The organism is Kitasatospora sp. CMC57 (genome assembly GCF_045866025.2).
GTDB lineage: Bacteria > Actinomycetota > Actinomycetes > Streptomycetales > Streptomycetaceae > Kitasatospora.
This window is the reverse complement of record NZ_AP035881.2, coordinates 2,796,680-2,852,717: the sequence shown is the minus strand read 5'-3', so window position 1 is coordinate 2,852,717 and position 56,038 is coordinate 2,796,680. Positions and strand designations below refer to the sequence as shown.

General features: G+C 71.6%; 49 protein-coding genes, 1 tRNA gene and 1 riboswitch (2 of these 51 cut by a window edge). Of the genes, 29 read left to right on the top strand and 21 right to left on the bottom strand.

Annotated features, from left to right (window positions below; translation table 11 throughout):
- Positions 1-1,350, bottom strand: the 5' portion of a protein-coding gene (locus tag ACKUU6_RS12500) for an ABC1 kinase family protein (RefSeq protein ID WP_407988575.1). 3 nt of this gene lie to the left of the window's left edge; only the first 1,350 of its 1,353 coding nucleotides appear in the window; the start codon lies at positions 1,348-1,350; its stop codon lies beyond the left edge, outside the window.
- A gap of 285 nt (positions 1,351-1,635) precedes the next feature.
- Positions 1,636-2,736: a ThiF family adenylyltransferase gene (locus tag ACKUU6_RS12495; protein ID WP_407992108.1), complete on the bottom strand. Its 1,101-nt coding sequence runs from the start codon at positions 2,734-2,736 to the stop codon at positions 1,636-1,638.
- 204 nt (positions 2,737-2,940) lie between these two features.
- Between ACKUU6_RS12495 and ACKUU6_RS12490 the strand changes: the two genes are divergently transcribed.
- Positions 2,941-3,594 carry a YgjP-like metallopeptidase domain-containing protein gene (locus tag ACKUU6_RS12490; protein ID WP_407988574.1) on the top strand — a complete coding sequence of 218 codons (654 nt, stop codon included), beginning with the start codon at positions 2,941-2,943 and terminating at the stop codon, positions 3,592-3,594.
- A gap of 26 nt (positions 3,595-3,620) precedes the next feature.
- On the opposite strand, the gene ACKUU6_RS12485 is transcribed toward ACKUU6_RS12490, so the two are convergent.
- Entirely contained in the window at positions 3,621-4,193 is a 573-nt protein-coding gene (locus tag ACKUU6_RS12485) for an NUDIX hydrolase (protein WP_407988573.1), read from the bottom strand.
- The gene (locus tag ACKUU6_RS12480) at positions 4,190-5,659 is read right to left on the bottom strand and encodes a zinc-dependent metalloprotease (protein WP_407992107.1); all 1,470 of its coding nucleotides are present in this window, start codon (positions 5,657-5,659) and stop codon (positions 4,190-4,192) included. The genes ACKUU6_RS12485 and ACKUU6_RS12480 overlap by 4 nt, the downstream gene beginning before the upstream one ends.
- Before the next feature lie 180 nt (positions 5,660-5,839).
- Between ACKUU6_RS12480 and ACKUU6_RS12475 the strand changes: the two genes are divergently transcribed.
- From ACKUU6_RS12475 to ACKUU6_RS12460, 4 genes are all read left to right on the top strand, one after another.
- Positions 5,840-6,988 carry an NAD-dependent epimerase/dehydratase family protein gene (locus tag ACKUU6_RS12475; RefSeq protein WP_407988572.1) on the top strand — a complete coding sequence of 383 codons (1,149 nt, stop codon included), beginning with the start codon at positions 5,840-5,842 and terminating at the stop codon, positions 6,986-6,988.
- A 154-nt stretch (positions 6,989-7,142) separates the two neighbouring features.
- Positions 7,143-7,592 carry a molybdenum cofactor biosynthesis protein MoaE gene (locus ACKUU6_RS12470; protein WP_407988571.1) on the top strand — a complete coding sequence of 150 codons (450 nt, stop codon included), beginning with the start codon at positions 7,143-7,145 and terminating at the stop codon, positions 7,590-7,592.
- 151 nt (positions 7,593-7,743) lie between these two features.
- A complete protein-coding gene (locus ACKUU6_RS12465; RefSeq protein ID WP_407988570.1) occupies positions 7,744-7,926 on the top strand; it encodes a hypothetical protein in 183 nt (60 codons plus the stop codon).
- A gap of 43 nt (positions 7,927-7,969) precedes the next feature.
- A complete protein-coding gene (locus ACKUU6_RS12460) occupies positions 7,970-9,052 on the top strand; it encodes a PDZ domain-containing protein (RefSeq protein ID WP_407988569.1) in 1,083 nt (360 codons plus the stop codon).
- Between the two features lie 7 nt (positions 9,053-9,059).
- On the opposite strand, the gene ACKUU6_RS12455 is transcribed toward ACKUU6_RS12460, so the two are convergent.
- Complete coding sequence (locus ACKUU6_RS12455; protein WP_407988568.1) at positions 9,060-9,620, bottom strand: PPA1309 family protein; 561 nt, start codon at positions 9,618-9,620, stop codon at positions 9,060-9,062.
- 162 nt (positions 9,621-9,782) lie between these two features.
- Here ACKUU6_RS12455 and ACKUU6_RS12450 point away from each other — a divergent pair, with 162 nt between their 5' ends.
- The 3 genes from ACKUU6_RS12450 (at position 9,783) to ACKUU6_RS12440 (ending at position 15,119) form a co-directional block, all read left to right on the top strand.
- Positions 9,783-12,677: a UPF0182 family protein gene (locus tag ACKUU6_RS12450; RefSeq protein ID WP_407992106.1), complete on the top strand. Its 2,895-nt coding sequence runs from the start codon at positions 9,783-9,785 to the stop codon at positions 12,675-12,677.
- A gap of 98 nt (positions 12,678-12,775) precedes the next feature.
- Positions 12,776-12,849: transfer RNA gene (locus ACKUU6_RS12445), tRNA-Met, on the top strand.
- Between the two features lie 338 nt (positions 12,850-13,187).
- Positions 13,188-15,119, top strand: a complete 1,932-nt coding sequence (locus tag ACKUU6_RS12440) for a tetratricopeptide repeat protein (RefSeq protein WP_407988567.1) — start codon at positions 13,188-13,190, stop codon at positions 15,117-15,119.
- Between the two features lie 126 nt (positions 15,120-15,245).
- On the opposite strand, the gene ACKUU6_RS12435 is transcribed toward ACKUU6_RS12440, so the two are convergent.
- On the bottom strand, positions 15,246-15,656 hold the full coding sequence (locus tag ACKUU6_RS12435; protein WP_407988566.1) for a Fur family transcriptional regulator: 411 nt from the start codon (positions 15,654-15,656) through the stop codon (positions 15,246-15,248).
- Positions 15,657-15,773: 117 nt separating this feature from the next.
- Between ACKUU6_RS12435 and ACKUU6_RS12430 the strand changes: the two genes are divergently transcribed.
- Positions 15,774-17,252: a catalase gene (locus ACKUU6_RS12430; RefSeq protein WP_407988565.1), complete on the top strand. Its 1,479-nt coding sequence runs from the start codon at positions 15,774-15,776 to the stop codon at positions 17,250-17,252.
- 91 nt (positions 17,253-17,343) lie between these two features.
- Here ACKUU6_RS12430 and hisN read toward each other — a convergent pair whose 3' ends face one another.
- The 5 genes from hisN to ACKUU6_RS12405 form a co-directional block, all read right to left on the bottom strand.
- Positions 17,344-18,141, bottom strand: a complete 798-nt coding sequence (hisN, locus tag ACKUU6_RS12425; RefSeq protein ID WP_407988564.1) for a histidinol-phosphatase — start codon at positions 18,139-18,141, stop codon at positions 17,344-17,346.
- Between the two features lie 62 nt (positions 18,142-18,203).
- Positions 18,204-18,527 (bottom strand): DMT family transporter, encoded by a 324-nt coding sequence (locus ACKUU6_RS12420; protein ID WP_407988563.1) that lies wholly within the window; start codon positions 18,525-18,527, stop codon positions 18,204-18,206.
- Positions 18,528-18,627: 100 nt separating this feature from the next.
- A complete protein-coding gene (gene rsgA / locus ACKUU6_RS12415; RefSeq protein WP_407988562.1) occupies positions 18,628-19,683 on the bottom strand; it encodes a ribosome small subunit-dependent GTPase A in 1,056 nt (351 codons plus the stop codon).
- A 16-nt stretch (positions 19,684-19,699) separates the two neighbouring features.
- A complete protein-coding gene (aroA, locus tag ACKUU6_RS12410; RefSeq protein ID WP_407988561.1) occupies positions 19,700-21,019 on the bottom strand; it encodes a 3-phosphoshikimate 1-carboxyvinyltransferase in 1,320 nt (439 codons plus the stop codon).
- Positions 21,020-21,158: 139 nt separating this feature from the next.
- On the bottom strand, positions 21,159-21,860 hold the full coding sequence (locus ACKUU6_RS12405) for a M50 family metallopeptidase (RefSeq protein ID WP_407988560.1): 702 nt from the start codon (positions 21,858-21,860) through the stop codon (positions 21,159-21,161).
- A 109-nt stretch (positions 21,861-21,969) separates the two neighbouring features.
- On the opposite strand from ACKUU6_RS12405, the gene ACKUU6_RS12400 reads away from it, so the two are divergent.
- The 11 genes from ACKUU6_RS12400 to ACKUU6_RS12350 all read left to right on the top strand — a co-directional run bounded on the left by ACKUU6_RS12400 (position 21,970) and on the right by ACKUU6_RS12350 (position 32,177).
- Positions 21,970-22,725: an SOS response-associated peptidase gene (locus tag ACKUU6_RS12400; protein WP_407988559.1), complete on the top strand. Its 756-nt coding sequence runs from the start codon at positions 21,970-21,972 to the stop codon at positions 22,723-22,725.
- A 9-nt stretch (positions 22,726-22,734) separates the two neighbouring features.
- Positions 22,735-23,361: an alpha/beta family hydrolase gene (locus ACKUU6_RS12395; RefSeq protein WP_407988558.1), complete on the top strand. Its 627-nt coding sequence runs from the start codon at positions 22,735-22,737 to the stop codon at positions 23,359-23,361.
- A 265-nt stretch (positions 23,362-23,626) separates the two neighbouring features.
- Positions 23,627-24,358, top strand: a complete 732-nt coding sequence (locus ACKUU6_RS12390) for a sigma-70 family RNA polymerase sigma factor (RefSeq protein WP_407992105.1) — start codon at positions 23,627-23,629, stop codon at positions 24,356-24,358.
- A complete protein-coding gene (gene rsrA / locus ACKUU6_RS12385; protein ID WP_407988557.1) occupies positions 24,355-24,654 on the top strand; it encodes a mycothiol system anti-sigma-R factor in 300 nt (99 codons plus the stop codon). The genes ACKUU6_RS12390 and rsrA overlap by 4 nt, the downstream gene beginning before the upstream one ends.
- Before the next feature lie 137 nt (positions 24,655-24,791).
- Positions 24,792-26,276, top strand: coding sequence for an HD-GYP domain-containing protein (locus tag ACKUU6_RS12380; protein WP_407988556.1), 1,485 nt, complete (start codon positions 24,792-24,794; stop codon positions 26,274-26,276).
- Complete coding sequence (locus ACKUU6_RS12375) at positions 26,273-27,553, top strand: HD-GYP domain-containing protein (RefSeq protein ID WP_407988555.1); 1,281 nt, start codon at positions 26,273-26,275, stop codon at positions 27,551-27,553. Before ACKUU6_RS12380 ends, ACKUU6_RS12375 begins: the two co-directional genes overlap by 4 nt.
- Positions 27,554-27,682: 129 nt before the next feature.
- On the top strand, positions 27,683-28,663 hold the full coding sequence (locus ACKUU6_RS12370; RefSeq protein ID WP_407988554.1) for a tetratricopeptide repeat protein: 981 nt from the start codon (positions 27,683-27,685) through the stop codon (positions 28,661-28,663).
- 77 nt (positions 28,664-28,740) lie between these two features.
- On the top strand, positions 28,741-29,391 hold the full coding sequence (def, locus tag ACKUU6_RS12365; RefSeq protein WP_407988553.1) for a peptide deformylase: 651 nt from the start codon (positions 28,741-28,743) through the stop codon (positions 29,389-29,391).
- A gap of 180 nt (positions 29,392-29,571) precedes the next feature.
- Positions 29,572-29,694 (top strand): hypothetical protein, encoded by a 123-nt coding sequence (locus tag ACKUU6_RS12360; protein WP_281403648.1) that lies wholly within the window; start codon positions 29,572-29,574, stop codon positions 29,692-29,694.
- Positions 29,695-29,781: 87 nt separating this feature from the next.
- Positions 29,782-31,233 (top strand): aKG-HExxH-type peptide beta-hydroxylase, encoded by a 1,452-nt coding sequence (locus ACKUU6_RS12355; protein WP_407988552.1) that lies wholly within the window; start codon positions 29,782-29,784, stop codon positions 31,231-31,233.
- A gap of 125 nt (positions 31,234-31,358) precedes the next feature.
- Positions 31,359-32,177 carry an AfsR/SARP family transcriptional regulator gene (locus ACKUU6_RS12350; protein WP_407988551.1) on the top strand — a complete coding sequence of 273 codons (819 nt, stop codon included), beginning with the start codon at positions 31,359-31,361 and terminating at the stop codon, positions 32,175-32,177.
- A 56-nt stretch (positions 32,178-32,233) separates the two neighbouring features.
- Here the strand turns inward: ACKUU6_RS12350 and ACKUU6_RS12345 are convergent, their stop codons facing one another.
- The 5 genes from ACKUU6_RS12345 to ACKUU6_RS12325 form a co-directional block, all read right to left on the bottom strand.
- Positions 32,234-33,265 (bottom strand): ribonucleotide-diphosphate reductase subunit beta, encoded by a 1,032-nt coding sequence (locus ACKUU6_RS12345; RefSeq protein ID WP_407988550.1) that lies wholly within the window; start codon positions 33,263-33,265, stop codon positions 32,234-32,236.
- Positions 33,265-35,685 (bottom strand): ribonucleoside-diphosphate reductase subunit alpha, encoded by a 2,421-nt coding sequence (locus ACKUU6_RS12340; protein WP_407988549.1) that lies wholly within the window; start codon positions 35,683-35,685, stop codon positions 33,265-33,267. The genes ACKUU6_RS12345 and ACKUU6_RS12340 overlap by 1 nt, the downstream gene beginning before the upstream one ends.
- Positions 35,686-35,843: 158 nt before the next feature.
- A riboswitch (cobalamin riboswitch) is annotated at positions 35,844-35,984 on the bottom strand.
- Positions 35,985-36,046: 62 nt separating this feature from the next.
- Positions 36,047-37,903 (bottom strand): ArnT family glycosyltransferase, encoded by a 1,857-nt coding sequence (locus tag ACKUU6_RS12335; RefSeq protein WP_407988548.1) that lies wholly within the window; start codon positions 37,901-37,903, stop codon positions 36,047-36,049.
- The gene (locus ACKUU6_RS12330) at positions 37,903-38,985 is read right to left on the bottom strand and encodes a glycoside hydrolase family 26 protein (RefSeq protein ID WP_407988547.1); all 1,083 of its coding nucleotides are present in this window, start codon (positions 38,983-38,985) and stop codon (positions 37,903-37,905) included. The genes ACKUU6_RS12335 and ACKUU6_RS12330 overlap by 1 nt, the downstream gene beginning before the upstream one ends.
- Positions 38,982-40,400 carry a glycosyltransferase family 2 protein gene (locus ACKUU6_RS12325; protein WP_407992104.1) on the bottom strand — a complete coding sequence of 473 codons (1,419 nt, stop codon included), beginning with the start codon at positions 40,398-40,400 and terminating at the stop codon, positions 38,982-38,984. The genes ACKUU6_RS12330 and ACKUU6_RS12325 overlap by 4 nt, the downstream gene beginning before the upstream one ends.
- Before the next feature lie 481 nt (positions 40,401-40,881).
- Here ACKUU6_RS12325 and ACKUU6_RS12320 point away from each other — a divergent pair, with 481 nt between their 5' ends.
- The 3 genes from ACKUU6_RS12320 to ACKUU6_RS12310 all read left to right on the top strand — a co-directional run bounded on the left by ACKUU6_RS12320 (position 40,882) and on the right by ACKUU6_RS12310 (position 45,011).
- Positions 40,882-42,063, top strand: coding sequence for a GH12 family glycosyl hydrolase domain-containing protein (locus tag ACKUU6_RS12320; protein ID WP_407988546.1), 1,182 nt, complete (start codon positions 40,882-40,884; stop codon positions 42,061-42,063).
- A 192-nt stretch (positions 42,064-42,255) separates the two neighbouring features.
- The gene (locus tag ACKUU6_RS12315) at positions 42,256-43,185 is read left to right on the top strand and encodes a LamG domain-containing protein (protein WP_407988545.1); all 930 of its coding nucleotides are present in this window, start codon (positions 42,256-42,258) and stop codon (positions 43,183-43,185) included.
- Positions 43,186-43,322: 137 nt separating this feature from the next.
- Positions 43,323-45,011, top strand: a complete 1,689-nt coding sequence (locus ACKUU6_RS12310) for a hypothetical protein (RefSeq protein WP_407988544.1) — start codon at positions 43,323-43,325, stop codon at positions 45,009-45,011.
- 28 nt (positions 45,012-45,039) lie between these two features.
- On the opposite strand, the gene ACKUU6_RS12305 is transcribed toward ACKUU6_RS12310, so the two are convergent.
- Complete coding sequence (locus tag ACKUU6_RS12305; RefSeq protein WP_407988543.1) at positions 45,040-45,534, bottom strand: GNAT family N-acetyltransferase; 495 nt, start codon at positions 45,532-45,534, stop codon at positions 45,040-45,042.
- Positions 45,535-45,843: 309 nt separating this feature from the next.
- Here ACKUU6_RS12305 and ACKUU6_RS12300 point away from each other — a divergent pair, with 309 nt between their 5' ends.
- Positions 45,844-46,785: a helix-turn-helix domain-containing protein gene (locus ACKUU6_RS12300; RefSeq protein WP_407988542.1), complete on the top strand. Its 942-nt coding sequence runs from the start codon at positions 45,844-45,846 to the stop codon at positions 46,783-46,785.
- A gap of 4 nt (positions 46,786-46,789) precedes the next feature.
- Here the strand turns inward: ACKUU6_RS12300 and ACKUU6_RS12295 are convergent, their stop codons facing one another.
- The 4 genes from ACKUU6_RS12295 to ACKUU6_RS12280 form a co-directional block, all read right to left on the bottom strand.
- Positions 46,790-47,536, bottom strand: a complete 747-nt coding sequence (locus tag ACKUU6_RS12295) for a histidine phosphatase family protein (protein ID WP_407988541.1) — start codon at positions 47,534-47,536, stop codon at positions 46,790-46,792.
- A gap of 126 nt (positions 47,537-47,662) precedes the next feature.
- Positions 47,663-49,294: a monocarboxylate uptake permease MctP gene (gene mctP / locus ACKUU6_RS12290; protein ID WP_407988540.1), complete on the bottom strand. Its 1,632-nt coding sequence runs from the start codon at positions 49,292-49,294 to the stop codon at positions 47,663-47,665.
- Positions 49,291-49,560 carry a DUF3311 domain-containing protein gene (locus ACKUU6_RS12285; RefSeq protein ID WP_407988539.1) on the bottom strand — a complete coding sequence of 90 codons (270 nt, stop codon included), beginning with the start codon at positions 49,558-49,560 and terminating at the stop codon, positions 49,291-49,293. Before ACKUU6_RS12285 ends, mctP begins: the two co-directional genes overlap by 4 nt.
- A gap of 178 nt (positions 49,561-49,738) precedes the next feature.
- Complete coding sequence (locus tag ACKUU6_RS12280) at positions 49,739-50,533, bottom strand: GntR family transcriptional regulator (RefSeq protein ID WP_407988538.1); 795 nt, start codon at positions 50,531-50,533, stop codon at positions 49,739-49,741.
- 333 nt (positions 50,534-50,866) lie between these two features.
- Here ACKUU6_RS12280 and ACKUU6_RS12275 point away from each other — a divergent pair, with 333 nt between their 5' ends.
- The 5 genes from ACKUU6_RS12275 to ACKUU6_RS12255 all read left to right on the top strand — a co-directional run.
- Entirely contained in the window at positions 50,867-52,132 is a 1,266-nt protein-coding gene (locus tag ACKUU6_RS12275; RefSeq protein WP_407988537.1) for an extracellular solute-binding protein, read from the top strand.
- A gap of 92 nt (positions 52,133-52,224) precedes the next feature.
- Entirely contained in the window at positions 52,225-53,241 is a 1,017-nt protein-coding gene (locus ACKUU6_RS12270; protein ID WP_407988536.1) for a carbohydrate ABC transporter permease, read from the top strand.
- Positions 53,238-54,077 carry a carbohydrate ABC transporter permease gene (locus ACKUU6_RS12265; protein ID WP_407988535.1) on the top strand — a complete coding sequence of 280 codons (840 nt, stop codon included), beginning with the start codon at positions 53,238-53,240 and terminating at the stop codon, positions 54,075-54,077. The genes ACKUU6_RS12270 and ACKUU6_RS12265 overlap by 4 nt, the downstream gene beginning before the upstream one ends.
- Positions 54,078-54,084: 7 nt before the next feature.
- Positions 54,085-55,608, top strand: coding sequence for a glycoside hydrolase family 3 protein (locus tag ACKUU6_RS12260; RefSeq protein WP_407988534.1), 1,524 nt, complete (start codon positions 54,085-54,087; stop codon positions 55,606-55,608).
- A 323-nt stretch (positions 55,609-55,931) separates the two neighbouring features.
- Positions 55,932-56,038, top strand: partial view of an extracellular solute-binding protein gene (locus ACKUU6_RS12255; RefSeq protein WP_407988533.1) — the 5' portion only. The gene runs 1,207 nt beyond the window's last position; 107 of the gene's 1,314 nt are visible here — the first part of the coding sequence; it begins with the start codon at positions 55,932-55,934; its stop codon lies beyond the right edge, outside the window.

The window sequence follows — 56,038 nt, the reverse complement described above, 5'->3', positions numbered from 1 at the left end:
GCTTCCGGTCGGCTCGTCCACCGGCTCGGCGAAGCCGGGCAGCCAGTCCAGCATCTCGGCCCGGAACGGCGCGTTGGCGCCGAGTTGGCAGAGCACGCCGATAGTGCTCAGGGTGACCCGGTGGATCAGCAGGTACGCGGGCGGCAGATTGAGCTGCTTCCCGAGGTTGTACGCGGGCGAGCGCGGGTCGGCGATCCGGGCCGCCTGGGCCCGCATCCAGGGCCGGGTGAAGTGGAAGGTCTCCACCGTGACCGGCTCGATGATCGGGAGCAGGTAGTCGAGCACCGCCGTGGGGTCCAGCTCGATCGAGGGCCTGACGAAGCCCTCCTCGCGGAGCATGTCCAGCACGCCGTCGGCGTCGCCGGCCAGCGCCATCCGGAGCGCGTTGCCGATCGGGGCGGGCAGGCCCTCCGGGAGCCGGTCGACGGTGCCGAAGTCCAGCACGCCGAGCCGCCAGCCCTCGACCGGGCCCTCGTCCTTGATCAGCCGGAAGTTACCGGGGTGCGGGTCGGCGTGCAGCAGCCCCGTCCGGGACGGGCCGGCGAACAGGAAGCGGGCCAGCAGTTGCCCCGCCCGGTCGCGCTCCTGCTGGGTGCCGTTGGTGATCACCTCGGACAGTGGGGTGCCGTCCAGCCACTCGCTGACCAGGATCTGGTCGGCTTGGGCCACCACGTCGGGCACCGTGATGTCCGGGTCGTCGGCGAACTCCTCGGCGTGCCGCCGCTGGGCCGCCGCCTCCAGCTCGTAGTCCAGCTCCTCCGTGACCCGTGAGCGCAGCTCGGTGATCAGCGGCTTGATGTCGAGCCCGGGGATCAGCGGGCCGAGCAGCCAGGCCACCCGGCTGAGCTGGGCCAGGTCCGAGAGCAGCGCGTCACCCGCTCCCGGGTACTGGATCTTGACGGCCACCACCCGGCCGTCGTGCCAGACCGCGCGGTGCACCTGGCCGATCGAGGCGGCGGCCGCCGGGCGGTCGTCGAAGGAGCGGAACCTCTTCCGCCAGTCCGGCCCGAGCCGCTCGGTCAGCACGGCGTGCACCTTGGCGGCGGGCATCGGCGGCGCCGCGTCCTGGAGCTTGGTCAGGGCGGCCCGGTAGGGCCCGGCCACCTCCTCGGGCAGCGCGGCCTCGAAGACGGACAGCACCTGTCCGAACTTCATCGCCCCGCCCTTGAGTTTGCCCAGGGTGGCGAAGAGCTGGTCGGCGGTCTGCTGCTGCAGCTCCGCCGTGACCTCGTCCGCGGGACGGCCGCCGAGACGCTTGCCCAGCCCGAGAGTCGCCCGGCCGGCGAAGCTCAGGGGCAGAGCGGCGAGCCGGGCGGTGCGGGAGACGGCCTTGCGCGGGATCTCAGACATGAGCTGCCCCCCGAGCGGTGCGGCCGGCGTTGCCGCAGCCCGTAGCCCGTGTCGTGCTGCGGACCGCGGTGACCCGGCGTCGCCGTCGGCGCCCCACCGCGGGCCGTACCGTCCGCGCCACCGCCTTGTGCGGAAGATCGCTCACCCCAGGCCTCCCAGCTCCGAATCCCACCCGCAGGTCGTGTCACTGGCCATTGTGCCCGCTCCCCGATCCGGCCCGGCCGGGGTTGCCCGCACCTTCGCAACTCGGGGCCTGGCCGGCCGACAGGATCCGCCGGACCGGCCCTACATCCCCTGCCGCTGCTCGGGCGGCCCCGAGGGCCAGGTGCAGCCGCAGGAGGGGTGGGTGGGGAGGCGGAGGCGGCGGGTCATTCCGTCTGCGGCGGAGACCTCGCACCAGCCGTCCACGCTGGGTGGCCGGACGCCGTCCAGGTAGAGCTCGACGTGCAGGGCGGCCAGGCCGGCGACGGTGGTGGCGAGGGCGCTGTCGCAGGCCGGAGCGCGGGGACGGCCTGGTCCTTCGGCGCCGAGTTGGGCGAGCAGCCGGGGCCAGGCCTCGTCCTCGTCGCGGCGGGTGAGGGTGGCGCAGGAGCCGCAGGCCGAGGCGCCGGGCAGTACCAGGGGGCCGACGATGCCCAGGTGCTCCAGCACCCCGACGTACAGATGAGGCACCCCGGCCCGCATCAGGCGGTGAGCCTCGGCGGCGACGCCGGTGAAGGCGCCGGCGCCGTCCCGGGGCGCCAGCACCACCAGGGCGGGCGGTGGCTGCTCCTCGGCCCGTGGGGTGCGCTGCCGCTCGCCGGTGGCGGCACCGGAGGCCCGGTGCACCACCTCCCGGGCGGCGGTGGCCCGGAGTCGTCCGATGTCGGTCGGCGGGTAGCCGGCGGGTGAGCAGTCCCGTCCGGTGACCCGGCCCTGGTCGGTCAGCGTGACGCCGCCGACGCCCCCGGCGGCGAGCACCGCCCCGACGGCGGCGCCGACCCGCCCGGCCCCGTGGATCTCCACCCGGGCGGCGGCCCGGCCCCGGAGCACGGCGGGGGCCTCGCCGGGATCCGGGTGGACCAGGGAGAGCGAGGCCAGGTCGGGCGCGAGCAGCTCCTGACGGGCCTTCGGATAGCTGTCGAACACGGCCAGGCCGGCCTCGGCGTCGTCCAGCAGGCCGCCCTGCTCGAGTGAGCCGAGCAGCTGCTCGGTGACCTCCCGGCCGAGCCCGAGCCGCTCGCCCGCCTCCAACAGGGCGGGCCGCTCCCGGCTGCCGTCGAGGAGTTCCAGGAAGGCGGCGACGGGTTGGCTGACCTGCTCCACCACCCGGGCGTGCTGCCGGACGGTGCCGAACTGCAGGGTGTCGTTGTCGCGCCACAGACGCGAGAGTGCGGGCTTCACCATCGGGCGCACGGCGGCCTCCGGTCGGAGCGGGTACGGCGGGCTAGTGGAAGCATGCCTGATCCCGAGCCCACCGCGCTGAGCGCTGTCCACAGGTTCCGGGCGCTTGTCCGACGATCGTTCTGCACAGCCTGTGGATAACTCTGGCCGTCGTCGGCAGCGGCCGCCCGGGCTTGTCTGTCAGGGGCAGCGGGTAGCCTCGCGGGCATGGCGGTCGAACGGGATGTCCCTGCTCAGGCGTCGCCCCGTCGTGCCCGGGCCACGTCCGGGTCGGGAGCCGCGACGCCCGTCACGCGCGCCCCGGCGCGCGAGCCAGGTGAGCCGGTGGCGCTGCCGCCTCAGGACCGGAGCGCGGTCGAGGTCCGGCGCAGCGCCCGCCGCAGCCGTACGGTCTCCGCATACCGCGAGGGCGACCGGACGGTGGTGCTGATCCCGGCCCGGATGTCGCAGGCCGAGGAGCGCCGCTGGGTGGACCGGATGCTCGACAGGCTGGCCGCCCAGGAGAGCCGCAAGGTGCTCGGGGACGACGCGCTGATCCGCCGGGCCGCCCGGCTGTCGGCCGAGTACCTCGGCGGGCGGGCCCGGCCCGCCGTGGTCCGCTGGGTGACCAACCAGAATTCGCGCTGGGGATCCTGCACCCCGGCCGAGGGGAGCATCCGGCTCTCGCACCGGCTGCAGGGGATGCCCGAGTACGTGGTCGACTACGTGCTGCTGCACGAGCTGGCGCACCTGCTGGAGCCGAGCCACGGCCCGGATTTCTGGGCGCTGCTGGCGTCCTACCCGCGGACCGAGAGGGCCCGCGGGTACCTGGAGGGTGTGGCCGCCGCGGCACACCTGCCGCATGCCCGAAGCTGCGACTGACCGCTACGGCGGCACGGCCAAGAGAACTATCGACCCTCGGTCAGATTCCGGGCCAGCGAGACCAGTTCGCGCACAGACCCGTCGGTCAGCTCCGGCAGGTGGTCGTAGTCGAACCAGCGCAGGTCCAGCGACTCCTCGCTGATCAGTGCCTCCGCTCCGGCCGGCGCCAGCGCGACGTACTGGACGTCCAGGTGGGTGTTCTCCGGCCGGTCCTTGCCGGTGCAGCGGACCTGGTGCCGGTCCAGCTTGACCGGGACGGGTGCGCCGTCGACGGTGAGCAGTTCGAGGTCCGGGATGCCGGACTCCTCGGTGGCCTCGCGCAGCGCGGCGGCGGCCAGCGTCCCGTCACCGGGCTCGCAGTGCCCGCCCATCTGCAGCCAGCGGCCGACCTTCGGATGCAGCGTCAGCAGCACCCGCCCGGCCGAGGGGTCCACCACCACCGCGCTGGCGGTGATGTGAGCGGGCAGGCAGGACCGCCACATGCCGTCGGGGCGGTCGGCCAGGTGGCCGAGGTAGTCGAGCCTGAGCCGGTCCTGACCGGGGTCGGCCACCGACCAGGTGCTCAGCGTGCGGATCGCGTCGGCGTGCAGCACGGTCACTTGCCGGGCTCCCCGTCCTCGTCGTCGGTCTTGCCCTTGGCGGCCTCGCCGAGCAGCTTGTCGAGCTCGGTGAAGTCGATGCCGCCCTCGGCGCCGTCGCCCGAGCCGCGGTGCACGAAGCCGTCCGGGTCGTCCAGGTCTGCGGCGGTGGGCAGCATGTCGGGGTGCTCCCAGAGCGCGTCCCGGCCGTCGACGCCCCGGGCGTCGGCGAGCGAGGCCCAGAGCCGGGAGGCGTCCCGGAGGCGGCGCGGGCGGAGCTCCAGGCCGACCAGGGTGGCGAAGGTCTGCTCGGCCGGGCCGCCGGCCGCGCGGCGGCGGCGGACGGTCTCGCGGAGCGCCCCGGCCTGCGGCAGGTGCGGTTCGGCGGCGGCGTGGACGACCGCGTCGACCCAGCCCTCGACCAGGGCGAGCGCGGTCTCCAGACGGGCCAGCGCGGCCTTCTGCTCCGGGGTGTCCTCGGGCTGCAGCAGGCCGTTGGCCAGCGCATCCTGGAGCGCCTCGGGGTTGGACGGGTCGAGCTGGCCGACCAGCTCCTCCATCCGCGAGGTGTCCACCTTGATGCCGCGCGCGTACGCCTCGACCGCGCCGAACAGGTGGGCCCGCAGCCACGGCACGTGGGCGAACAGCCGCTGGTGGGCGGCCTCGCGCAGGGCCAGGTAGAGCCGGACCTCCTCGGCGGGCACGCTCAGGCCCTCGCCGAACTCGGCGACGTTCTGCGGCAGCAGGGCGGCCTTGCCGGCCGGGGCGAGCGGCAGGCCGACGTCGGTGGAGCCGACCACCTCGGCGGCCAGCGCCCCGAGCGCCTGGCCGATCTGGGTGCCGAACATCGCGCCGCCCATCGAGCGCATCATGCCCATCAGCGGCCCGGCCATCGCCTGCATCTCCTCGGGCAGCACACCGCCCATGGCGTTGCCGACCCGCTCGGCGACCGGGTCGACCAGGTCCTTCCAGACCGGCAGGGTGGCCTCGATCCACTCGGCCCGGCTCCACGCCACGGCGGTGCCCGCACCGGACGGGAACTCGGTGACGGAGTCCAGCCAGAGGTCGGCCAGCCGGACCGCCTCGGCGACGGCCGACCGCTCGGTGGCGCTCACCGAGCGGTCCTTGGTCTTCCCCTCGGCCTGCTCGGCGACCACGGTCTGCCGGGCGATGTCCCGGGCCAGGTCCCAGTTGACCGGGCCGCCGTCGAAGGAGAGCATCTGGCCGAGTTGCTGGAACGCCGCGCCGAGGTCGTTGGGATTGAGACCGCCCAGCATCGCCCCGAACGGATTGTCGCCCGCAGCCCCGCCGGGAGTGCCGGGACCGCCCATGCCGAACAGCGCACCGAACGGGTTGGCCCCGCCGAAACCGAACGGCTGCGGCGGCGTGGGCTCGGCGCTCTCGTCCTTGTTCTCCTTGTCGCGCTTGGCCTTGCCGTCCTCGGGCTCCTCGGGAGGAACGCCGAATCCGAAGGGAAGGTCGCTCACGGGGTCCTCGATCTGATCGGCCGTCACGCGCGTGGTGTGGCGGGGGTCTGCGTGCCCGGAACGGGCGTCGGCAGCGCGGCCCGATCGCGCCGGGTGCACCGCCGGGGCCGCGCCTCGGGCAGGATGGTCGGTACGTGACACTCGTACGTACGCACATAAGCTAACCGTGGAGGATGGCCGGTGAGTTCCCCGCCTTCGGACGTTCGCTCTGGGCTGACCGGAGGTGAGGACGCCCCAGCTGCCGCGGGTTCGCCGTCTCCAGCCTACGGCGGCAAGCCGCTGACCGTGGCCGTCACCGGCGCCGCGGGGGTGCTCGGCGAACGGGTCGCCGCCCGCCTGGTCGGCTCCCCAGGAGTGCGCAAGGTGCTCGCGCTGGACGACCGGCGCGGGGAGGTCCCCGGCGTGCAGTGGCGGGTGCTGGACGTCCGCGACCCGGCGGTGGCCGAGCGGCTGACCGGAGTGGACGTGGTGGTGCACCTGGCGATGGACCTGGGCATGGAGACCGACCCACGGGCCCGCAGCGCGTACAACGTGCGGGGCGCGCAGACCGTCCTGACCGCCGCCGCGGCGGCCGGGGTGAGCCGGGTGGTGCTCTGCACCTCGGCGATGGTCTACGGCGCGCTGCCGGACAACGAGGTGCCGCTCGCCGAGTCGGCCGAGCTGCGGGCGACCGAGGAGGCGTCGCTGGTCGGTGACCTGCTGGAGATCGAGCGGCTGGCCCGTCGCGCGCCCCGGGCGCACCCGGGGTTGCAGGTCACCGTGCTGCGTCCGGCCGTGGTGGTGGGCCCGGGCGTGGACACCGTGCTGACCAGGCACTTCGAGGCACCCCGGCTGCTGGTGGTGGCCGGGTCCCGGCCGTGCTGGCAGTTCTGTCACGTGGACGACCTGGCGGTGGCGCTGGAGTACGCGACGCTCGGCCTGGTCGAGGGTGAGGTGACGGTCGGCTGCGACGGCTGGCTGGAGCAGGAGGACGTGGAGCAGCTGTCCGGCATCCGCCGGATGGAGCTGCCGGCCGCGCTCGCGCTGGGCACGGCGGCCCGGCTGCACCGACTGGGCCTGACCCCGGCCCCGGCGGGGGACCTGGCCTACACGATGTACCCCTGGGTGGTTTCCGGGAGCCGGCTGTACGAGGCGGGCTGGCGGCCCGCGCACACCAATGAGCAGGTTCTCGGCGAGTTGCTGGCGCAGGTCGCGGGCAAGCACGCGGTGGCCGGGCGGCGGCTGGGCGGCAAGGAGGCCGCGACCAGCCTGGGTGCGGCGGGTGCCACGGTGGCGCTGATCGGCACGGCGGCCCTGGTCCGGCGGGCCCGGAAGAGCCGCCGGATCTGACGGAGGGTCCGGTACGAGGGCGCGCGGCAGCAATCGTGCGCCTGTTGGTCCGCGCTTGCTGCGCCCGGAGTGAGGCCGCGCCTTTTCCGCTTCGCGGAATGGCCCAATCGTGATGCGGAAAGCTCTTGTCGCGGACCCCGGGGGATGAGGAATCATGGTGAGCATGTCCGAGAACCACGACCCCATCCGCCTGCTGGCCATCCGCGAGACCCCGCTCTCGCTGGACGAGGTGTACGAGGCGGTCGGCGACGACGCGGCCGGCGGCACCACGGTCTTCGTCGGCACGGTGCGCGACCACGACGGCGGCAAGTCGGTGACCGCGCTGGAGTACAGCGCCCACCCGAGCGCCGAGCAGGAGATGCGGCGGATCGCCGAGAAGATCGTCGCCGAGTTCCCGGTCCGGGCGCTCGCGGCGGTGCACCGGATCGGTCGGCTGGACATCACCGACAAGGCCGTGATCGTCGCGGTCTCCTGCCCGCACCGGGGCGAGGCCTTCGCGGCGGCCCGTCGGCTGATCGACGACCTCAAGCACGAGGTGCCGATCTGGAAGCACCAGATCTTCTCCGATGGCGAGGAGGAGTGGGTCGGCGCGGGCTCCTGCTGATCCTCCGTCGGACCCGTTCGGTGGCATCCGGTCATACGAATACTTCTCAGTGGTGAGCGAATTCGCCGCGCCGTAACCCGTACGGCGGTGCGCCCGTTGGGCTGCCGAGTGGTTAATCTGCTCATACGAACGACGAGCTGGGAGTACGGACATGGCTGCGCTCGCCTGGTTGATCATTCCTGTGGTGGCGGCACTGGCCGCCATGCTCTGGGCCGGCTGGGCCGCCCGTACCCCGAGGGCCACCGGCGACCCGGCCTCGCTGGCCGAGCACCAGCGGTTCAGGGCCGCGATGGAGCGCAGCACGAGCGCTCCGGGGGAGCCGGGGAAGCGGTAGCCCGGGCGGCGCGGTGACGGCCCCGTCCCGTACTGTCGGTCCCATGCCACGCCGCTCCGCGACGATGCTCGCCGCCACCCTGCTGCTCATAGCACTGCTCTGTGCGTCGGTCCTGATGAAGGTGCCGTACACGGAGATGAGCCCGGGCCCGACGTACAACACGCTCGGGACGCAGGAGGACGACGGGAGGCCGGTGATCCAGATCACCGGGCACGAGACGTACCCGACCAGTGGCCACCTCAACATGACGACCGTTCAGGTGACCGGGGCCAAGTACGAGCCCAGCCTGGTGTCGGCGGTGATCGGCTGGCTGCGCGGCGACGTGCTGGTGGTGCCGCGCGAGAACGTTTACCCGGAGGGTCAGACCGATCAGGAGGCGCAGCAGCAGAACGCGGAGGAGTTCGCGTCCTCCGAGGACAGTGCCAAGACCGCCGCGCTCAACCAGCTCGGCATCCCGGTCGGCACCCAGGTGGTGGTCAAGTCCGTGGTGGCCGGCGGCCCGTCCGAGGGCAAGCTGCACGCGGGGGACCGGATCGTCGCGGTGGACGGCACCAAGGTGACCACGGCCGAGCAGGTGGCCGAGTCGGTGACCAAGCACCAGCCGGGCGATACGGCGGTCTTCACCGTCGTACCGAAGGACCGCGCCGGGGCCGCCGCGACGGCGGCCGACGAGGTGCAGGTGCCGGTGGTGACCGGAAAGGCGGCGGAGGGGAACCGCGCCGTGGTCGGCATCAGGCCGGACGTCGAGCACACCTACCCGTTCAAGATCGACATCGGGCTGCAGGACGTCGGCGGCCCGAGCGCCGGTCTGATGTTCTCGCTCGGCATCGTGGACAAGCTGACCCCGACCGACCTCACGGCCGGCAAGTTCGTCGCGGGCACGGGTACGATCAGCGACGACGGCAAGGTCGGCCCGATCGGTGGCATCTCGATGAAGCTGATCGCGGCCAGGGACAAGGGCGCCGAGTACTTCTTCACCCCGGCCGACAACTGCGCCGAGGCGGCCAAGGCCACGCCGGAGGGCCTCCGCCTGGTGAAGACGGAGACCCTGGACGGTGCGCTCAAGTCGCTGGAGCTGATCCGCGCCGGTCAGGGCGCGGCGCTGCCGGCCTGCACCACCGGCTGACGGTCGCTCAGGAGAAGGTGGCGAGCAGCGCCTCGGTCAGGCCGGGCACCAGGTCGGGGCCGGTCAGCACCTCGCGGGCGACGTCCTTGGAGCGCAGCCGCAGCGCGATCTCCTTCTTGCCGTCGCGCAGCACGGCCGCGGTGATCCGGACCTCCTCGCGGGCCGGGTGGTTGGCCGCCCAGTCGGCGAGCTGCGCCTCGGTGGCGTTCTTCGGGCGGCTGTGCTCGGCGCCCGGCGGGAGCATCTGACGCTCCACCACCAGCGCGCAGCCGACCACCTGGTCCGGCCAGGCGATGGTGCCGAGGAACTTGTCCAGCTCCATCCCGGCGGGCAGCTCGTCCTGCTCGATCACGGTGAGGTCGCCGGGCTTCTCGTCGGTCAGGCCCAGCTGCTTGGCCAGCTTCGGGTCCTGCTTGCGCAGCGCGGCGCTGTCCACCAGGGCGAACAGCCGGGTCGGCAGGTCCCAGCCGAGGGTGGCGGCGTACTCGTCGATCTCCAGCGCGGCGCGGGTGAGCGGGGAGGCGGCGGGCGGCTTGCCGCCGGCCAGGGCATCAAGTGCATCGGACATGCCCCAATCCTCACATGCGCGGCGTCCCGGCCGGTTCAGCCGGGGCGGAGGGCGAACTCGTGGTGAACCGTGGGAACTCAGGTAAAGACCGATTAAGTTGCACAGGAGACCGGACCAGACCGACCCACACGACACAGCAGAGGTGCCACCTTGGTATTCCAGATGCCGGACCGCCCGGGAGGCCCGGGCTTCCGTGCCAGAGTCGGCCCGCCTTCCCGGCGCACCCGAGTGCTCCTGCTGACCGCAGGCGTGCTGGCGGTGCTCTTCCTGCTGTTCGTGATGTTCGCGGGGCTGTGGACCGACTGGCTCTGGTTCAAATCGGTCCGCTACTCCTCCGTCTTCTCCGCCCAGCTCTGGACCAAGGTCGGCCTGTTCGCCGTCTTCGGCCTGGTGATGGCACTGGTGGTCGGCCTCAACGTCTGGCTGGCGTACCGGTTGCGGCCGCCGCTGGCCGCGATGTCGGTCGAGCAGCAGAGCCTGGACCGCTACCGGATGGGCATCGCCCCGTACAAGAAGTGGCTGCTGCTCGCGGTCGCGCTGCTGGTCGGCCTGGTGGCCGGGGCGGCGGCGGCCGGGCAGTGGCGGACGTGGATGCTCTGGACCAACGAGACGCCGTTCGGGGTGAAGGACAGTCAGTTCCACCTGGACGTCTCGTTCTACGCCTTCGAGCTGCCCTGGTACGAGTTCCTGCTCGGCTTCGCGTTCAGCGCGGTGATCGTCTCGCTGCTGGCCTCGGTGGTCGTGCACTACCTGTACGGCGGCCTGCGGCTGCAGGGCCCGGGGCGGAAGGCGAGCTCCGGCGCCCAGGGTCATCTGGCCGTGCTGCTGGGCCTGTTCGTGCTGCTGAAGGCGGCCGCGTACTGGCTGGACCGGTACGCGCTGGCGGTCAAGTCCGGTGCGTACAAGGGCGTGGACGGCTGGACCGGCCTGCGGTACGTGGACGCCAACGCGTTCCTGCCGGCCAAGACCATCCTGTTCTTCGTCGCGATCATCTGCGCGGCGCTGTTCTTCCTCACCCCGATCCGGAAGACCTGGGCCCCGGCCCTGATCGGCTTCGGGCTGATGGCGCTCTCGGCGGTGCTGATCGGCGGGCTGTACCCGGCGATCGTGCAGCAGTTCCAGGTCAAGCCGAACGAGCAGGCCAAGGAGACGCCGTACATCCAGAAGAACATCGACGCCACCAGGCAGGCGTACGGCATCGCGGACAGCCAGACCCAGCAGTACGCACCGAAGGCGACCACCAACGGCGACGCGCTGAAGGCGGACGCGCAGACCATCGCGGACATCCGCCTGCTGGACCCCAATGTGGTCTCGCCGACCTTCCAGCAGATCGAGCAGCAGCGCTCGTACTACAAGTTCCCGAAGACGCTGGACGTGGACCGGTACAACAACGGCCAGGTCGGCGGCCAGGACACCGTGATCGGTCTGCGCGAGCTGAACCTCACCGGGGTGCAGCAGCGGAACTGGATCAACGACCACTTCAAGTACACCCACGGCTACGGCGTCGTCTCGGCCAAGGGCAACCAGGTCAACGACAAGGGCCAGCCGGTCTTCACCGAGTCGGGTCTGCCGTCCACCGGCGCGCTGGGCGACTACCAGCAGCGGATCTACTACGGCGAGGAGACCAAGACCTACTCCATCGTCGGCGGCACCAACCAGGAGATCGACTACTCCACCGACGCCGGTGACAAGCAGTACAAGTACACCGGCGACAGCGGCGTCTCGCTGAACAACGCGTTCACCCGGGCCGCGTACGCGGTGCGCTTCGCCGAGCCGCAGATCCTGTACGCGGGTGCCATCACCGACGGCGCCAAGGTGATCTACGACCGGACGCCCAAGGAGCGGGTGGAGAAGGTCGCGCCCTGGCTCTCGATCGACGCCGACCCGTACCCGGTGGTGCAGGACGGCAAGCTGGTCTGGGTGCTGGACGGCTACACCACCTCGGACGGTTACCCGTTCGCCTCCAAGACCACCCTGGGCGACGTCACCAAGGACTCGCTGACCGACCAGCGCGGGCGCACGCTCACCTCGGTCAACAAGGTCAACTACATCCGGAACTCGGTGAAGGCGACCGTGGACGCCTACACCGGCGAGGTGACGCTCTACCAGTGGGACGACGCCGACCCGGTGCTGAAGACCTGGATGAAGGCGTTCCCCGGCACGGTCAAGGCCAAGGCCGACATCCCGACCACCCTGGTGCCGCACCTGCGCTACCCGCAGGACATGTTCAAGGTGCAGCGCGACCTGCTCGGCCAGTACCACATGACGGACGCCAACTCCTTCTTCAACGGCACCGACATCTGGCAGGTCCCGGTGGACCCGACCACCAACTCCGGTGCGGTACAGCCGCCGTACTACATGACGGTCCGGATGCCCGACCCGGCGGTGACCCAGGCGAGCTTCTCGCTGACCACCACCTTCGTGCCCAGCAGGCGGGACAACCTGGCGGCCTTCATGGCGGTCAGCGCGGACCCGGGGCCCGAGTACGGGAAGATCCGCATCCTCAAGGTGCCCGGTGACTCCAACACCCTCGGCCCCAAGCTGGTGCAGTCGCAGTTCAACTCGAACACCGACGTGGCCAACAAGCTCAACACGTTGAAGATCGGTGGCGACTCCGACATCGAGTACGGCAACCTGCTGACCCTCCCGGTCGGCGGCGGTCTGCTCAACGTGGAGCCGGTCTACGTGCGCGGGCGCGGCGCCGACTACCCGGTGTTGCAGAAGGTGCTCGCGGTGTACGGCAACGACAACGTGGCCTTCGAGAACACCCTGGAGGAGGCGCTCAAGAAGGTGCTCGGCAACGCCACCACGGTGACTCCGACCACGCCGACGGTGCCCACCACCCCGGGCACCACGCCGACCACGCCCACCACCCCGACCACGCCGGGGACGGTCAACGCCGACCAGGCCAAGGCCATCGCGGACGCCCAGAAGGCGTTCAACGACGGCGAGGCGGCCCAGAAGGCGGGCGACTGGGCCAAGTACGGCGAGGCGCAGAAGGCGCTCAAGGCCGCGCTGGAGGCCGCTGCGGCGGCCGGCCAGCAGAAGACCGGCTGACGGTCGGACGACGGCCGGCCGAGGCACGGCTGAGGTACGGCCGACGTCCGGCGGTTAACGAGCTGCTCCACCCCCGTGTTATGGTTGGGACACAACGACGCGGGGTGGAGCAGCTCGGTAGCTCGCTGGGCTCATAACCCAGAGGTCGCAGGTTCAAATCCTGTCCCCGCTACTCTGAACCGAAGGCCCGGAGATTCTTCTCCGGGCCTTCGGTGCTTCCTTATTCAGGGCGCTCACCATGGTCCACTCCGGTACGATGCGTGCCCGGGGTTTGTGGGGGTCAAGTGTCGGGAAATCGACAAAGCGCTGAAGCAATCTCGCCGGGCTTCGGCCCGCCCCGCCAAAACCTGGCCGGGGCAGGTGTACGCGGGTTGCGGGTGATGCGACGATGGACCACATGGGGGACGCCGTACGGCAGTTGACTCCCTTGGCCAAGGGGAGTCGTCGTCAGCGCCGAATCCGACACGTCCCCGGCGGGTGCAGCAGCACTCGGGGGGAGCGGGAGTCGGCATGAAGCTGATCGGCAGGAACGATCCGGGCAGTGGGGGCAAGGCGGGCGCGGGGGCGGCCGACACCGAGGCATGGGCGCAGAGCGAGGAGACCGCCGCGGCGCTGCCCGCCCAGCGGACCAGCGGACTGACCGTCAGCCGGACCGACGCCGGGTACGGCCCCGACAGCCTGGTCCGGGTGTCCGCGCGTCAGTTCGCGCCCGCGGCCGGCAGCTACGGCCCGCAGTCCGCCGTCGAGCCCACGCCCGAGCAGGACAGCTTCGAGACCGCGCTGGCCGCCCGCGAGCAGGCCGCCCTGGAGTCGAGGCACCGTCAGGCGGCCGACCAGGGCGACCCGAACGCCGCCAGCCAGCTCGGTGCGCTGCTGCTCCGCCGGGGTGACCTGGCGGACGCCGAACCGTACCTGCGCACCGGCGCGGCCGCCGGGCTGCGGGCCGCCGCCAACAACCTGGGCGTCCTGCTGCACACGCGCGGCCACCGGGCCGAGGCCGCCCAGTGGTGGCGCCAGGCCGCGGTGGCGGGCTCCGCCCCGGCCGCGCACGCGCTCGGGCTGCAACTGCGCGACCAGGGCGAGGAGGAGGCCGCCGAGTACTGGCTGCACTTCGCCGCCGAGCACGGTCACCCCCTCGGGGCGTACGCGCTGGGCGATCTGATGGAGCACCGGCGCGACGTGCGGGCCGAGCGCTGGTTCAAGGTGGCCGCCGACGCGGGCCACCGGGAGGCCGCGTACCGGCTGGCCCGGATGCGTGAGGCGGCGGGCGACAAGGACACCGCCGAGACCTGGTACCGGACCGCCGCCGCGCGCAGCCACGCCCGCGCGGGGCTGCGGCTCGGGGTGCTGCTGGAGGACCGTGGCGACCTGGACGACGCCGCGCGCTGGTACCGGCAGGCGGCGCAGAACGGCGAGCCGCGCGCGGCGTGCGCGCTGGGCTTTCTGCACCGCGATGCGGGTGACCTGACGGCTGCCGCCGAGTGGTGGCAGGAGGCCGCCGAGGCGGGCGACGGCAACGCCGCCAATGCGCTCGGCGCGCTGCACGCCGGGCGCGGGGAGGCCGCGGACGCCGAGCGGTGGTACCGGGCGGCGCTGGAGGCGGGCGACCAGAACGGCGCCTTCAACCTGGGCCTGCTCTGTGCGAGCGCCGGGCGCGAGGCGCAGGCCGAGCAGTGGTACCGGCGCGCGGCGTACGCCGGACACCGGGAGGCGTGCAACGCGCTGGCCGTCGTGCTGCTCCAGCGCGGCGATGAGTCGGGGGCGGAACCGTGGTTCTCGAAGGCCGCCGAAGCGGGGAGCGTTGACGGGGCGTTCAACCTGGGGGTTCTGCACGCCGGGCGCGGGGAGCTGCAGCAGGCGCACGAGTGGTACGCGCGCGCTGCGGCCGAGGGGCACGGCGAGGCCGCGTTGCAGCTGGCCGTGGCGCTGGAGCAGCGCGGGCAGCTGACCGGCGCGCTGGAGCGCTACCGGCAGGCGGCGGCGGGCGCCTCGGCGGAGGGCGCCTTCCGGCTGGCCTCGCTGCTGGACCGGCGCGGTGACGCGGACGACGAGGCCGAGCACTGGTACGCGGTCGCGGCCGACGCCGGGCACCGGCGCGCGCAGGTCCGGATGGGGGTCAGGGCCGCGGAGCGCGGTGCGCTGGAGATCGCCGAGAGCTGGTACCGGCGGGCGGCGGAGGCGGGGAGCCGTAGCGCCGCGTTCAACCTCGGGCTGCTGTTGGCCCGTCAGGACGAGGAGGCGGAGGCGATGGTCTGGTACACCCGGGCCGCCGACGCCGGGCACGGGCGGGCCGCGCTCCGGCTCGCGCTGCTCGCCCTCCGACGGGGGGAGCCGGTGCAGGCGGAGAACTGGTGCCGCCGGGCCGCCGACGCCGGCCCCGCCGAGGTGACGGAACGGGCTTCGCGACTGCTCGGTGCGCTGCACGCGGAGCTCAGCGCATAACCGGGGGCCCGGGGCTCTGCTGATGTGCGGCTCCGCCGCGCGGGCGGCGCCGCACATCAGGAGCGCTCGACGTGCGTACGAGGTCGAGCACTTTCGCAGTGAACCGAACGCCGGCTCTCCTCGTATCTAGGAGCAGGTAGGGCAGAGGCCGCGGTAGGTGATCTCCGCGCCCGAGATGACAAAGCCGAAGCGTTCCGCTGCCGGCAGCGCGGCGATCAGGTCACCCTGGGGGTGGACGTCGCGGATCGAGCCGCAGCCGGAGCAGATGAGGTGCTGGTGGGCGTGGCGGGCGTTGGGGTCGTAGCGCTTGGCGCGGCCGTCGGTGGCGACCTCCATGACCTCGCCGAGGGAGACCATCTCGCCGAGCGTGTTGTAGACCGTGGCACGGCTGATCTCGGGGAGAACGGAGACCGCGCGGGCGTGCACCTCGTCGGCGGTGAGGTGGACGTGGTCGCCGTCGAGGACCTCGGCCACGACACGCCGCTGCGAGGTCAGACGCCAGCCGCGTCCGCGAAGTCGTTCCAGCAGGTCACTCATGGGATCAGGGTAAGCCACGTTCTCGACTTGGTTCCAGTGTTGACTTAGACAAAGTCCAAGCTAGGATCAAGCCAATACTTAGGCACGGTACGACCGGATACGCGGAGGCATCCCGACATGACCACCCAGGACGAGCTGCGGCCCACGCTGACGACGGAGGCCGGCGCCCCGGTCGCCGACAATCAGAACACCGAGACCGCGGGTATAGGCGGCCCGGCTCTGATCCAGGACCAGCTGCTGTTCGAGAAGCTCGCCCACTTCAACCGGGAGCGCATCCCGGAGCGCGTGGTGCACGCCCGTGGTGCCGCCGCGTACGGCACCTTCACGGTGACCGGTGACGTCACCGCGTACACCCGGGCCGCGTTCCTCTCCGAGGTCGGCAAGGAGACCGAGACCTTCCTGCGGTTCTCCACCGTGGCGGGCAACCTGGGCTCGGCCGACGCCGTCCGCGACCCGCGCGGCTTCGCGCTGAAGTTCTACACCGAGGAGGGGAACTACGACCTCGTCGGCAACAACACCCCGGTGTTCTTCATCAAGGACGCCATCAAGTTCCCGGACTTCATCCACACCCAGAAGCGTGACCCGTACACCGGCTCGCAGGAGGCGGACAACGTCTGGGACTTCTGGGGCCTCTCGCCCGAGTCGACCCACCAGGTGACCTGGCTGTTCGGCGACCGCGGCATCCCGGCCTCGTACCGGCACCTGGACGGCTTCGGCTCGCACACCTACCAGTGGCAGAACGAGGCCGGCGAGTACTTCTGGGTGAAGTACCACTTCAAGACCGACCAGGGCATCAAGAACCTCACCGCCGAAGAGGCCGCCAAGCTGGCCGGCGAGGACCCGGACAGCCACCAGCGCGACCTGCGCGAGTCGATCGAGCGCGGTGACTTCCCGAGCTGGACGGTCAGCGTGCAGATCATGCCCGCGGCCGACGCGGCGAACTACCGGTTCAACCCGTTCGACCTGACCAAGGTCTGGCCGCACGCGGACTACCCGCTGGTCGAGTTCGGCAAGCTGGAGCTCAACCGCAACCCCGACAACGTCTTCGCCGAGGTCGAGCAGTCGATCTTCTCCCCGGGCCACTTCGTGCCGGGCATCGGCCCGTCGCCGGACAAGATGCTCCAGGGCCGCCTGTTCGCCTACGCGGACGCGCACCGCTACCGGGTCGGCATCAACGCCGACCACCTGCCGGTGAACCGCCCGCACGCCACCGAGGCGCGCACCAACGCCCGGGATGGTCACCTCTACGACGGCCGCCACGGCCGCTCGAAGAACTACGAGCCGAACAGCTTCGGCGGTGCCGTCGAGACCGGCCGCCCGCTCTGGGCCGCCGTGCCGGTGACCGGCACCACCGGCACCACCGAGGCGCCCTCGCACAGCGAGGACAACGACTTCGTCCAGGCCGGCAACCTCTACCGCCTGATGACGGAGGAGGAGAAGCAGCGCCTGATCGCCAACCTCTCCGGCTTCATCGCCAAGGTCTCGGCCGACCGCGACGACATCGTCGAGCGCGCGATCAACAACTTCCGCCAGGCCGACGCCGACTACGGTCAGCGCCTGGAGGACGCCGTCCGCGAGCTGCGCAAGCAGAAGTAACGGCACCTCTGACTGCGGGGCCCCGGAGACGTTCGGTCGTCATCGGGGCCCCGCACCCGTTGGGTCCGCAGACGTACGGCGATACGGGGCGTCAGACGCTGAGCTTGCGCAGCGTCTCGTCGTGCAGCAGGCCGTTCGAGGCCACCGCGTCGGCGCCGTTCGGTCCTTCGATCCCGTCCAGGCCGGTGAAGCGGCCGCCGGCCTCCTGCACCACGATGCACGGCGCGGCCATGTCCCAGAGGCTCAGCTCGGGCTCGGCGGCGATGTCCACCGCGCCCTCGGCGACCATCATGTACGACCAGAAGTCGCCGTACGCGCGGGTGCGCCAGCAGGAGCGGGAGAGGTCGAGGAAGGCGTCCAGCCTGGCCCGCTCCTCCCAGCCGGTGAGCGAGGAGTAGGAGAGCGAGGCGTCGTCGAGCCGGGAGACCGAGGAGACGTGGATCCGGCTCGCCTTGGCCAGGCTGCGGCCGGCGTACGCGCCCAGGCCCTTGGCGGCCCACCAACGGCGTTGCAGGGCCGGGGCCGAGACGATGCCGACCACCGGGTGCTGCTCACCGTCCGGGCCGACCTCGAGCAGCGAGATCAGCGTGGCCCAGACCGGGACGCCCCGGACGTAGTTCTTGGTGCCGTCGATCGGGTCGATCACCCAGCGGCGCGGCCCCGAACCCTTGAGGCCGAACTCCTCGCCGAGCACCGCGTCGCGCGGCCGGGCGCGCTGCAGCACGCTGCGCACCAGCTCCTCGGCGGCCTTGTCCGCGTCGCTCACCGGGGTCAGGTCGGGCTTGGTCTCGACCTTGAGGTCCAGCGCCTTGAAGCGCTCCATGGTGATCGAGTCGGCCGAGTCGGCGAGGACGTGGGCGAGTCGGAGATCGTCGTGGTAATCGGCCATGCCCGAACACTAGGCGAGCGTCCACGGATCTGGACACTCCGGCTCGCGCACTGGACGCTCCGTCAGTGTCCGGAGCCGCTCAGCTGGAGTCCGATCACCCCGGCGATCACGAGGGAGATCGAGACCAGCTTGAGGGTGGAGGTGGTCTCGTCCATGAAGAGCATCCCGTAGATGGCCGTCCCGGCGGCGCCGAGACCGGTCCACACCGCGTAGGCCGGGCCGACCGGCAGGGTCTTGAGGGAGAGGGTGAGCAGGCCGAAGCTGCCCAGGGCGAAGACGCAGAAGCTGATGGTGGGCCAGAGCTTGGTGAAGCCCTCGCTGAGTTTCAGGTTGATCGCGAAGCCGGTCTCCAACAGTCCGGCGATGACCACCAGGGCCCATGCCATCGAGCCGACTCCCCTCGAAAGGCCGGACCGATCGGTCCGACCTTCCTATGATCACCGCGCGAGGGGATTCCAACACTTCTGACGGGCCGAAAGACTTCGGTCAGTCACCTTCGCGGGTCTCCTTGGAGGAGAGCAGCCGACGGAGCGAGTACAGCCGGGCCTGCTCGGCGTGGCCGTCGGCGACCCAGGCGTCCAGCGCGCAGTCCGGTTCGTCGTGGCTGCACGCGCGGGGGCAGCCCTCGGTGCCCGGCTCCAGGTCGGGGAAGGCCAGGATGACCCGGGACGGGTCGATGTGGGAGAGGCCGAACGAGCGGAAGCCGGGGGTGTCGATCACCCAGCCGGGATCGAGCGCCTTCTTGGAACCCGGCTTCGCCCCGGGCGGCGGGGGCAGCCGCAGCGCCAGGGCCGAGACGGTGGTGTGCCGTCCCCGGCCGGTGACCGCGTTGACCACGCCGGTGGTCCGCTGGTGCAGCGGCACCAGCGCGTTCACCAGGGTGGTCTTGCCGACGCCGGAGTGCCCGATGAAGACGGTCGAACGCCCGCGCAGGTGGTCGCGGACCGCCTCCGCCCCGGCGGTCTCCAGCTCGTCCCGCCGGGTCACCACGTAGTCGATGCCGAGCGGCGCGTACGCCTCCAGCAGCGGTTCGGCCGAGGCCAGGTCCGCCTTGGTGAGCACCAGCAGCGGCCGCATCCCGGCGTCGTACGCCGCCACCAGGCAGCGGTCGATCAGCCGGGGCCGGGGCTCCGGGTCGGCCAGCGCGGTGACGATCGCCAGCTGCTGGGCGTTGGCCACCACGATCCGCTCGTACGGGTCGTCGTCGTCGGCCGTGCGGCGCAGCACCGAGCGGCGCTCCTCGACCCGGACGATCCGGGCCAGCGTGTCCGCCTCACCCGACAGGTCGCCCACCACGTGCACCACGTCGCCGACCACCACGCCCTTGCGGCCCAGCTCGCGCGACTTCATCGCGATCACCTGACGCTCCTGCTTGGTGCCCGCCTCCACCAGGCAGGTCAGCCGGCCGCGGTCGACGGTGAGGATCATCGCCTCGGCGGCGTCCTCGTGCTTGGGCCTGATCCTGGTCCGCGGCTTGGAGCCTTTGCGGCCCGGGCGGTTGCGGATGTCGTCTTCGTCGGCGTCCTTGCCGTAACGGCGCATCTGTCCCGACTCCCCGTCAGCCCTGGCCGAGCAGGTCGGCCCACATCTGCGGGAAGTCCGGCAGGGTCTTCGCGGTGGTCGCGACGTTCTCCACCTCGACGCCGGGGACGGCCAGGCCGATCACCGCGGCGGCGGTGGCCAGCCGGTGGTCCTCGTACGTGTGGAAGACGCCGCCGTGCAGCGGTCGCGGCTTGATCCGGAGACCGTCCTCGGTCTCGGAGGCGTCGCCGCCCAGGTCGTTGATCTCCTTGACCAGCGCGGCCAGCCGGTCGGTCTCGTGCAGCCGCAGGTGTGCGATGCCGTAGAGGTGCGACTCGGAGTCGGCGAGCGCCGCCACCGCCGCGATCACCGGGGTCAGCTCGCCCACGTCGTGCAGGTCGGCGTCGATCCCGTGGATCTTGCCGGTGCCGGTGAACTCCAGCCCCTCGTCGGTCAGTTCGCAGCTGCCGCCCATCCGGGTGTACAGCTCGCGGAGCTGGTCGCCCGGCTGGTACGTGTGCTTGGGCCAGTCCCGGACGGTGACCCGGCCGCCGGTGACCAGCGCGGCGGCGAAGAACGGCGCGGCGTTGGAGAGGTCCGGCTCGACCACCAGGTCACGGCCGATCAGGGCGCCGGGGGTGACCCGCCAGACGTCCTTCTCGCCGCCGTCCTCCGGCGCGTCCACCTGGACGCCGGCCTTGCGGAGCATGTCCACCGTCATCCGGATGTGCGGGAGGGAGGGGACGGGGCCGCCGATGTTCCGGATCTCCACGCCGTTGTTGTAGCGGGCGCCCGAGAGCAGCAGTGCGCTGACGAACTGTGAGGAGGCGGAGGCGTCCAGCTCGACCGGGCCGCCGTCCAGCGCGCCGGTGCCGTGCACGGTGAGCGGGAAGCCGCCACGGCCGCCGTCGTCGATCCGGGCGCCGAGGGCGCGCAGCGCGTCGATCACGCCGTGCTGGGGGCGCTCGTAGCTGCGCGGGTCGCCGTCGAAGTGCACGGCGCCGTCGGCGAGGACGGCCAGCGGGGGCAGGAAGCGCATCACGGTGCCCGCGTTGCCGACGTCCACCTGCGCCGGGCCACGGAGCTGGCCGGCCGGGATGACCCGCCACGCCTCGCCGCCGCCGGTACCGCCGCTGGCGTTGTTGACCGTCTCCTCGATGCCGACGCCCAGCGCGCGCAGGCCGTCGGCCATCAGCTGGGAGTCCCGGCTGCGGAGCGGCCGACGGATCCAGCCCGGTCCGTCCGCCAGCGCGGCCAGCACCAACGCACGGTTGGTCGCCGACTTCGATCCGGGGATGGTGACGACGGCATCGACGGCGCCGGTCGCAACGGGGGCGGGCCACAGGGCTTCGGTCATGGGGCCCAGTCTAGGGGCCCTCGCTGCACACACCGCTGGGCCGGACCGTCGGTAGGGCGCCCGGTCGACGGGGTCGCGTCGCCCACCCGACGGACCCGCGCACCGGCGGAGCCCCCGCGCCCCTGCCGTCCGAAGCGGGCTACGCGAGCAGCCAGGTGCCGCCCACGGCGAGGGAGGCGAGCGCGACGAGGAGGAAGAGGGTGACCCAGAAGAGGGGACCGATGTGGGTGAGATGGGCGAGCTGGTCGGCGTCGGTGCCGCGGGCGCCCTCGTGGCGGCGCTTGCCCTGGAGCTCGAACACCGGGCGGACGCCGGCGAGCAGCAGGAACCAGACGCCCGCGTAGGCGAAGGCGGCCTGGAGCTGGCTGCTGCCGTACCAGGAGATGAGGAAGAAGGCGGCTCCGGTGATCACCACGGAGAACAGTCCGAAGGCGTTCCGGACCATGACGAGCAGCCCGGCGAGCAGCACGATGGCGATCCAGAGCAGCTGGGTGACGTGCTGCCCGGCCAGCAGGGCGGCCCCGCCGAGGCCGAGCAGTGGGGGAGCGGTGTACCCGGCCGCCGCGGTGAGGATCACGCCGGGGCCGGTCGGCGCCCCGGAGGAGATGGTGAGGCCGGAGGTGTCGGAGTGCAGCCGGATGCCGCCCAGCTTGCGGCGGGTCAGCAGGGCGGCCAGGCCGTGGCCGCCCTCGTGGGCGATGGTCACCACGTTGCGGCTGAGCCGCCAGACCGGGTGGGGCAGGATCGCGAGCAGGGCGACGGCCGCGCTGCCGAGGACCAGCCAGTGGGGTGGGGCCGGCTGGGTGGCGGTGAGCGTCTCCCACAGTCCCGCGAAGTCCATTCCGTACCTCCTCGCCGCGTTCGGACCAGCACCCTCCCATGCCAGGACGGCGGGAGGGAACCGCCCGGTTCTGCCGATCGGGCCGCGGGCCCGTGGCAAGCTGATCACCATGTGCGGACGTTTCGCCTCCACCACCGCGCCCCAGGACCTGGTCGAGGTCTTCGGGGTCGAGCACTGGGACCCGACCGAGACCCTCGCGCCGAGCTGGAACGTGGCGCCCACCGACCCGGCCTTCGTGGTGCTGGACCGGCCGCCGAAGGGCGGCGGGAAGCCCGTCCGGCAGCTGCGGGTGCTGCGCTGGGGACTGGTCCCGGCCTGGTCGAAGTCGCCAGAGACGGCGGTGAAGATGATCAACGCCAGAGCGGACACCGTGCACGAGAAGCCCGCCTACCGGCAGGCGTTCGCCTCCCGGCGCTGCCTGCTGCCGGTGGACGGCTACTACGAGTGGGAGACCATACCCGGCGAGAAGGGCAAGCCGCGCAAGCAGCCCTTCTTCGTGCACCGGGCCGACGGCACCGCGCTGGCACTGGCCGGGCTGTACGAGTTCTGGCGGGACCGCCGGTACCCGGGCGACCACCCCGAGGCATGGCTGGTCACCTGCACCGTGGTCACCACCGACGCCGAACCCGAGCTGGCCCCGATCCACCACCGGATGCCGCTCTTCCTCGACCCGGCGGCCTACGACGCCTGGCTCGACCCGGCGGTGGACGACCCGGACGAGCTGCGCGGTCTGCTGACCCCGCCACCGCCCGGTGCCCTGCTGGCCCGGCCGATCGGTCCTGCGGTCGGCAACATCCGTAACAACGGCCCCGAGCTGCTCCGCCCGCTCAGCGAGATCGAGCCGGACGGCAGCACCCTCTTCTGACGGAGCGCCATGCTTGTCACCACCCCGGTCGGCGACGCCCGGATCACCCTGCACCCCGCCGAGGGCAGGGCGCGAGCCCTGCTGGCGCTCGGCCACGGAGCGGGCGGCGGGGTGGAGGCCCGCGACCTCCAGGCGCTGGCCGCCGTGCTGCCCGCGCGCGGGATCACCGTGGCACTGGTCGAGCAGCCCTGGCGGGTGGCCGGGAAGAAGATCGGCCCGGCCCCGAAGACCCTGGACGCGGCCTGGCTGCCTGCGATGGCCGAACTGGCCGGGCAGCGCCTCCCGCTGGTGGTCGGCGGCCGCAGCGCCGGTGCCCGGGTGGCCTGCCGGACGGCCGGGCAGGTCGGCGCCGTCGGCGTGCTCGCGCTGGCCTTCCCGCTGCACCCGCCGGGCCGGCCGGAGCGCAGCCGGATCGAGGAACTGCTCGGCACCGGCCGCCCGACCCTGGTGGTCCAGGCCGGCCAGGACACCTTCGGCACGCCCGGGGAGTTCCCCCAACTCCCGGCCGGCCACAGGCTGGTGGCGATCCCGTATGGCAGCCACGGCTTCGCGGTGCCCAAGCGGGCCCCGCTCGGGCAGGACGAGGCGCTGGAGCTGATCACCACGGCGGTCGGCGACTGGATCCTGGAGCTCTGAACCGTCACTGCGGGGCTCCGGACCGCCCGGCGGGAATTCCCTGACACCCGTCCCGGTTGACACCTGACGTCAGCAAGGTGTCCCGGTAGGAAAGCAGGGCAGGATGGGTTCGATCGCATGCCCCGAACGGCCGGACGAGCGGGCGGCGACCGGTGTCGCAGTGCCCGACTGGTCCGAGTGGCTGGTCGCGGGCGAGAAGCCCGTCAGCCCGATATCCTCGCTGTCGGGTCGGCCCACTCCGGTGCCGACTCGTGAAGCCGAGGAGGTGGGTCCGGTCGTCGGAGCGGAGCACGAGGCCGAGCCGGTCGAGACCGAGCCGGGCAGCGAGATGCTGACCGGTGACGAACTGGCCGAGGCGATCGGTGAGGACACCTTCCGGGTGTCGGTCGACGAGACCGAGGACGCCAGACGCGACCGCTTCGAGCGGGACGCCCTGGGCTACCTGGACCAGATGTACTCCGCCGCGCTGCGGATGACCCGGAACCCGGCGGACGCCGAGGACCTGCTCCAGGAGGCGTTCGCCAAGGCGTACGCGTCGTTCCACCAGTTCCGTGAGGGCACCAACCTCAAGGCCTGGCTGTACCGGATCCTCACCAACACCTTCATCAACTCGTACCGGAAGAAGCAGCGGGAGCCCCAGCGCACCGCCGCCGAGGAGATCGAGGACTGGCAGCTGGCCCGCGCCGAGTCGCACATGTCGACCGGTCTGCGGTCGGCCGAGACCCAGGCGCTCGACCACCTGCCGGACAGCGACGTGAAGGACGCCCTGCAGGCGATCCCGGAGGAGTTCCGCATCGCGGTCTACCTCGCGGACGTCGAGGGCTTTGCGTACAAGGAGATCGCGGACATCATGGGTACCCCCATCGGCACGGTGATGTCCCGACTGCACCGTGGCCGCCGTCAGCTGCGCGGCATGCTGGAGGACTACGCCCGTGAGCGCGGGCTCGTCCCGGCCGGCAGCGGGGCAGGGCAGGAAGCGAAGGGCTCGGGCTCATGAGCTGCGGCGATCCGCACGACACCGACTGTGGAGAGGTGCTCGACCACCTCTACGAGCTGCTCGACAACGAGATGGCCGAGGGCGACTGCGCCAAGCTGAAGGTGCACTTCGAGGAGTGCTCCCCATGCCTGGCGGAGTACGGCCTCGAACAGGCCATCAAGGCGCTGGTGAAGCGCTCGTGCAGCAGCGAGCACTCCCCGGCCGACCTGCGTGGCAAGGTGCTGGCCCGGATCGACTCGATCCGGGCGGGGCAGCGGGCCGGCGAGTCGTTGACGGTGGCCGAGGCCACCGAGTAGTCCCCGTACCGGTTCGCGGTCCGGTCGGTCATCACTCGTTCGAGTGAGTTGGCACTGCGCCGACCGGGGCATTCCGCGATCGGGCGTCCGCTCCGCCGGGCCGGGCCCTATTCTCCTGACGAGCACTCAGCCCTTGGGTGCCCGAGGGGAACTGCGGCCGTGGCGGGGAGGCGGAGATCGCTGGCGAGGACGCGGGCCCGGCCCTGCCGGGAGCGGCGCGACGGTACGGCGCCGTGGTGGTGCTCGGCGCCGTCGGCGCCCTGCTGCCGCTGGTGCTGCCGGGGCCCGGCTGGCTGACCGGTCCGGTGGACTGGCCCCGGGTCGGGCTGCTGGCGGTCCTGAACGTCTGTTGGGGTGCGCTCGCCCAGGGTGGGCCGACCCCGTGCCTGCGCCTGCTCAGGGCCGCGCTGTTCGGTCGCCGTCGGCCCGCCGCGCCTCCCTCGGCGCCGGAGCGGGCCGGGCCCGCCTTTCTCCCGGTGCTGTTCGCCGGAGTACTGATGCTGCCGCCGGCCGCCGCCGCGCTGGTCGCGCTGCCCGCCGCCCTGACCGCCGCGGTGCCCCCGCCACGGGCCGGCCGCCGGGTCTGGAACGCCTCGCAGCTGGCGCTGTCCGCGTTCGCCGCCGCCGTGCTGTTCCGGCTGCTGCCCGGGCCCGAGCTGCTGCTCGGCTCCCGGTTCCCGGTCGCCGTGCTGCCCGCGCTGGCGGCGGTGCTGCTGTTCTGCCTGGTCAACTGCGCGCTGGTGAGCGGGATGCGGCGGCTGGTGAGACCCGGGCTGCCCTGTACTCCGCCGCCCGGTGCGGTGCTGCTGCCCGCGCTGCTGCACGGGGCCGGCGGGCTGATGGTCGCGGTGCTCTGGCAGGGCCCGTACGGCGCCTTCGCGGCGGTGCTCGCGCTGCTGCCGTTCTCGATCTCGGCCTGGGTCTCGGCCCAGGGGCACCGGGAGCGGACGGCCCATCAGGCCACCGTCCAGGCGCTGGTCCAGGCGGTGGAGATCAAGGACGCGTACACCCGGGGCCACAGCGAGCGGGTCGGCCGGGCCGCCGTGCTGATCGCCCGCCAGCTCGGGATGGCCGAGGATCGGCTGCGCACGCTGCACTTCGCGGGCACCCTGCACGACGTGGGCAAGCTCGGGGTGGCCACCGAGCTGCTGCGGCGGAACGGTCCGCTGACCGAGGCCGAGCGGCGGGCGGTCGAGGTGCACCCGGTGTTCGGCTTCGAGCTGGTCCGGGGGATCGACTTCCTCGGCGAGGCCAGGGACGGCATCCTGCACCACCACGAGCGGCTGGACGGGCGCGGGTACCCGAACGGTCTGGCGGGGGAGCGGATCCCCGAGTTCGCCCGGATCATCTCGGTCGCGGACGCGTTCGACTCGATGACCACGACCCGCTCCTACCGGCGCGGCCGTCCGGTGGCCGAGGCGGTGACCGAGCTCCAGCGCTGCGCGGGCAGCCAGTTCGACCCGGCGATGGTGTGGGCGCTGGTCGAGGCGGTCCGGTTGCACGGTTGGGAGCCCGCGCTGCCGCCGCCCGGCGGCTGGGACGGGGAGGTGCCGGACATCCCGCTCGGCGTCCCCGAACCGGCCCGCCGCCCGGCCGGTGACCTGCTGCCGGGTGCACCGTGACCACGGCACTCCGCGCCGCCGCCGCCCTGCTCCTGCTGCTGACCTGCGCCGACGCGTTCCACCACGGCATCTCCGCGCCCCAGGTGGCGGCCGCCTTCGCGGCGGTGATCGCGGTCGGCGAGCGGGTCAGGGTCACCCTCCCGGGCGATCGCGAGCAGGCACCGATCGGCACCGCCGTCGCGCTGGCGTACGCGCTGCTCGGGCCGCTGCACGGGCTGCCCACCACGCACGGCGTCTCGCAGGTCGTCGTGGTGGCCGGTCTCGGCACCCTGGCCGGACTCGCGCCGCTGCGCGGCCGGCGCCGCCACCGGAGCTGCCGGCCGGAGCCGGGGCGGGTGGACGGGGCGGTCCGGCGGCTGCTGACGGTGGGCTTCGCGGCGCTGCTGTTCCAGCCGCTCTACAACAGCGGTGCGCTGGACCAGCTGCCGCTGGGCGGCCCCGCGTACGGGGTGTTCCTGACCGGGGTGGCGGCGCTGGCCGCGCTCTGCGACGCCACCCTGGGAGCGGTCCAGCGGCGGGCCAGGACCGGGCTGCGGTTCGGGGCCGCGCTGGAGGACGAGCTGCGCTCGCTGCTCGGGATCGGTTCGGCGATCGTCGCCACCGGGATGCTGATCAGCCTGCTGGCGGGGGAGGTGGGGCTGTGGGCGCTGCCGCTGTTCTGCGCCCCGCTGCTGCTGGCCCAGGCCGCGTTCCGGCGGGCGGCCGCCGTCCGGGCCACCACAGGACAGACCATCGAGACGCTGGCCAGGGCCACCGAGGTGGCCGGGTACACCCCGCCGGGCCACGCCCGCCGGGTGGCGGACACCGCCTGCGCGCTCGGCCGCGAGCTGGGCCTCGGCAGCCGGGACCTCGCCCTGCTGGAGTACGCCGCCCTGATGCACGACATCGGCCAGCTCTCCCTGGTGGAGCCGGTCCCGGACGGGGCCACCGCCCTGTTGCCCCAGCCGGAGCAGCAGCGGATCGCCCGGCTCGGCAGCGAGGTGATCAGCCGGACCGGGGTGCCGAGGCAGGTGGCGGGCCAGGTGGCCAGGCTCGCCGATCCCTGCCACGGGCCGGACGGCGGCGCCGACCGCACGCTGCCCCTGGCGGCCCGGATCATCCGGGTGGCGAACGCCTTTGACGACCTGTCAGCGGCCGCCCGCCGCCGCGGCCTGACCGAACAGGCCGGGCGGCAGGAGGTGTTCGAACTGCTCCGCTCGGACCGCGGCCGGCTCTACGACCCCAGGGTGCTCGACGCACTGGCCCGATCCGCCGCGGTCGTCGCCCGACCTGACTGAACGCCCGTGCGAGGAGCGCGGCCGACGGGCGGCGTGGTTGGATGCGGTCATAGCGTGGAAAGCCGGGGAAGAATCCCCCGACGGACCGGGGTACGGCACACCGGCGGACGACTACGGCAGGGACGGAACGTGAGGATCTTCCACCGCGCACGACACCGCCCGTCGGCGACCTGGCGGCAGACCACCGACCGCGCCTTCACCCTCATCGGTGACGGCCGCTACGAGGACGCCGGGCCGCTGCTGGTGATGGCCGCCGACCTGGAGCCCTGGCTCTCCGACTCCTGGTTCAACCTCGCCCTGCTGCACAAGTTCCGCCGGGACTGGGACCAGGCGAGATCCGCCGGCCTGCGCGCGGTGGCCCTGCTGGACCGCGAGCAGGGCGCCCCTGACTGGTGGAACCTCGGCATCACCGCCACCGCTCTCCAGGACTGGCCGCTGGCCCGGCGCGCCTGGCAGGCGTACGGCCTGCGGCTGCCCGGCGGCGCCCAGGACGGCACCGTCCAGCTCGACCTGGGCACCACGCCGGTCCGGCTCTCCCCGGAGGGCGAGGCCGAGGTGGTGTGGGGGCGGCGGCTCGACCCGGCCAGGATCGAGGTGCTCTCCATCCCGCTGCCTTCCTCGGGTCGCCGCTGGGGCGAGGTGGTGCTGCACGACGGCGCCCCGCACGGCGAGCGGGTCGCGGACGGGGTGGCGTACCCGGTGTTCGACGAGATCGAGCTCTGGGCGCCCTCGCCGGTGCCGACCTACGTGGTGCTGCTCCAGGCCGCCACCGCAGCCGACCGGGACGCGCTGGAGCGGCTGGTCGCCGACGCGGGGTACGCGGCCGAGGACTGGACCTCCTCGGTCCGGCTGCTCTGCCGGGCCTGCTCGGAGAGCCGGATGGCGGCCGACGACGGCCGCACCGCGCACCACGACCCGCACGACGACGGCGACGCCGCCCACCCCGGCCACCTCAGCCACCTCAGCCAGGCGGGCTCCGGCCTGTCCTGGCTGACCGAACGGGAGTGCGGGATCGCCGCCCCGGCCAAGTTGGTCGGCGCCCTGCTGGACGGCTGGGTGGCCGCCTCCCCTGCCGCCCGGGCCTACCGGGACCTCGAAGAAGTCTGCTGAGTAAGGGCCGGTGCCCCGTCCGGCGCCGTACTCTTTACCCGGTAGATCTCCGGCAGACCCAGAAAGCGGAAGCAACGATGGCGGACCAGCACGACCACGCGCACGACCACGACCACCCGCACGACCACGATCACGCGCACGGGGAGACCCCCGAGCCCAAGGTGGTCGGCGAGCTGCCCGACCTCTCCAAGGGCACCGCCCGGCCGATCACCGTGGTGGGCAACCCCGTGCTGCACCGCGAGGTCAAGACGGTCACCGAGTTCGACGCGGAGCTGGCCACGCTGATCGACGACATGTTCGTCTCGATGTACGCGGCCGAGGGCGTCGGCCTGGCGGCCAACCAGATCGGCGTGGACGCCAAGGTGTTCGTCTACGACTGCCCGGACGACGACGGCGTCCGGCACGTCGGCCACGTGATCAACCCGGTGCTGGAGGAGCTCCCGGCCGGCCGCCGACAGCTGGACGACTCCGCGGAGGGCTGCCTCTCGGTGCCCACCGCCTACATGGAGCTGGCCCGCCCGGACTACGCCGCGGTCACCGGGCAGGACAAGCACGGCAACCCGATCCGGGTCGAGGGCACCGGCTTCTACGCCCGCTGCCTCCAGCACGAGACCGACCACCTGTACGGGTACCTGTACATCGACCGGCTCTCCAAGCGGGACCGCAAGGACGCGCTGCGGCAGATGGCCGAGGGCACACCGCGCTACGCCACCGTCGCCAACGACTGACGGCCGCTCAGGGGCCGGTCCGGGGCAGCAGCCCCGGGCCGGCCCTTCGTGCTGTCCGGCCTCCGGCGGATCGTCCCGGCTCCCGGGGCGGCGATCAGTTCGAGAGCGCCACCACACCGCCACCACACCGGGGTCGACCACCATCGGAGAGGCCCTGTCAGCTGACTGGAAGGAGACGACATGCCGTCCCAGACCGTGGAACTGCCGAACATCCGGGTGACCGCCGAGTCGGCACCGAGCATCACCACCGACGCCCAGTACGAGCGCGAGTGGCTCCCGTCCGACATCGCGCCGATGAAGTAGCGCCGGACGGCGGGCCGGTCACCGGGAAGCCCCGGTGTCCGGCCCGCCGCGGTCTCCGACCCGTCGATCCACCCTGGGGAGAACGCTGTGCCGCCGTCCTGTCAGCAGATCGACCGACTCCTCGGCAGTGACCCGCAGTTCGGGGACTCCGGGGCCATCGAGGCCCGGAACCTCGCCCGCTACCGGCTGGGTCTCACGGTGCTGGCCCGGCACTTCCCGGCGGCGGCCGAGCGGTTCGGGCGGCTGGGCGGAACGGCGGACGCGGACCTCCGCCCGTTCCTCTACGACCCGGTGCTGCGGAACGCCTTCGAGAACGACCTGGTCGCGCTGGAGCAGCACCGGCGGGCCCCGAGCGAGCTTGCCCGGCAGCTGGCAGGTGTCGATCCGGATGCCGGTGACGGGCTCGGCCCGACCGAGCGGCTGATGGCCCGGCGGTGCCGTCCCTGGGCCGGTCGCGGGATCGGCTGGGCGTGGACCGAGGTGTCTCCCGAGGCGGCCGAACTGCCGCTCGCCGTCCGGCTGGAGGAGCTCAAGCAGGGGAGCTTCGACGGTCTGAGCGGCGCCCGCCGGGTCACCCCGGACGAGGCCCAGCTGGCCGGTCTGACCCGGGGCGCCGACCTGCTGGCGGCCCTGCTGCCGTACGCGGGGGCCGGCGTCTTCCCGCACATCTCGCTGGTGGGGCTGGCCCAAGGTGCCGCCGAGGACGGCGAGTTGCACTCGTTCTCCGGCGGTGACCCGCTGCCCTCGGCGCTGTTCGTCGCGCCGGAGCACCTGGACGACCCGTGGATGACCGCCGAGATCCTGCTGCACGAGGGGCTGCACCTCAAGCAGTTCGACGTGCTGCGGACCGGCGCGCTGGTCGCCGATCCCGGCCACCAGGTGGAGATCCCCTGGCGGTTGACCCCCTGGTCGCTGACCCGGGTGCTGGCCGCGCTGCACGTCTACAGCCACCTGGTGCTGTTCTTCGCGGCCGCCGCCGAGGCCCCGGCCGAGCTGCGCGAGCGCTTCGGCGCACCGCCGGTCACCGAGGGCGTGGGTGTGCCGACGCCGGGCAGCCGGGCCGCCGTCGAGGGCGGGTACGGTACCAGCGCCGAACGGGCCGGCTACCTCGGGCGGCAGGCGCTGGAGGTGCACGGCGAGGCGCTCACCCCGGCCGGCCGACGGTTCGTCCGGTGGCTGCTGGACGCGGTGGCACCGCTCGCGCCGGGCCTCGGGGCTGCCGCCGAACCGGTCGTCACCGCCGAACCGGTCGTCACCGCGCCGCCCGTGCTCGACCCGCGCGGCTACCGCAAGGCCGAGCCGGTGGCGGTCTGCCCGCTGCCCGAGCAGCACCAACTGCTGGCGCACGCACCGGAGTCGGCGCGGTTCCACTGGCTCAACGAACACGCCTGGCTGATCTACGCGCTGTGCGACGGTCGTACGTCGGCGGAGATCGAGGCGGCCTACGTAGGGCAGGGCGGCGGAGAGGCGGACGCCCGGTTCGCGGCCGGGATCGCCGGGCTGGCCGCGGCCGGACTGGTGGTGCCGGTCGGCGGTTGAGCCGGTGCCCGGAGGTGACACACCGAGTTCGAGCGGGCCGTACGCGGGTAGTGCTGAGCGGAGCGTGCCCGGGAGACCCACCCCTCCCGGCCCGGCATCGCCGTCTTCCGGTGGAGGTTCGCTGCATGACCGTCATATCCCCGCCGTTGCCCCGCGCCGCCGTCCCGGTCCGGTCGGGCGCCGAGCCGTCCGGCCGTGCCACCATCGGTCTGCTCGGGCCGCTCCGACTGCACTGCGGCGGCGCCGAGATCGCCCTGCCGGCCGCCAAGCACCGGGCGTTGCTCGCCCTGCTGGCGATCAACGCCAACCGGCCGGTCCAGGTGGACCGGATCATCGCCGAGCTCTGGCAGGGGCACGAGCCCGAGTCGGCCCGCAAGACCCTGCAGGGGTACGTCTGGCGGCTGCGCGGCCTGCTCGGCAGGCAGGCGGTGCGGACCGTCGGCAGCGGGTACGAGCTGCTGACCGAGGCCGGTGCGGTGGACGCGACCCGGTTCGAGGCGCTGGCGGCGGCCGGACGGGCGGCGCTGCGCACCGGTGAAGCCGGGGAGGCGGCCCGGCTGCTGCGGGGCGCACTGGAGCTCTGGCGCGGCCCGGCGCTGGCCGATGTGGCGCTCGGGCCCTGCGTGTTCGCGTATGTGAGCCGGCTGGAGGAGGCCCGGATGATGGCCGCCGAGGGTCTGGTCGACGCGGAGCTGGCGCTGGGCCGGCACGCGGAGGTGCTGCCCGGGCTGCGCGAGCTGGTGGCGGAGCACCCGCTGCGGGAGCGGCTGCGGGCCCAGCTGATGCTGGCGCTGCTGCGCGGCGGTCGGCAGACCGAGGCGCTGGCGGCCTACGGCGAGCTGCGGGAACGGCTGATCCAGGATCAGGGGCTCGATCCGGGCCTGGCGGTCACCGAGCTGCACCGGCGGATCCTGGCGGGGGACGCCGCGCTGCACCTGGGCTGAGACGGCGGCGGGGGCACGGGATGAACTCCCGCGCCCCCGCCGACCGTTGCCGCGGCCTAGAAGTCGTCGTCGAAGGCGACCGAGCCCTCGACGGCGGTCTGGTACGCGCTGACCCGGCGCTCGAAGAAGTTGGTCAGCTCCTGCACGTTCTGCAGCTCCATGAAGCCGAACGGGTTGCTGGAGCCGTACCGGACCGGCAGGCCGAGGCGGGCGAGCCGCTGGTCGGCGACCGCCTGGAGGTACTCCCGCATCGAGGCGGTGTTCATCCCCGGCAGGCCCTCACCGCAGAGGTCCTCGGCGAACTGGAGCTCGGCCTCGACGGCCTCCTCCAGCATCGCGGTGACCTGCTTGGCCATCTCGTCGTCGAAGAGGTCGGGCTCCTCCTCGCGGACGGTGTCCACCACCGAGAAGGCGAAGTCCATGTGCATGGACTCGTCCCGGAACACCCAGTTGGTGCCGGTGGCCAGGCCGTGCAGCAGGCCCCGGGACCGGAACCAGTACACGTACGCGAAGGCGCCGTAGAAGAACAGTCCCTCGACGCAGGCCGCGAAGCAGATCAGGTTGAGCAGGAAGGCCCGGCGGTCGTCCTTGGACTGCAGTGAGTCCAGGTGGTCGACCGCGTTCATGTACTTGAAGCAGAACTGCGCCTTCTGGTGGATGGAGGGGATGTTCTCCACCGCGTCGAAGGCCGCCGCCCGGTCCTCGGGATCGGGCAGGTAGGTGTCGAGCAGCGTCAGGTAGAACTGGACATGCACGGCCTCCTCGAACAGCTGCCGGGACAGGTAGAGCCGCGCCTCGGGCGAGTTGATGTGCTTGTAGAGGCTCAGCACCACGTTGTTGGAGACGATCGAGTCACCGGTGGCGAAGAAGGCGACCAGGCGGCCGATCATGTGCCGCTCGCCCTCGCTGAGCTTGGCGAGGTCGGCGACGTCGGAGTGCAGGTCCACCTCCTCCACGGTCCAGGTGTTCTTGATCGCGTCGCGGTACTTGTCGTAGAACGACGGGTAGCGCATCGGACGGAGCGTCAGCTCGAAGCCCGGGTCGAGCAGCATCTTCTGGCCCTCGGGCTGATTAGGAGCAGTGGACATTACTGGCAGGCCTCGCAGGACTCGGGGTTCTCCAGGGAGCAGGCGAGCGCCGCCTCCTCCTCCGGAGTGAGGGTGGTCGGTGCGGCCACGGCGACCGGGGCCGGCGCGGCGGCCCGGGCGGCGCCGGAGGCGGCCTGGGCGATCCGGGTGGCCGGGCGCGAGCGCAGGTAGTAGGTGGTCTTCAGACCGACCTTCCAGGCGTACGCGTACATCGAGCTCAGCTTGCCGATGGTCGGCGCGGCCATGAAGAGGTTCAGGGACTGGCTCTGGTCGATGTACGGCTGCCGGGCGGCGGCCAGGTCGATCAGCGCGCGCTGCGGCAGCTCCCAGGCGGTCCGGTAGAGCGAACGGACCTCGGCGGGCAGCCAGTTGAGGTCCTGGACCGAGCCGTTCGACTCGCGCAGCGCGTCCCGGGTCTGCGCGTCCCAGACGCCCAGCTCCTTGAGCTCGCGGACCAGGTACGGGTTGACCTGGAGGAACTCGCCGGAGAGGGTCTCGCGCTTGAACAGGTTGGACACCTGCGGCTCGATGCACTCGTACACGCCGGCGATCGAGGCGATGGTCGCGGTCGGCGCGATCGCCAGCAGCAGCGAGTTTCGCAGACCGGTCTCGGCGATGGTGGCGCGCAGCGCGTCCCAGCGGTCGGCCCACTGCGGCGCGGTCTCGAAGTGGTCGATGTGCAGCTGGCCCCGGGCGGCGCGGGTCTCCGCGTACGCCTCGTGCCGGCCGAGCTGGACGGCCAGCTCGCTGGAGCGCTCGTAAGCGACCAGCATGATGCGCTCGGCGATCAGGGTGGAGAGCTGCTTGGCCTCGGCGGAGTCGAAGTCCAGCCGGAGCTGGAAGAAGACGTCCTGGAGGCCCATCACGCCGAGGCCGACCGGGCGCCAGCGGGAGTTGGAGGTGCCGGCCTCGGGGGTCGGGTAGAAGTTGATGTCGATGACCCGGTCCAGGAAGGTCACGGCGGTCCGCACGGTGGCGTCCAGCCGGTCCCAGTCCATCGCGTTGACCAGGTCGGCCGCCGAGGCGCCGATCGCGACGTGGGCACCGAGGTTGACCGAACCGAGGTTGCAGACCGCGGTCTCGGAGTCGTCGGTGACCTCCAGGATCTCGGTGCAGAGGTTCGAGGAGTGCACGGTGCGGCCGGGCACGGCGGTCTGGTTGGCGGCGCGGTTGGCGGCGTCCTTGAAGGTCATCCAGCCGTTGCCGGTGGTCGCCAGGGTGCGCATCATCCGGGCGTACAGGGTCTGCGCCGGGATGGTGCGGACGGCCTTGCCCTCGGCCTCGGCCTTCAGGTACGCGGCGTCGAAGTCGGCGCCCCAGAGGTCGACCAGCTCGGGCACGTCGGCCGGGGAGAACAGCGACCAGTCGGCGTCGGCGTTCACCCGGCGCATGAACTCGTCCGGGATCCAGTGGGCCAGGTTCAGGTTGTGGGTGCGCCTGGCCTCCTCGCCGGTGTTGTCGCGGAGCTCCAGGAACTCCTCGATGTCGGCGTGCCAGGTCTCCAGGTACACGCAGGCCGCGCCCTTGCGGCGGCCGCCCTGGTTCACCGCGGCGACCGAGGAGTCCAGGGTGCGCAGGAACGGGACGATGCCGTTGGACTTGCCGTTGGTGCCGCGGATCAGGCTGCCGCGCGAGCGGATCCGGGAGTAGGAGAGGCCGATGCCGCCGGCGTGCTTGGAGAGCCGGGCGATCTGCGCGTAGCGGCTGTAGATCGAGTCCAGGTTGTCCAGCGGCGAGTCCAGCAGGTAGCAGGAGGACATCTGCGGGTGCTTGGTGCCGGAGTTGAAGAGGGTCGGCGAGGAGGTCAGGTACTCCAGCCGGCTCATCAGGGTGTAGAGCTCGGCCACCTCGGCCACCGACTGCTCGGTGTCGCCGACCGCGAGACCGGCCGCGACCCGCAGCAGGAAGTGCTGGGGGGTCTCGATCACCTTGCGGGTGATCGGGTGGCGCAGCAGGTACCTGGACTGCACGGTGCGCAGGCCGAAGTACTCGAAGCGGTCGTCGCCCTGCTGGTCGATCAGGGCGTCGAAGGCGTCGGCGTGCTTGGCCACGAAGGCGGCGGTGACGTCGCCGATCAGGCCCTCGGTGTGGCCGACCACGATCGAGGCGGAGAAAGAGACGGCGCCCTGGCCGATCGCCTCGTCCTGGATCTCCAGCGCGAGCAGGCGGGCGGCCAGCTTCGAGTACTGCGGGTCCTCGGCGATCATCGAGGCGGCAGCCTCCACGGCCAGTCCGCGCAGCTCGGCGAAGTCCGAGTTGGCGTTCCGGCCGCGCAGCGCAGCGGCCGCGACGTGGCCGGGGTCCACCTGGGGCAGGTCGGTGCTGCGGTCGGTGAGCAGCCGGAGCAGCGCGGTACCGGGGTCGGTCCGGTCTTCGGCAACGCCCTGGGCGGGCAGGGCAACTGAGGCAGCGATGGTCAAGGCGCTTCTCTCCTGGCGGCGGCGGTCGGCGAGGGTCTACCGAGCCGTATGGGCGCAGGGGAGCGCGCGCAGCGCCGGACGGCGCGCGCTGTTCAACCCCCCTGGCCCACCCGCGAGGCCCGGACGTTACTGCTGTGCTGCATGGCGTCTGCGGGGAAGCCGTGTCGCACGCCGTCGGCAGGTCATCGGACTCACGGGCGCTCGCTGGGCCGCCCGCTCACCGCTGCGGGGCAGTCCCGGACTCGCACCGGGTTCCCCTGCTTCGACAGCGAGAGCGAGCATACATGTTGTGGCGGCAGACTTTCGCAGCCCCATATGTAGTGGCGATGGCGTGTTGCCCACAGGCGCCGGGTCACTGCGCTCAGTGCAGGAGATAGACCTTGTAGGTGCTGGCGTCGACCGTTGTGGCGGTGAACTGGGCGATCAGCCTGTACCGCCCGTTGGCCCTCACAGCCTCGCTGAGGGCTCGGTCGGTGGCGGCCGGAGCGGTGCTGTCGAGCACCACCAGGTTGAACCAGCCGTCCTTGATGGCGGCGGTGCTGCCCTCCAGGCCCCGGTGCTTCACGCCGGCCTGATCCTGGTAGTCCGTGCCGGCCCGGGCCGAGACCCACTGATCGGGCTTGGTGACGCCGCCGAGGTAGTACTCGGGCAGACCCTCGATCTCGGTGAGGAAGCGTCCCTCCGCCGTCACGTTGGCCCGCAGCACGCCCATCAGACGGCCGGAGTCGGGACCGTTCTGGAAGCGAAGCGCCGCCTGGTCGAGGCCGAGGGCGAGCAGGGCGACCCAGACCAGGATGCCCAGCTGGGGGTGGCGGAAGTGCGCGCCGACCAGTCGTGTGATGCCGACCCCGGCCAGCGGGGCGGCCAGCAGCATGCCGTAGCCGAGCTGACGGAACATCACCCCGGAGCTGTGCAGGTAGAGGTAGCCGGCCGGGATCAGCAGCGCGGCCGCGCACAGCGTGATGCCGAGGACGATCCGGCGGCGGCGCCTGGCGGCGGTGCCGGGGGATGTGTCGGGCGCCTCGTTCATCCGCTCGCGGCGTGCGTAGGCGATCGCACCCGCGCAGGCGAGGACCGTGAACAGGCCGCTCCACTGGGCGGTGGCGGTGAGGATCGGACCGAGCTCCTGGGTGCCCCGCTCGGGTGACAGCCAGTCCGTGACACCGGAGAGCGAGCCGAGCACCGCCAGCAGGCCGCCGGTGCCCGCGGCGAGCAGCAGGACCCGGAGCACCGAGGGCGGGACGCCCCGGTGCGGCCAGGCGGTGATCAGCGCCAGCCCGAGCAGCGCGGGCAGGGTGACGACCGCGGCGTACGAGGCTGTGACCGCGAGGGCGGTGACCGGTACGGCCAGCAGCACGGTGGCCACCGGCAGACGGTGGGTGGCCACCACGATCCAGGCCGCCAGGGCGACCAGCATGACGGCCAGGGCGTCGGGGGCGGCGTAGAAGCCGACCACCACGGTGGACTGCAGCACGGCGTAGGCCGCGGCGGCGCAGATCGCCGTGCGCTCGTTGAACAGCCGACGGGTCAGCGCGTAGAGCAGGGCGGTGGCGATCAGGGCGAAGACCAGGCTCAGCACCCGGGGGCCGAACACGCCGGATGCGTCGGTCGCCGCGCCGGCCATCGGTGGGTAGAGCCAGACCGCACCGGGGAAGTGGTCGAGCAGGTGGGTGGTCACCGGGGTGTCGTGGAGCAGGTGCTGCCACTGCTGCCGGCCACCGATCATGACGGCGGCCTCGTCCGGGTGCGCGGCACTGTTGAGGCGCAGCGAGAGCGCCGTCTGGACGGCCAGCACGCCGAACAGCAGGCCCCGGCCGATCCAGCGCCGACGGGGGCTGGGCATCGGGTCCCAACCGGAGTCGGGGACCTGCGGGATCCGGTACGGGGCGAGCACGACCTCGGAGGTCTCGTCCCCGACAGCCGCCCGGTCCGGCTGGACGGGGACGACCGGCTGGACCGGCTCGGCCGCGCGGGCGTCCTCGGCGCGGTGGTGGGCGCCCCGGCGGTCCGGTTCCGGCGTGTGGTCGGCCGCGAAGCGGCCGGTGCCGTACCGGTCGTTGTCGGGTTGCTCCGCGGTGGTGATCGGGTTCACCGGCTGGGAGGCGAACCAGCCGGGGCCCGAGCCGCCGGACTGCTGCCGGCCGGCGTGCGGAAGGTCGTGCTGCGGGCCCTGGCTCGGCGACTGCGGCGTGAACCAGGAATCGGTCTCTGAGGGCATCATGGTTTCCGGATGTCGAAGCCGTAGCGCGGGTCGGAGACACGCTTCTTGTAGTCCGAGAGCGACTGGGGGGAGGTCTCCACCCGCCAGTCGGCGCGCTTGACGATGTTGAACCAGACGAAGCCGATGACGTCGTCGTGCGCGGCCAGGCCGTTGAAGAGGGCGTCGATATCCGCTCGGCGGCGCTTGTCACCCTCGGAGGCGGTCTCGCTGATGAAGAACGGCTTCTTGGTGAAGGTCCGGATCTCGGCCATGGTCGACCCGTACAGGGTGTCGAAGGTCTTCGGTCCACTGAGGGTGAAGTAGCCGGTCATGCCCGCCCAGTCGACGTAGCTGTCACCGGGGTAGTACGGCGCGAGCCGGGTGTTGGGGGCGGGGATGATGATGTTGGGACTCCACACCCAGATCACGTTGGTCGCGCCGGCCTCGGTGAAGAGGTCGTGGACGTGCTGCCAGCCCGCGACGAAGTCGGCGGGGCCGTTGGCCTGGCGTCCCCAGGGGTACCAGTCGCCGTTCATCTCGTGAGCGATGCTGATGGCGACCGGCAGGTTGAACTTGGCCACGGACTTGGCGACGCTTCTGACGTACCCGTCCGTGGTACCGGCCGCGATCGACGCCATCGTGACGTCGTGCGGCTCCCAGGCCATGTACGGCAGGGCGCCGGAGTCGTAGATCCGGTGGGCGCCCACGGTGTCGAAGCCGTCGCCCCAGGCGGCGTAGTACTCGATGACGTTGGGCTGCTTGCCGATCTTGGCGGCGTACTCGTTCACCGGATCGATCGACTGGGGCACGTTCTCCAGCGCGACCCCGACGTACTTGCGGGACGGCGCGAGCAACGGGGTGACGTTGTACGGGAGCGAGGCGTCCCGGACCGGCTCGACGGCGGGCGCGGAGTCGGTGGCGGCGGGTGTCGCCGTCGCGGTGGCCGCCGCAGCCGCAGCGTCGGCGGCCCGCACCGCGGCGAAGCCGGGGTCCTCCGGGCCGCAGCCGGTCGCCAGCAGCAGACCGGCCGTCAGGAGCGTGAGCAGCGCGGACGACCGGCGGGCGGTGGAACGTGGACGGTGGGCGGGCAAGGCGATCACACAGCTTCCGTGGGACGCGGTTGGACGAGGACGCGGCCCACCACGACGGCGTAGAAGAGACCGGACGCGAGCACCAGGGTGTAGTCCAGCGGCGCCATGCTGAGCATCCGCCAGATCGCGGCGCCCACCCAGACCAGGGCGGTCCCGCCGCTCCAGATGATCGTGCCCAGCCAGAACCGCCGGGTCTTGTTCTTCTTGGCACCGCTGGAGCCGGTGGCCTGCCACGCCATCCGGTTGCGGCGCAGGATGTCGTAGATCGCGAAGACGTGGGCCCAGCCGTACATCAGCCGGGCGGACCAGGCCTCCAGGCGGTAGGGGTTCCGGTGCCAGAGCGGGAAGATCAGGGTGGCGTACACCAGCCCGGGGATCACCAGCGCGGTGTTCTCCCAGCGGATCAGGTCCGGGCGGACCAGCAGCAGCACGATCGGCAGCAGCGGGGAGACCAGGGTGAAGAGTGCCGTGTGGATGTAGTAGAAGAATCCGGACATGTAGCACATCCGGGTCACCACACGCAGTGGCGTCCCCCAGAACTTCCGGCTGCCCAGCAGGCTCATCGAGCCCGAGCACCAGCGGTACTGCTGGTTGAAGAACCCGCCGACGTTGTCAGGGCAGACGCCGGCGGCCAGGGCGACCGGCACGTAGCGCAGGTCCCAGCCGAGGCGCCGTAGGTCGAACCCGGTGTGTACGTCCTCGGAGTGCTCGATCAGGGTGGTCCCGCCGTTCTCCACCAGGGCGGCCCGGCGGTAGACGGCGCAGCTGCCGACGCAGATCGCGCCGTCGTTTCGCTGCCGAGAGACCTGGACGGTGCGGTAGAAGAGCTCCTGTACGGCACCGGCGCCGCGCTCGATCCAGTTCTGCGAGTCGAGGATGCGGAAGAACTGCGGGGACTGGACGATCCCGATCCGGGGGTCGTCCGCCATGTAGGGCAGCAACTCCTCCAGCAGGTCGGCCCGGGGTGCGAAGTCGGCGTCCAGGATGAGGATGAAGTCGCCGTCGGAGTTGCGGAAACCGAACTGCAGGTTGCCGGCCTTCTTGAACCAGCCGCGGTTGTTCCTGGTCCCGTAGACGAAGCCGAAGTCCACCGCCATCTGGGCGAGTTCGGGGCTGTCGCTGTCGTCCAGCACGTACGGGGTGACATCGCCGGGGTACTGGTCGCGGAGCCGGGCCACGTGGGTCCAGGTGTTGTGCAGCACCTCGATCGGCTCGCCGGCCACCGGCAGGAAGACGTCCACGTTGGGGTAGTGCTCGGGCCGCCAGTTCCGGACCAGCGCCCGGTGGCGCTTGAGGTCGAAGCTCTCGTTGAAGCCGTGCACCCAACGGGATATCAGGTAGTAGACGATCGTGAACCCGAGGAAGGGGATCGCGAACCAGAACCAGCGGCTGGTCCGCAGCAGCCCAACCTGACTCGCCACCATGCAGCAGAAGCTGAGCAGCGAGAACACCGTCAGCACCCAGAGGTGGGTTTTGGCGTAGGAGTACTTCTCGGTGTTGTCCGGCGGCTGCGGGAGCAGTCCGAGCTGTGCCCGGCTGGACGGCTCGGGGCGGCCCCGGCGACGCGAGGTGGCCGTCCGCCGGCTGCCCGAGACCTGGGTACCCTCGGTGACGGTCACTCGGCCTGCCCCCCAGAAGCGTTTTAATCGGACGAAATCCCCATGGGCACACCGGACATGATGGCGTAACTGGGGACCCCAGGATCGTACGTGAAGTCCCAGGGGAAAGCGGGGCCGCAGCGGAGCGGGCGGCCCGGGAACCAGGATCGAGTTCCGATCGTGATGTGATTGAAGTTTCACGGATACCGTTAGCCCTGGTCACCGCCAGAGGGGGCGGTCGTAGACGGAGAGAGGGAGGGACAACGTGAACGGCACTGCCACGCGGTCGGTGTGGAGGATGCGGGCGGTGGCGGCATCCGCGACGGCCGCAGCTCTGCTGGCGGGCTGTTCGAGTCAGGCGATCCCGGGCGCCGTGCCGCCGGCCGCCACCAGCGCCGCCCCCGTCCAGACCGGGGCCACTCTCTGCTCGACCGCGAAGGAGCCTTTTCCCAAGCGGTTGGTGGACAAGGGGACGAAGGTGCTGGAGCCGAATCCGTGGAACGCCACCGGATCGGTCTGCCTGCAGCCGCACGGTGCCACCGGATTCACCGTCACCTCGCTGAGCGACTTCGTGCCGAAGGCGCCGCTGTCGCCCGGCGCGTACCCGAACATATCCACCGCCCCGGGAGCCAGCGGCCTGCCCGTGCCCGTCAGCGCGCTGGGTGACGCGACCAGCGACTGGGACGCCTCCGCCGCCAAGGTGCCCGGCTCGTACAACCTCTCCTACGACCTCTGGTTCGGCCCCACGCCGGACAACTGCGTGCCCGGGGAGAGCGCGGAGGTGATGATCTGGCTGGACGCCACCGACAGCGTGCAGCCCGCCGGCAAGAAGGTGACGGACGCCCAGACCGTCGGCGACTCGACCTTCGACGTCTACGAGGCGCCGATCAAGGGCCCGCACAGCGTCATCAGTTACGTGCGGACGGCGCCGACCCACAGCGCCCACGGCCTCAACCTCCGCCTGTTCACCGCCGACGCCCTGATGCGCGGCTACGTGCCGGCAGGTTCCTACCTGTGCCGGGTCCAGGCGGGCTTCGAGGTGTGGAGCGGCGGCCAGGGTCTGACCAGCTCCTCGTTCGTCTTCCAGAATCGGGTCGGCCTGCCGGTCGGCGAGGTGACGGCCGGTGCCCCCGGAATCTGCCTTCGGCACGGCGGCGGTGGCCTCACCGGGACGCCTGTGACAGTGGGCGCCTGCGGCGACCCGACCGTCTCGACCAACTGGGCGGTGGGGAACGACGGTTCGCTGCGCGGCGGGGCGGCCTGCCTGGCCCCCGCCGAGGACGGTCGTACGGCGGTACTGGCGGCGTGCACCGGTGCGGCAGCCCAGCGTTGGTGGTCGGGGGCGGGTCAGAGCCTGCAGCACCGGGCCTCCAGCCTCTGCCTGGACACGACGGGCGGGGTGCTCGCGGCGGGGACGGCGGCGGTGCTGCGGCCGTGCCGTGCCGGGACCTCGCAGCAGTGGAAGCTCCCGTACAACGGCCTTCCGTAGGCCCGGCTTCATACCATCTTGGTCACCGGCGATGGGGCTCGAGGTAGTGATGCCTTACCATTCCGACACATGAGCGATCGACCGGTACCGGCTGATGAGCCGGGGCAGACCCCGGGGTGGCCCCCACAGCAACCGCCGGCCGGACCGGCCGGAGCCGAGCCGGTCATGCCGCCGCCGACCTGGCAGGCAGGGATGATCCCCCCTCAGTCACCGCCGGAGCCCGACTGGGCAGCGCTGGCCGCGAACAACGAGCGGCTGGAGAAGCGCCGCCGCACACTCAGGATCGTCGGAGTGCTGGTCGCCGTCGTGCTGATCGGTGCCATCGTCGCGGCCGCGGTGCTGGTGACCCGTAAGGGCTCGACGGACCAGCCGGTGGTGGACGGCTCCAAGAGCCCGACCGCGGGTGGTTCCAAGAGCCCGACCGCCGGCGGTGCGAGCGGTTCGCCGCGCGGCATCCAGGGCCCGGCGACCGTCGGTTCGCTTCCCGCGACCAAGGGCGGCTCCCCGCTCGCCCTCGGCTCGGACGCCAAGACGGGGACGATGACCGGTATCCCCGGCCAGGTCCTCAAGCTGCCCAGCGGACAGAACTCCTTCGCCCAGAGCGCCAAGCAGATCGTCGACTCGGCGAAGAGCTTCACGGTCTCGACCCGGGTCCTGGTCGACTCCCCGACCGGCAACCGCAGCGCGGTCAGCCAGGGCGACGGCCAGTACTACTCCTACTCGCTCGGGCGCGGCAGCTCCAACGGCCGCAACCTCTGGTACTTCAAGGTCCAGCTGCCCGGCGGCGGTTCGGCGGTGGTCTATTCGAAGGGCGACGCCACGGTCAACCAGTGGGCCCTGCTGACCGGCGTCTTCGACGAGACGACCAAGCAGATCACGCTCTACGTCAACGGCGCCTCGCAGGGCTCCGCACAGGCGGAGGGCGTGCAGGCGAGCGGCACCAACGCACTCCAGATCGGGCGGCTCAGCTCGAACGGGCAGTGGAGCGACCCCTGGCGCGGAGCGGTGGCCGACATCCAGCTCTGGGACCAGGTGCTGCCGGAGGCCGACATCGTCAAGATCGTCGCAGGTGCCAGCTCACCGCCGGCCACACCGCCCACGGCGGCCTGGCTGACCGGCTGAGCCGACCCCCGCACCGACCGGGCTGACCACCCCTCAGAGCGTGACCACGGCGCCGGGACGGACCATCCGCCCCGGCGCCCGGCTTCGAGTCCCGACGCGTGCCGTCCGGGACGCGAGAACAGAGTGAGGAACACCTGATGAGCGCGGACGGCCGCTGGATCCGGCCCGAGTCAACGAGGCGGCCGGTCCTGACGCCGACCGCACCCGTGACCCCCGGCGGCACCGTTCCCGGGCCTCGGGCCGGTGGCCCGTCGGCCCGGTCGGAGCAGCAGCCGGGAGGGCGCCAACGCCGCGCGGAGCAGATCACCGCCCCGGCCCGGCCCGCGCTGCGGACGGATCTGCTGCCGCTGCTCGCCGTCCTGCTGCTGCAGGGTGCACTGTCGTTCCGCCTAGTGCTCAACAACACCGCGTTCGTCGACGAGGGCACCTACATCTACGCCGGCTACCAGGAGTTCGCGCACCTGGTGAACGACACCCCGGTGGCGACGTACGAGACCTTCTTCTCCGGCTCGCCGGTGATCTACCCGATCGTGGTGGCGCTGGTCGACATGTTCGGCGGGCTGACCGGGGCCAGGACGCTGAGCATGCTCTTCATGCTCTCCGCCACGGTGGCCGTCCACCTGTCCACCCGGCGGCTGTACGGCTCGCTCCCGGCGTTCTTCGCCGCCGCCGCCTTCGCCGCGCTCGGCCCGACCCAGTTCCTGGGCGGGCTGGCCACCTACGACTCGATGGCACTCGCGGTGCTCGCCTGGGCCGGCTACCTCGCCGTCCGGCTGACCACCGGCGGCGGCTACCCCAGCATGCTGCTCTCAGCCGTGCTGCTGGCGCTGGCCGGCACCACCAAGTACGCGGCGCTGCTCTGGGCCCCGGTGGTGCTGGGCATCGCCGTCCTGGCCGGGCCCGGTGGATCGCCGCGCGAGTGGTTCCGGTGGAAGCGCGGCCTCACCATGTTGGTCGCGTTCCTGGCGGCACTGGGGGTGGCGGCCGGGGTGGCCGGCGAGAGCTACATCGACGGTTTCAAGCACACCACCCTGCAGCGGAAGCCGGGCCACGACGCGTACTCCTACGTGGCCGAGGAGGCCGCGAAATGGGTGGGCGCCCTGCTGGTCCTGGCGCTTGTCGCCGTGGTGGTCCAACTGTTCGTCAGCCGCAAGCGGGCGGACGGGGCCGGCTGGTCCGAGTTCTGGCTCGCGGCTCTGCTGCTGGTGGCCGGTCTGCTGGCTCCGGTGAACCAGATCCGCATCCACACCTGGCTGTCGCTGCAGAAACACGTGGACTTCGGCGCCTGGTTCGCCTGCATCGCGGTGGGTGTGCTGCTGGCCAGGACGGTGCTCCTGCTGAAGAACCGGGTCCAGGTCACTGCGGGCATCGTCGTCGCCGCGCTGGTACTCGGCCCGCTCACCTTCGCGGGTGCGAGCCACGCGGAGGAGATGCACACCGAGTGGTCGAACGCCCAGGGCTTCGTGACGGCTCTCAAGCCGTACATCAAGAAGGGCAGCGACCGGTACCTGGTCGAGAACTACAACGTCCCCGCCTACTACCTGCGGGAGCAGAGCAACTGGCAGCAGTGGAAGGACCTGGTCGGCGTCTACCGCAAGGACCCGGTCACCGGGAAGGCGGAGACCGGGGTACCCGCCATTCAGGCCGGCCTCGAGGCGTACGAGTGGAAGGTCGTGGTGCTGGACTTCACCCAGACCGGCGACATCGACCGGGCGATCCAGCCGACCCTCAAGAAGGCGGGCTACCGGGTGGTCACCGTGGTGGAGAGCGGCGAGCACGGCCGGTACACCATCTACGTCGCGCCGGGCTACGACAAGGACAAGTGACCTCGGCCCGGCGGCCCCTGGCGGGCCGTCAGAACGTCATCGTGTAGGCCAGCAGCAGGACCCCCGGGCGGACCTCCCAGTCGCGCTCGGGGGCCCTGCGGAAGCCGAGCCGCTCGTACAGCCGGTGGGCGGAGGTCATCGACGGGCGGGTGGAGAACGCCATCCCGGTCAGCCCCAGTTCACGGCTGCGGGCCATCGAGGCGCGGACCAGTGCCTCGCCCGCGCCCCGGCCGCGGGCCGCACCACTGACCGCCAGCATCCGGATCTCGCCCTCGTGCGGCTCGGCGATGTCGGCGAAGCCGGTGCCGCCCACCGCGAAGGTCACGCAGCCGAGCAGCCGTCCGTCGTCCGGATCGACCGCGACGAGGAGTTCCGCCTGCTCGAACCGGGGCCGGGCGTCGCGGAGTTGTGCAGCGTACGGGCCGTCGGCCGGGCTGTGGCCGTCACCGACGAAGGCTTCGAGGGTGACGGCTCCGACTGCATCGAGATCGGCTTCGGTCGCGCGGCGGATGACGAGGTCCATGCCTCCAGTCTGCCCGGGACCGGGTCGGAGGCGGCAGGCAGGGTGCCGCGTAGCCGGTCGCCGGGAACGGGTTCCCGGGGATAGCCGCCGGGGCGGTGCCAGTTGTCCCGGCCGTGCCGGGAGTTGCGGTCGACATCCCGCCCGACCAGCAGGCCGAGCAGGGCGAAGGAGGCGAGGATGCCGACCAGGGCCAGGGCGCTTGCGAAGGTGGAGGAGTTCATGTCTCCACTCTCCCGGCGGGCGGACGGCCCGACGAGTGGCAGAAATGCCCTATTGCATCGATATCCTGCCATCGGGCATCCTGAGGGCATGCTGCAGAACGTCGTGACCGTGGTACTGGAAGAGGTTCACCCCTTCGAACTCGGCCTGGCCTGCGAGGTGTTCGGGCTCGACCGGAGTGACAACGGCCTGCCGGTCTACGACTTCGCGGTGGCCTCCGACCGGCCGGGCCGGCTCCGTACCCACGCCGGGTACAGCATCGACGTCGAGCACGGTGCCGAGCGGCTGGCCCAGGCGGACCTGGTGATCGCCGCCGCGACCTCAATCCGGGACGAGTACCCGGCGCCGTTGATCGAGGCGCTGCGGGCGGCGGCCGGGCGGGGCGCCCGGGTGCTCTCGATCTGCAGCGGCGCCTTCCTGCTGGGCGCCGCCGGGCTGCTGGACGGCCGCCGGTCCACCACCCACTGGCGGCACACCGACCGGCTGGCCGCCCGCTTCCCGCTCACCCGGGTCGAGCCGGACGTGCTCTACGTGGACGAGGACCCGGTGATCACCTCGGCCGGCACCGCCGCCGGGATCGACGCCTGTCTGCACCTGGTCCGCAAGCTCCAGGGCGCCGAGGTGGCCCGGGGGATCGCCCGGCGCATGGTGGTCGCCCCGCACCGGGACGGCGGTCAGGCCCAGTTCGTCGCCCGACCGCTGCCGGAGAGCGACGGGGACTCGCTCGGCGGCCTGCTCGACTGGCTGCGCCGGCACCTGGAGCAGGAGCTGACGGTGGAGCAGCTGGCCGCCCGGGCCCACATGTCGCCCCGTACCTTCGCCCGCCGGTTCCAGCAGGAGACCGGCACCACCCCGCACCGCTGGCTCACCAACCAGCGGCTGTTGCAGGCCCAGCGCCTGCTGGAGGGGACCAACGAGCCGGTGGAGGTGGTCGCGGCCAGCTGCGGCTTCGGCAACGCGGCCACCCTGCGCCACCACTTCACCCGCTGGCTCGGCACCACCCCGCAGGCGTACCGCCGTACCTTCGCCTGACGCCCTAGAGGTGATCCGTCCGGTTCCAGCCCTCGGGGGCCAGCCGTCCGCCCCGGTCGCGCCAGAGGCTGGTGGAGCAGTTGGCGACCGGGTCGAGGGCGAGCAGCTGCTGCTCGGTCAGCCGGTCGAGGACGTAACGGAGCATCAGCACCGGGCAGTCGTGCGCGACCACCAGCACCGGCCGCCCCGCCTCCTCCTCGCGGAGGTCACGGAGCAGGCTCCGCACCCGCAGGGCGACGTCCAGAAACGATTCGCCCCCCGGCGGCCGGTAGTACAACTCGCCCATCTTCCGCCGCCGGGCCGCCTCGGCAGGGTGCTCCTTCTCGATGGCGGCGCGGGTGAGCATCTCCAGCACGCCCAGCTCGCGGTCCCGCAGCCGGTCGTCGTAACGGACCGTCAGGCCGACCGGCACCGCGCCGAGCCCGCTCGCCTGGGCCAGGGCGATCCGGGCCGTCTCGGTGGTCCGTACGTAGGGGGAGCACCAGACCGAGCGCGGCCGGTCGGCCGGGGGGAGGGCAGCCCACCAGCGGCCGAGTGCCTGGGCCTGGGCCTGGCCGTGCAGTGAGAGCGGGATGTCGGCGTCCCTGGAGGTGATCGGGACGGTCAGTGCGCCGGTCTCGGTGGCGAGCTGGAACTCGACGTTGGCGACGCTCTCGCCGTGTCTGGTGGCGATCAGCACCGAGGGCTGGGCCGCCGTGGTGCCGACGCTGCTCCGGTGGCCGTTCAGGACGCTGCTGCTGGATTCCGCCATGTTCTTCTCCCCGTGGTCCGGCCGGTGGTCCGGTGATACGAATGATCGCGCCGTCCATCCAGTGTTGACCGGGAGGACGGCGCGATCACAGGGCGCACGCGGTGCGGGCCGGTGCGCCCGGGTGAATCAGTGCGCCGCGACGGGCTCCGGAGCCTCCGGGGCGTCGGTCACCTTCGGCTGCGGCGGCGCCTCGGCGGTGTAGTCGGACGGGCTGGTCTCGTCGGCGCTGTCGGCGACCTTGCCCGCCCGCAGCACCAGCGTGAGCACCACGGTGACCAGGATGTTGAGCACGAACGCGGTGAGACCGATGTAGCCGATCTCGCCGATCCCGGGGATCTCGGCCGAGCTGCCGCCGAAGTGCTTGGTGGCGGGCGTGGCGATCCCGTAGGCCTTCCAGGTGCCGTAGACCATGCCGGCCGCCCAGCCGGCCAGCAGCGCCCAGCGGTGGAACCAGCGGGTGAACAGGCCGCCGACGATCGAGACGAAGGTCTGCAGGATCCAGATCCCGCCGAGCAGCTGGAGGTTGATCGCGAACTGCTTGTCCATCAGCAGCACGAAGGCCAGCGCGCCGACCTTGACCAGCAGCGAGGCGAGCTTGGCGACCTTGGTCTCGTCCGCCGGGGTGGCGGTCGGCTTCAGGTACTCCTTGTAGATGTTGCGGGTGAACAGGTTGGCCGCGGCGATCGACATGATCGCGGCGGGCACCAGGGCGCCGATCCCGATCGCGGCGAAGGCCACCCCGGTGAACCAGTCCGGGAACATGTTCTCGAACAGCTGGGGCACCGAGAGCTGCGGGTTGAAGCCCTTCACGCCGGTGCCGACGCCGGCCGCGATGGCCATGAAGCCGAGCAGCGCGAGCAGCCCGAGCATCAGCGAGTACGCAGGCATGATGGCCATGTTCCGGCGCACCGTGTTGCGGGACTTGGAGGCCAGCACACCGGTCACCGAGTGCGGGTACATGAAGAGCGCCAGCGCCGAGCCGAACGCCAGGGTGGCGTACCCCCACTGCGCCTTCGGGCCGGTGATCAGCGCGCCCTTGGAGCCGGGAGCGCTGAACTTCTGCGCGGCCGAGTCGAAGATCGCGCCGTAGCCGCCGAGCCGCATCGGGATGTAGATCACCGCGACGATGATCACCAGGTACACCAGGGTGTCCTTGACGAAGGCGATCAGCGCCGGGGCGCGCAGGCCCGAGGAGTAGGTGTAGGCGGCCAGGACGGCGAAGGCCAGGAACAGCGGCAGGTCCTTGACGAACCAGTTGCTGTCCGCGCCGCCGCCGACCCCGAGCACGTCCAGCACCGCCTGGATGCCGACCAGCTGGAGCGCGATGTACGGCATGGTGGCCAGGATGCCGGTGAGCGCGACCACCAGCGAGAGCGGCTTGGAGCCGTACCGCCCGCGGACGAAGTCGGCCGGGGTGACGTACCCGTGCACCCGGGAGACCGACCACAGGCGCGGCAGGAAGAGGAAGACCAGCGGGTACGCGATGATCGTGTACGGCACCGCGAAGAAGCCCGCCGCGCCCGCCCCGTAGACCAGCGCCGGGACGGCGACGAAGGTGTACGCCGTGTAGAGGTCGCCGCCGAGCAGGAACCAGGTGACCCAGGTGCCGAAGCTCCGGCCGCCGAGGCCCCACTCGTCCAGGTGCAGGGCGTTGTCGGCCTTGCGCCAGCGCGAGGCCAGGAAGCCCATCACGGTGACCAGCACGAAGAACAGCAGGAAGACCGTCAGCGCGGTCCAGTTGACGCCGGAGTGGCTCATGCGGACGCACCGCCCGCCGCGGCCTTGCGGGCCTGCTCGTCCCGGCGCAGCAGCAGGTACGCGGCCACGGTGAAGATCGCCGAGGCCGGCACCCAGGCCAGCTGGTACCAGTAGAAGAAGGGCACTCCGCCCAGCTCGGGGGTCTTCTTGGTGTACGAGGACACCCAGAGCATCGCGACGACCGGGAGCAGCAGGCTCAGCCCGGCGAGCACCCGCGCGGGGGTGACCACCGGGAGCTGCGCTCCGGCCGGGGTTTCTGACGACATGTGAACGGCTCCGCTGGTGAGGGCTCACCTCAACGCGCCGCAACGCACAGGACCGTGCGTCCGCCGAGCAGCACCCGTGGTGATCGACTTGTCACTACGGCGCGAAATCTAGGTCACCGGGTGACCCGTGTCACTACTCCGTGCAGAACATCCCGGATATCGGAACGCCGGACCCCCGTCAGGAGGCCGGTCGCTGCAGGCGGGTGATGAACTTGTAGCGGTCGCCCCGGTAGATCGAACGGACCCACTCGACCGGCGCGCCGTCGGCGTCGAAGGAGTGCCGGGAGAGCTGGAGCATCGGCAGCCCGAGGTCGGAGCCGAGCAGACCGGCCTCGCGCGGGTTGGCGAGCGTGGTCTCGATGGTCTCCTCGGCCTCCGCCACGGTCACCCCGTACACCTCGCGCAGCGCGGTGTAGAGGGAGTTGTGCTTGACCAGGTTGCGGCGCAGGGCCGGGAAGCGCTTGGCGGAGAGGTGCGCGACCTCGATCGCCATCGGGTCGCCGTTGGCGAGCCGCAGCCGCTCGATCCTGAGCACCCGGCCGCCGGGCTTGATGTCGAGCAGCGGGGCCAGCCGGTCGTCGGCGGTGATGTAGCCGACCTCGATCAGGCGGGAGGTGGGTTCCAGGCCCTGCGCCCGCATGTCCTCGGTGTAAGAGGTGAGTTGGAGCGCCTGGGCGACCTTGGGCTTGGCCACGAAGGTGCCCTTGCCCTGGATCCGCTCCAGCCTGCCCTCGACCACCAGCTCCTGGAGGGCCTGTCGGACGGTGGTCCTGGAGGTGTCGAACTGGGCGGCCAGTGCGCGCTCCGGCGGCACCGGGGTGCCGGCCGGCTGGGTCTCGGTGAGCTGGAGCAGATGGCGCTTCAGTCCGTAGTACTTCGGGACGCGAGCGGTCGGGTCGGCCGCGCTCTGCGTCGGCAGGCTCCTGCCCTGGGGTTGGTTCACCTGGGCAGTGGTGCCCCCGTCGCTGCTCATCGGCCGCATCTCCCGCTGCTCGCGGAGCCTTCCCCGGCCCCGCTTCCTCGTTAACGGCACACATCGTTGCACGTATGGGCCGTGAACGGGGCCCTCATCACGCGATGAACGATGAGCGGTGTCGGCTTGATAACGGGTGGTCCTGATTGGTTATGGAGCCGTTGACACGCCCATTGGTCTAGGCCAAGCTCCAGGCATCTGGTCTACACCACTGCAGACCAAACATGAATTTCCCAACCCCGTCCCGAGGGTTCGCGACTGACTTTCCGCCGATATGTATCGGTACGTCGCCGCCCAGGTGGGGGCAACCCGGGCATCCCTCAGGAGGATGGCGTGAAGCGTCAGCTCATCGCGGCGGTCGGCGTCGCAGCAATGGTCGTCGGTCTTGCCGCTTGTGGTTCGGACGCGAAGAAGTCCGACGAGGCGGCCAAGCCCAAGGACTACAACGGCAAGACCCTGACCGCCTGGGTGATGGATGGTTCGGCGCCGCAGGCGTGGCAGGACGGCGTCAAGGCGGACTTCGAGAAGGAGTTCCCGGGCGCCAAGCTGAAGCTCGAGGTCCAGAAGTGGAACGGCATCGGCGAGAAGGTCACCACCGCGCTCTCCGAGGGTTCGGTCGACGTCCTGGAGATCGGCAACACCCAGACCGCGGGTTACGCGGCCTCGGGCGGTCTGCTCGACCTCAGCAAGGACAAGGCCGCCCTCGGCGGTAACGACTGGGCCGCCAACCTGAACGCCGCCGCGGTGTTCGAGGGCAAGCAGTACGCCGCCCCGTGGTACTTCAGCAACCGCGTGGTGATCTACAACAAGGAGCTCTTCGCCAAGGCCGGCATCGCCGCCCCGCCGAAGACCCTGGACGAGCTCTACGCCGACCTGGACAAGCTGAAGGCCGTCCCGGGCGTCACCAACCCGATCTACCTGCCCGGCCAGGAGTGGTACACCTACTTCGGCCTGGTCGTCAGCAACAAGGGCCAGATCGTCAAGAAGGACGGCGACAAGTACGTCGGCAACCTGTCCTCCCCCGAGGCCAAGGCCGCCTTCGAGACGTACAAGAAGCTGCAGAGCTACTCCAACGCCCCGAAGGACAAGGACGAGGCCACCCCGGCCCAGACCGGCATCTTCGCCAAGGGTGACGTCGGCGCCATGATCGGCCTGGGCTGGGAGGCCCCGGCGGCCAAGGACATGCCCGCGGACAAGGTCGGCTACTTCGCGATCCCCGGTGTCAGCGCCGACAAGCCGTCCGGCGTCTTCCTCGGTGGCTCGAACCTGGCCGTCGCCCAGGCGAGCAAGAACCAGGAGCTCGCCAAGGGCTTCCTGAAGATCGCCCTCTCGGACAAGTTCGAGGGCCAGATGGCCTCCACCGGCCTGGTCCCCAACAAGACCTCGCTGAACAGCCTGGCCGTCACCGACTTCGCGAAGGCGGCCATCCCGGCCTCCGCCAGCGGTGACACCACGCCGAACATCGCGGCCTGGGCCAACGTCGAGAACACCCCGAACCCGATCAAGGACTTCCTGACCGCCGCCCTCACCGGTGACTACGAGACCGCGGCCAAGAAGTACGACGACGAGATCACCAAGCGTCTCGCGCAGAAGCAGTAACGCAGTACGGCGTCGCACGTCAGGCTCCCGGGGAGCGTGGCGTGCGGCGCCGTCACCCTGTGTTGGCCAGGTTTGGGTAGGAAGAGAGAACGATGGCTGTGCATTCGGAGCGGGTGCAGACACGGTCCCCCATGGTCGGAAAGGGCACCGTGAACGACACCGAGCCGGCCGCCGTCAGGGACGGCGCCCCGAAGAACACCGGACCGACGAGCGGCAGAGGCCTCCTCGCCAGGAGCGCCCCGTACCTGCTGATCCTGCCCGCCGTCCTGGCCACGCTGGCCCTGCTCGGATGGCCGCTGGTCAAGACCGTCCTGCTCTCCTTCCAGAACCTGAACAAGCGTCAGCTGATTCAGCACCTGACCGAGTGGAACGGCTTCGACAACTACGCCGAGCAGCTCAAGAGTGCGGACTTCTGGCACACCGCCGGCCGCTCGGTGGCGTTCACACTGGCAAACGTGGCGCTGATCATGATCGGCGGCTCCCTGGTCGGCCTGCTGCTCAACCGGCTCGGCAAGGGGATGCGGCTGCTGCTGTCGTTCGGCCTGATCATGGCCTGGGCGATGCCGATCGTGGCCAGCACCACCGTGTACACCTGGCTCTTCGACACCCAGTTCGGCGTGGTGAACTGGCTGTTGGACCAGCTCGGCTGGCACGGCATGGCCAACTACAACTGGTACAGCGGCCAGCTGTCGACGTTCTTCGTGATCACGCTGCTGGTGGTCTGGGGCTCGATCCCGTTCGTGGCCTTCAACATGTACGCCGGCCTGACCACCATCCCGGCCGAGCTCTACGAGGCGGCCCGGATGGACGGCGCCGGTTCGAGGAAGATCTTCACCTCGGTGATCTTCCCCAGCCTCCGGCCCTTCTTCCTGGCCACGACCTTCCTCGAGATCATCTGGGTCTTCAAGTGCTTCACCCAGGTCTTCACGATCAACGGCGGTGGCCCGCAGCGCCTCACCGAGACCCTTCCGGTGTACGCGTACGTGGAGGGTGTCGGGAACCAGCACTACGGCATCGGGTCCTCGATCGCGGTGCTGACCATCCTGATGCTCGGTGCGCTCATGGCGTACTACTTCCGGATCATTCTGAAGCAGGAGGACGAGCTGTGAAGCGCTCGATCATCGGACGTGGCTGGCCGAACCTGATCGCGGTCGTCCTCTTCGTCTTCTTCATCTTCCCGGTCTACTGGATGGTCTCGACCGCCTTCAAGCCGGACCGGGACATCATCAGCAGGACGCCGGTCTTCGTCCCGCTGGACGCCACCCTCGACCACTTCGACCGGGCCGTGCACGCGGACCAGTTCTGGACCATGGTCGGCAACAGCCTCACCGTCACGGTGAGCGCGGTGGCGGCCTCGCTGGTGATCGCCACGCTGGCCTCGTTCGCGATCGCCCGGATGAAGTTCCGGGGCCGGAAGGCGTTCGTCCTGGTCGTCATGGCGGCGCAGATGGCCCCCTGGGAGGTCATGGTGATCTCCGTCTACCTGATCACCCGCGACAGCGACATGCTGAACAGCCTGGTGCCGCTGACGATCTTCTACATGATGATGGTGCTGCCCTTCACGATCTGGACGCTGCGCGGATTCATCGCCGCGGTGCCCAAGGAGCTGGAGGAGTCCGCGATGGTCGACGGCTGCACCCGGGCCCAGGCGTTCGTCAAGGTGGTCTTCCCGCTGCTGGCGCCCGGTCTGATGTCCACCTCGCTGTTCGGCTTCATCACGGCGTGGAACGAGTTCCCGCTGGTGCTGATCCTCAACAAGCAGACCGGTGAAGGCACCGCCCAGACCCTGCCGCTCTGGCTGACGTCGTTCCAGACCACCTTCGGTGACGACTGGGGCGCGACCATGGCCGCCTCGACGCTGTTCGCGGTGCCGATCCTGATCCTCTTCCTGTTCCTCCAGCGCAAGGCCGTCGGTGGTATGACCGACGGCGCCGTGAAGGGATGACCCGTCCATGAGCATCCTCACCCCCGCCGTGACCGACAGCGACCAACTGCACCGCGACGCGCTGACGGTCCTCCAGCCCGGCTTCGTCGGCACCACCGTGCCGGAGTGGGTCCGCCGGCACCTGGCCGCCGGGCTCGGATCCGTGGCCCTGTTCGCCCGGAACGTGGTGGACCCGGTGCAGCTCGCGGCGCTCACCGCCGAACTGCGGTCGGAGAACCCGGACCTGCTGATCGCGATCGACGAGGAGGGCGGTGACGTCACCCGCCTGGAGGTCGGCTCCGGCTCCTCCTGGCCGGGCAACCTCGCGCTCGGAGCGGTGGACGACACCGGGCTGACCAGGGACGTGGCCCGCGAGCTCGGCCGGGCGCTGGCCACCTGCGGCATCAACTACAACTGGGCACCCGCGGCGGACGTCAACTCCAACCCGCGCAACCCGGTGATCGGCGTCCGCTCGTTCGGCGCCGACCCGGAGCTGTGCGCGCGGCACACCGCCGCCTGGGTGGAGGGCCTCCAGCAGGTCGGCGTGGCCGCCTGCGCCAAGCACTTCCCCGGCCACGGCGACACCGCGGTCGACTCGCACCTCGGCCTGCCGATGGTGGACGTGGACGCGGACCTGCTCCGCTCGCGCGACCTGGTGCCGTTCCTGGCCGCGATCGAGGCCGGCGCCAAGGCCGTGATGACCGCTCACATCATGGTCCCGGCCCTGGACCCGGAGTTGCCCGCGACGCTCAGCCGCGCGGTGCTCACCGACCTCCTCCGGGGCCAGCTGGGCTACCAGGGCCTGATCGTCACCGACGGCATCGAGATGGGCGCCATCGCGGACACCTACGGGATGGGCCCCGGCACCGTGATGGCGCTGGCCGCCGGGGCCGACGCGATCTGTGTCGGCGGTGGCTCCACCGAGGAGGAGACCGTCCTGGAGCTCCGGGACGCCATCGTCGAGGGCGTCCGCTCCGGCGCGCTCCCGGCGGAGCGGCTGGCCGACGCGGCCCAGCGGGTCCGCAACCTCGGCAGCTGGGCCAGGATCGAGGCGCAGGGCCAGTTGGGCGAGCCGGACCTGGCGATCGGCCTGCGCGCCGCCCGCCGCGCCCTGCGGGTGGTCCGGGCCCCGGGCCGCGCCTTCCAGCCGGTGACGGAGCGTCCGTACGTGGTCTCGCTCTCCGACCAGCCCAACTTCGCGGTCGGGGACGACACCCCCTGGGGCCTGGCCGGACTGCTGACGGACCGTTTCCCCGGCACCCGGACGGCCAAGGTCGACTCGGCGGACGCCGCGCCCGAGGTGCTGGACGCCACGGTGGCCCGGCTGCTGGCCGACGCCGAGGGCCGCAGCCTGGTCCTGGTGGTCCGGGACGCGCACCGCTACGAGTGGATGGCAGCGGTGCTGGAGCGGGTCCTGACGGCCCGTCCGGACGGCGCCGTGGTCGAGATGGGCGTCCCGCAGGCCGCGCCGACCGGAGCCCTGTACATCGCCACCCACGGGGCTGCCCGGGTGCTCGGCCTCGCCGCCGTCGAGGTGCTCACCGGCCAGTAGGCCGACCGGGCCGAGCCGTACCCCGACGGCCGCCTCCCGAAAACCGACCCGCACCTGAGAACCGACCCGCCCCGAGAGCCGCCCGGGAGCCCGCCTACGCCGGTAGGTGGGCTCCCGGGTTTTCCACACTCCGCAGCCGCACGAGAGCCGTAAACGGAACCCTTGGTACCGGGATGGACACACCGTGCACACAACGCACAACAGGTCTGCAACGTCCGGCACTTGGCCCACGCAAATCGTTGACACCGGCTTTGGTCTAGGCCAGTCTCCAGCAATCCGGTCTAAACCACTTTTCGGCCGGGTCAAGCAACCGGGAGGATGGCGTGAACCGTCGGTTCATGGCGACGTTCGGCGTCGCGGCACTGCTCGCCGGCACGGCGGCCTGCGGGGGCGGCGCCGGTTCCGGTGCCACCGGCAACGGTCCGAGCAG

What these genes read in the sequence shown, in the direction of transcription:
- ACKUU6_RS12495 (WP_407992108.1), bottom strand. Translation starts at nt 2,736, where the DNA reads ATGGTGAAGCCCGCACTCTCGCGTCTGTGGCGCGACAACGACACCCTG.
- ACKUU6_RS12490 (WP_407988574.1), top strand. Translation starts at nt 2,941, where the DNA reads ATGGCGGTCGAACGGGATGTCCCTGCTCAGGCGTCGCCCCGTCGTGCC.
- ACKUU6_RS12470 (WP_407988571.1), top strand. Translation starts at nt 7,143, where the DNA reads ATGGTGAGCATGTCCGAGAACCACGACCCCATCCGCCTGCTGGCCATC.
- ACKUU6_RS12465 (WP_407988570.1), top strand. Translation starts at nt 7,744, where the DNA reads ATGGCTGCGCTCGCCTGGTTGATCATTCCTGTGGTGGCGGCACTGGCC.
- ACKUU6_RS12460 (WP_407988569.1), top strand. Translation starts at nt 7,970, where the DNA reads ATGCCACGCCGCTCCGCGACGATGCTCGCCGCCACCCTGCTGCTCATA.
- ACKUU6_RS12455 (WP_407988568.1), bottom strand. Translation starts at nt 9,620, where the DNA reads ATGTCCGATGCACTTGATGCCCTGGCCGGCGGCAAGCCGCCCGCCGCC.
- ACKUU6_RS12450 (WP_407992106.1), top strand. Translation starts at nt 9,783, where the DNA reads ATGCCGGACCGCCCGGGAGGCCCGGGCTTCCGTGCCAGAGTCGGCCCG.
- ACKUU6_RS12440 (WP_407988567.1), top strand. Translation starts at nt 13,188, where the DNA reads ATGAAGCTGATCGGCAGGAACGATCCGGGCAGTGGGGGCAAGGCGGGC.
- ACKUU6_RS12435 (WP_407988566.1), bottom strand. Translation starts at nt 15,656, where the DNA reads ATGAGTGACCTGCTGGAACGACTTCGCGGACGCGGCTGGCGTCTGACC.
- ACKUU6_RS12430 (WP_407988565.1), top strand. Translation starts at nt 15,774, where the DNA reads ATGACCACCCAGGACGAGCTGCGGCCCACGCTGACGACGGAGGCCGGC.
- hisN (WP_407988564.1), bottom strand. Translation starts at nt 18,141, where the DNA reads ATGGCCGATTACCACGACGATCTCCGACTCGCCCACGTCCTCGCCGAC.
- ACKUU6_RS12420 (WP_407988563.1), bottom strand. Translation starts at nt 18,527, where the DNA reads ATGGCATGGGCCCTGGTGGTCATCGCCGGACTGTTGGAGACCGGCTTC.
- rsgA (WP_407988562.1), bottom strand. Translation starts at nt 19,683, where the DNA reads ATGCGCCGTTACGGCAAGGACGCCGACGAAGACGACATCCGCAACCGC.
- aroA (WP_407988561.1), bottom strand. Translation starts at nt 21,019, where the DNA reads ATGACCGAAGCCCTGTGGCCCGCCCCCGTTGCGACCGGCGCCGTCGAT.
- ACKUU6_RS12405 (WP_407988560.1), bottom strand. Translation starts at nt 21,860, where the DNA reads ATGGACTTCGCGGGACTGTGGGAGACGCTCACCGCCACCCAGCCGGCC.
- ACKUU6_RS12400 (WP_407988559.1), top strand. Translation starts at nt 21,970, where the DNA reads ATGTGCGGACGTTTCGCCTCCACCACCGCGCCCCAGGACCTGGTCGAG.
- ACKUU6_RS12395 (WP_407988558.1), top strand. Translation starts at nt 22,735, where the DNA reads ATGCTTGTCACCACCCCGGTCGGCGACGCCCGGATCACCCTGCACCCC.
- rsrA (WP_407988557.1), top strand. Translation starts at nt 24,355, where the DNA reads ATGAGCTGCGGCGATCCGCACGACACCGACTGTGGAGAGGTGCTCGAC.
- def (WP_407988553.1), top strand. Translation starts at nt 28,741, where the DNA reads ATGGCGGACCAGCACGACCACGCGCACGACCACGACCACCCGCACGAC.
- ACKUU6_RS12360 (WP_281403648.1), top strand. Translation starts at nt 29,572, where the DNA reads ATGCCGTCCCAGACCGTGGAACTGCCGAACATCCGGGTGACCGCCGAG.
- ACKUU6_RS12350 (WP_407988551.1), top strand. Translation starts at nt 31,359, where the DNA reads ATGACCGTCATATCCCCGCCGTTGCCCCGCGCCGCCGTCCCGGTCCGG.
- ACKUU6_RS12345 (WP_407988550.1), bottom strand. Translation starts at nt 33,265, where the DNA reads ATGTCCACTGCTCCTAATCAGCCCGAGGGCCAGAAGATGCTGCTCGAC.
- ACKUU6_RS12335 (WP_407988548.1), bottom strand. Translation starts at nt 37,903, where the DNA reads ATGCCCTCAGAGACCGATTCCTGGTTCACGCCGCAGTCGCCGAGCCAG.
- ACKUU6_RS12325 (WP_407992104.1), bottom strand. Translation starts at nt 40,400, where the DNA reads ATGGTGGCGAGTCAGGTTGGGCTGCTGCGGACCAGCCGCTGGTTCTGG.
- ACKUU6_RS12315 (WP_407988545.1), top strand. Translation starts at nt 42,256, where the DNA reads ATGATCCCCCCTCAGTCACCGCCGGAGCCCGACTGGGCAGCGCTGGCC.
- ACKUU6_RS12310 (WP_407988544.1), top strand. Translation starts at nt 43,323, where the DNA reads ATGAGCGCGGACGGCCGCTGGATCCGGCCCGAGTCAACGAGGCGGCCG.
- ACKUU6_RS12305 (WP_407988543.1), bottom strand. Translation starts at nt 45,534, where the DNA reads ATGGACCTCGTCATCCGCCGCGCGACCGAAGCCGATCTCGATGCAGTC.
- ACKUU6_RS12300 (WP_407988542.1), top strand. Translation starts at nt 45,844, where the DNA reads ATGCTGCAGAACGTCGTGACCGTGGTACTGGAAGAGGTTCACCCCTTC.
- ACKUU6_RS12295 (WP_407988541.1), bottom strand. Translation starts at nt 47,536, where the DNA reads ATGGCGGAATCCAGCAGCAGCGTCCTGAACGGCCACCGGAGCAGCGTC.
- mctP (WP_407988540.1), bottom strand. Translation starts at nt 49,294, where the DNA reads ATGAGCCACTCCGGCGTCAACTGGACCGCGCTGACGGTCTTCCTGCTG.
- ACKUU6_RS12285 (WP_407988539.1), bottom strand. Translation starts at nt 49,560, where the DNA reads ATGTCGTCAGAAACCCCGGCCGGAGCGCAGCTCCCGGTGGTCACCCCC.
- ACKUU6_RS12280 (WP_407988538.1), bottom strand. Translation starts at nt 50,533, where the DNA reads ATGAGCAGCGACGGGGGCACCACTGCCCAGGTGAACCAACCCCAGGGC.
- ACKUU6_RS12270 (WP_407988536.1), top strand. Translation starts at nt 52,225, where the DNA reads ATGGCTGTGCATTCGGAGCGGGTGCAGACACGGTCCCCCATGGTCGGA.
- ACKUU6_RS12260 (WP_407988534.1), top strand. Translation starts at nt 54,085, where the DNA reads ATGAGCATCCTCACCCCCGCCGTGACCGACAGCGACCAACTGCACCGC.